Source organism: Paraburkholderia sp. PREW-6R, assembly GCF_039621805.1.
Classification (GTDB): Bacteria; Pseudomonadota; Gammaproteobacteria; order Burkholderiales; family Burkholderiaceae; genus Paraburkholderia.
Window position 1 is genome coordinate 1,953,877 of sequence record NZ_CP155073.1, and the last position, 57,296, is coordinate 2,011,172.

Annotated in this window: 47 protein-coding genes, 6 tRNA genes and 1 pseudogene (1 of these 54 running past the window's edge); 19 read left to right on the forward strand and 35 right to left on the reverse strand. The window is 63.0% G+C overall.

Annotated features, from left to right (window positions below; genetic code table 11):
* Both radA and alr read right to left on the reverse strand, forming a co-directional pair.
* On the reverse strand, positions 1 to 1,142 hold the 5' portion of the coding sequence (radA, locus tag AAGS40_RS08420; protein WP_345810831.1) for a DNA repair protein RadA. Its footprint begins 235 nt before the window's first position; the window shows 1,142 of its 1,377 coding nt (coding positions 1-1,142); the start codon lies at positions 1,140 to 1,142; its stop codon lies off the left edge, out of view.
* Positions 1,143 to 1,248: 106 nt separating this feature from the next.
* Positions 1,249 to 2,319 (reverse strand): alanine racemase, encoded by a 1,071-nt coding sequence (gene alr, locus AAGS40_RS08425; RefSeq protein WP_345810832.1) that lies wholly within the window; start codon positions 2,317 to 2,319, stop codon positions 1,249 to 1,251.
* Positions 2,320 to 2,537: 218 nt separating this feature from the next.
* Between alr and lplT (AAGS40_RS08430) the strand changes: the two genes are divergently transcribed.
* Both lplT (AAGS40_RS08430) and thiD read left to right on the forward strand, forming a co-directional pair.
* The gene (gene lplT, locus AAGS40_RS08430; protein ID WP_345810833.1) at positions 2,538 to 3,845 is read left to right on the forward strand and encodes a lysophospholipid transporter LplT; all 1,308 of its coding nucleotides are present in this window, start codon (positions 2,538 to 2,540) and stop codon (positions 3,843 to 3,845) included.
* 79 nt (positions 3,846 to 3,924) lie between these two features.
* Positions 3,925 to 4,731, forward strand: a complete 807-nt coding sequence (gene thiD, locus AAGS40_RS08435; RefSeq protein WP_345810834.1) for a bifunctional hydroxymethylpyrimidine kinase/phosphomethylpyrimidine kinase — start codon at positions 3,925 to 3,927, stop codon at positions 4,729 to 4,731.
* A 71-nt stretch (positions 4,732 to 4,802) separates the two neighbouring features.
* Here thiD and AAGS40_RS08440 read toward each other — a convergent pair whose 3' ends face one another.
* The 4 genes and pseudogenes from AAGS40_RS08440 to tsaB form a co-directional block, all read right to left on the reverse strand.
* On the reverse strand, positions 4,803 to 5,855 hold the full coding sequence (locus AAGS40_RS08440; RefSeq protein ID WP_345810835.1) for a DUF1853 family protein: 1,053 nt from the start codon (positions 5,853 to 5,855) through the stop codon (positions 4,803 to 4,805).
* On the reverse strand, positions 5,855 to 6,919 hold the full coding sequence (locus AAGS40_RS08445) for a uracil-DNA glycosylase (protein WP_345810837.1): 1,065 nt from the start codon (positions 6,917 to 6,919) through the stop codon (positions 5,855 to 5,857). Before AAGS40_RS08445 ends, AAGS40_RS08440 begins: the two co-directional genes overlap by 1 nt.
* Positions 6,906 to 7,400, reverse strand: coding sequence for a ribosomal protein S18-alanine N-acetyltransferase (gene rimI, locus AAGS40_RS08450; protein ID WP_345810838.1), 495 nt, complete (start codon positions 7,398 to 7,400; stop codon positions 6,906 to 6,908). The genes AAGS40_RS08445 and rimI overlap by 14 nt, the downstream gene beginning before the upstream one ends.
* A gap of 209 nt (positions 7,401 to 7,609) precedes the next feature.
* A pseudogene (gene tsaB / locus AAGS40_RS08455) lies at positions 7,610 to 8,368 on the reverse strand (tRNA (adenosine(37)-N6)-threonylcarbamoyltransferase complex dimerization subunit type 1 TsaB); the annotation flags it as partial.
* Between the two features lie 187 nt (positions 8,369 to 8,555).
* Between tsaB and AAGS40_RS08460 the strand changes: the two are divergent.
* The 3 genes from AAGS40_RS08460 (at position 8,556) to aceA (ending at position 12,605) form a co-directional block, all read left to right on the forward strand.
* Positions 8,556 to 8,825 carry an acyl-CoA-binding protein gene (locus tag AAGS40_RS08460; RefSeq protein ID WP_345810839.1) on the forward strand — a complete coding sequence of 90 codons (270 nt, stop codon included), beginning with the start codon at positions 8,556 to 8,558 and terminating at the stop codon, positions 8,823 to 8,825.
* Between the two features lie 448 nt (positions 8,826 to 9,273).
* Positions 9,274 to 10,887 carry a DEAD/DEAH box helicase gene (locus AAGS40_RS08465; protein WP_345810840.1) on the forward strand — a complete coding sequence of 538 codons (1,614 nt, stop codon included), beginning with the start codon at positions 9,274 to 9,276 and terminating at the stop codon, positions 10,885 to 10,887.
* 413 nt (positions 10,888 to 11,300) lie between these two features.
* Positions 11,301 to 12,605, forward strand: coding sequence for an isocitrate lyase (aceA, locus tag AAGS40_RS08470; protein WP_345810841.1), 1,305 nt, complete (start codon positions 11,301 to 11,303; stop codon positions 12,603 to 12,605).
* Positions 12,606 to 12,768: 163 nt separating this feature from the next.
* Here the strand turns inward: aceA and AAGS40_RS08475 are convergent, their stop codons facing one another.
* Together AAGS40_RS08475 and AAGS40_RS08480 are read right to left on the reverse strand one after the other, a co-directional pair.
* A complete protein-coding gene (locus AAGS40_RS08475) occupies positions 12,769 to 13,203 on the reverse strand; it encodes a universal stress protein (RefSeq protein ID WP_345810842.1) in 435 nt (144 codons plus the stop codon).
* Between the two features lie 174 nt (positions 13,204 to 13,377).
* Positions 13,378 to 14,280: a LysR family transcriptional regulator gene (locus tag AAGS40_RS08480; RefSeq protein WP_345810843.1), complete on the reverse strand. Its 903-nt coding sequence runs from the start codon at positions 14,278 to 14,280 to the stop codon at positions 13,378 to 13,380.
* A 148-nt stretch (positions 14,281 to 14,428) separates the two neighbouring features.
* Between AAGS40_RS08480 and AAGS40_RS08485 the strand changes: the two genes are divergently transcribed.
* Both AAGS40_RS08485 and aceB read left to right on the forward strand, forming a co-directional pair.
* Entirely contained in the window at positions 14,429 to 15,226 is a 798-nt protein-coding gene (locus tag AAGS40_RS08485; protein WP_345810844.1) for a haloacid dehalogenase type II, read from the forward strand.
* An 80-nt stretch (positions 15,227 to 15,306) separates the two neighbouring features.
* On the forward strand, positions 15,307 to 16,917 hold the full coding sequence (aceB, locus tag AAGS40_RS08490; RefSeq protein ID WP_345810845.1) for a malate synthase A: 1,611 nt from the start codon (positions 15,307 to 15,309) through the stop codon (positions 16,915 to 16,917).
* Between the two features lie 221 nt (positions 16,918 to 17,138).
* On the opposite strand, the gene AAGS40_RS08495 is transcribed toward aceB, so the two are convergent.
* Positions 17,139 to 17,540 (reverse strand): gamma-glutamylcyclotransferase family protein, encoded by a 402-nt coding sequence (locus AAGS40_RS08495; RefSeq protein ID WP_345810846.1) that lies wholly within the window; start codon positions 17,538 to 17,540, stop codon positions 17,139 to 17,141.
* Between the two features lie 29 nt (positions 17,541 to 17,569).
* Positions 17,570 to 18,064: a ribonuclease E activity regulator RraA gene (gene rraA / locus AAGS40_RS08500; protein ID WP_345810847.1), complete on the reverse strand. Its 495-nt coding sequence runs from the start codon at positions 18,062 to 18,064 to the stop codon at positions 17,570 to 17,572.
* A 188-nt stretch (positions 18,065 to 18,252) separates the two neighbouring features.
* On the opposite strand from rraA, the gene AAGS40_RS08505 reads away from it, so the two are divergent.
* Complete coding sequence (locus tag AAGS40_RS08505; protein ID WP_345810848.1) at positions 18,253 to 19,146, forward strand: helix-turn-helix transcriptional regulator; 894 nt, start codon at positions 18,253 to 18,255, stop codon at positions 19,144 to 19,146.
* A 9-nt stretch (positions 19,147 to 19,155) separates the two neighbouring features.
* Here the strand turns inward: AAGS40_RS08505 and AAGS40_RS08510 are convergent, their stop codons facing one another.
* From AAGS40_RS08510 to gltX, 7 genes are all read right to left on the reverse strand, one after another.
* Positions 19,156 to 19,623, reverse strand: a complete 468-nt coding sequence (locus AAGS40_RS08510) for a GNAT family N-acetyltransferase (protein WP_345810849.1) — start codon at positions 19,621 to 19,623, stop codon at positions 19,156 to 19,158.
* A gap of 153 nt (positions 19,624 to 19,776) precedes the next feature.
* A tRNA-Asp gene (locus AAGS40_RS08515) sits at positions 19,777 to 19,853 on the reverse strand.
* 102 nt (positions 19,854 to 19,955) lie between these two features.
* Positions 19,956 to 20,031 (reverse strand) — tRNA-Glu (locus tag AAGS40_RS08520).
* A 61-nt stretch (positions 20,032 to 20,092) separates the two neighbouring features.
* Positions 20,093 to 20,169 (reverse strand) — tRNA-Asp (locus AAGS40_RS08525).
* A gap of 103 nt (positions 20,170 to 20,272) precedes the next feature.
* A tRNA-Glu gene (locus tag AAGS40_RS08530) sits at positions 20,273 to 20,348 on the reverse strand.
* Between the two features lie 164 nt (positions 20,349 to 20,512).
* Positions 20,513 to 20,588, reverse strand: a tRNA-Ala gene (locus tag AAGS40_RS08535).
* Positions 20,589 to 20,715: 127 nt separating this feature from the next.
* Entirely contained in the window at positions 20,716 to 22,119 is a 1,404-nt protein-coding gene (gene gltX / locus AAGS40_RS08540) for a glutamate--tRNA ligase (protein ID WP_345810850.1), read from the reverse strand.
* A gap of 432 nt (positions 22,120 to 22,551) precedes the next feature.
* Between gltX and AAGS40_RS08545 the strand changes: the two genes are divergently transcribed.
* Positions 22,552 to 23,526, forward strand: a complete 975-nt coding sequence (locus tag AAGS40_RS08545) for a patatin-like phospholipase family protein (RefSeq protein WP_345810851.1) — start codon at positions 22,552 to 22,554, stop codon at positions 23,524 to 23,526.
* 86 nt (positions 23,527 to 23,612) lie between these two features.
* Here the strand turns inward: AAGS40_RS08545 and AAGS40_RS08550 are convergent, their stop codons facing one another.
* From AAGS40_RS08550 to cysS, 12 genes are all read right to left on the reverse strand, one after another.
* The gene (locus AAGS40_RS08550; protein WP_345810852.1) at positions 23,613 to 24,278 is read right to left on the reverse strand and encodes a C40 family peptidase; all 666 of its coding nucleotides are present in this window, start codon (positions 24,276 to 24,278) and stop codon (positions 23,613 to 23,615) included.
* A gap of 138 nt (positions 24,279 to 24,416) precedes the next feature.
* Positions 24,417 to 26,042, reverse strand: coding sequence for a dipeptide ABC transporter ATP-binding protein (locus AAGS40_RS08555; protein ID WP_345810853.1), 1,626 nt, complete (start codon positions 26,040 to 26,042; stop codon positions 24,417 to 24,419).
* Positions 26,039 to 27,145 carry an ABC transporter permease gene (locus tag AAGS40_RS08560; RefSeq protein WP_345810854.1) on the reverse strand — a complete coding sequence of 369 codons (1,107 nt, stop codon included), beginning with the start codon at positions 27,143 to 27,145 and terminating at the stop codon, positions 26,039 to 26,041. The genes AAGS40_RS08555 and AAGS40_RS08560 overlap by 4 nt, the downstream gene beginning before the upstream one ends.
* Positions 27,145 to 28,182, reverse strand: coding sequence for an ABC transporter permease subunit (locus AAGS40_RS08565; protein WP_345810855.1), 1,038 nt, complete (start codon positions 28,180 to 28,182; stop codon positions 27,145 to 27,147). The genes AAGS40_RS08560 and AAGS40_RS08565 overlap by 1 nt, the downstream gene beginning before the upstream one ends.
* Positions 28,183 to 28,241: 59 nt before the next feature.
* Positions 28,242 to 30,182, reverse strand: a complete 1,941-nt coding sequence (locus AAGS40_RS08570; protein WP_345810857.1) for an extracellular solute-binding protein — start codon at positions 30,180 to 30,182, stop codon at positions 28,242 to 28,244.
* A gap of 272 nt (positions 30,183 to 30,454) precedes the next feature.
* Positions 30,455 to 30,799, reverse strand: coding sequence for a hypothetical protein (locus AAGS40_RS08575; protein ID WP_345810858.1), 345 nt, complete (start codon positions 30,797 to 30,799; stop codon positions 30,455 to 30,457).
* A 398-nt stretch (positions 30,800 to 31,197) separates the two neighbouring features.
* Positions 31,198 to 31,291: transfer RNA gene (locus tag AAGS40_RS08580), tRNA-Ser, on the reverse strand.
* 200 nt (positions 31,292 to 31,491) lie between these two features.
* Complete coding sequence (locus AAGS40_RS08585) at positions 31,492 to 32,742, reverse strand: aspartate kinase (protein WP_345810859.1); 1,251 nt, start codon at positions 32,740 to 32,742, stop codon at positions 31,492 to 31,494.
* Between the two features lie 400 nt (positions 32,743 to 33,142).
* A complete protein-coding gene (gene tilS / locus AAGS40_RS08590; RefSeq protein WP_345810860.1) occupies positions 33,143 to 34,642 on the reverse strand; it encodes a tRNA lysidine(34) synthetase TilS in 1,500 nt (499 codons plus the stop codon).
* Between the two features lie 48 nt (positions 34,643 to 34,690).
* Positions 34,691 to 35,662 carry an acetyl-CoA carboxylase carboxyltransferase subunit alpha gene (locus AAGS40_RS08595; protein WP_345810861.1) on the reverse strand — a complete coding sequence of 324 codons (972 nt, stop codon included), beginning with the start codon at positions 35,660 to 35,662 and terminating at the stop codon, positions 34,691 to 34,693.
* A 126-nt stretch (positions 35,663 to 35,788) separates the two neighbouring features.
* Positions 35,789 to 36,859, reverse strand: a complete 1,071-nt coding sequence (locus AAGS40_RS08600; RefSeq protein ID WP_345810862.1) for a DNA repair protein — start codon at positions 36,857 to 36,859, stop codon at positions 35,789 to 35,791.
* 47 nt (positions 36,860 to 36,906) lie between these two features.
* Positions 36,907 to 38,304 (reverse strand): cysteine--tRNA ligase, encoded by a 1,398-nt coding sequence (gene cysS, locus AAGS40_RS08605; RefSeq protein WP_345810863.1) that lies wholly within the window; start codon positions 38,302 to 38,304, stop codon positions 36,907 to 36,909.
* Positions 38,305 to 38,568: 264 nt separating this feature from the next.
* Between cysS and AAGS40_RS08610 the strand changes: the two genes are divergently transcribed.
* The 4 genes from AAGS40_RS08610 (at position 38,569) to AAGS40_RS08625 (ending at position 41,473) form a co-directional block, all read left to right on the forward strand.
* Entirely contained in the window at positions 38,569 to 39,420 is an 852-nt protein-coding gene (locus AAGS40_RS08610) for a tetratricopeptide repeat protein (protein ID WP_345810864.1), read from the forward strand.
* Positions 39,421 to 39,466: 46 nt separating this feature from the next.
* Positions 39,467 to 40,048, forward strand: a complete 582-nt coding sequence (locus tag AAGS40_RS08615) for a peptidylprolyl isomerase (RefSeq protein ID WP_345810865.1) — start codon at positions 39,467 to 39,469, stop codon at positions 40,046 to 40,048.
* Between the two features lie 97 nt (positions 40,049 to 40,145).
* Positions 40,146 to 40,640 (forward strand): peptidylprolyl isomerase, encoded by a 495-nt coding sequence (locus AAGS40_RS08620; protein WP_345810866.1) that lies wholly within the window; start codon positions 40,146 to 40,148, stop codon positions 40,638 to 40,640.
* Positions 40,641 to 40,675: 35 nt separating this feature from the next.
* Complete coding sequence (locus AAGS40_RS08625) at positions 40,676 to 41,473, forward strand: UDP-2,3-diacylglucosamine diphosphatase (protein WP_345810867.1); 798 nt, start codon at positions 40,676 to 40,678, stop codon at positions 41,471 to 41,473.
* Between the two features lie 95 nt (positions 41,474 to 41,568).
* Here the strand turns inward: AAGS40_RS08625 and cysE are convergent, their stop codons facing one another.
* Both cysE and AAGS40_RS08635 read right to left on the reverse strand, forming a co-directional pair.
* Positions 41,569 to 42,588, reverse strand: a complete 1,020-nt coding sequence (cysE, locus tag AAGS40_RS08630) for a serine O-acetyltransferase (RefSeq protein WP_345810868.1) — start codon at positions 42,586 to 42,588, stop codon at positions 41,569 to 41,571.
* Between the two features lie 266 nt (positions 42,589 to 42,854).
* The gene (locus AAGS40_RS08635; RefSeq protein WP_345810869.1) at positions 42,855 to 43,682 is read right to left on the reverse strand and encodes an RNA methyltransferase; all 828 of its coding nucleotides are present in this window, start codon (positions 43,680 to 43,682) and stop codon (positions 42,855 to 42,857) included.
* A gap of 372 nt (positions 43,683 to 44,054) precedes the next feature.
* On the opposite strand from AAGS40_RS08635, the gene AAGS40_RS08640 reads away from it, so the two are divergent.
* From AAGS40_RS08640 to AAGS40_RS08655, 4 genes are all read left to right on the forward strand, one after another.
* Entirely contained in the window at positions 44,055 to 44,858 is an 804-nt protein-coding gene (locus tag AAGS40_RS08640; RefSeq protein WP_345810870.1) for an inositol monophosphatase family protein, read from the forward strand.
* 208 nt (positions 44,859 to 45,066) lie between these two features.
* Complete coding sequence (gene lplT / locus AAGS40_RS08645; protein ID WP_345810872.1) at positions 45,067 to 46,365, forward strand: lysophospholipid transporter LplT; 1,299 nt, start codon at positions 45,067 to 45,069, stop codon at positions 46,363 to 46,365.
* A 158-nt stretch (positions 46,366 to 46,523) separates the two neighbouring features.
* The gene (gene mutS, locus AAGS40_RS08650) at positions 46,524 to 49,211 is read left to right on the forward strand and encodes a DNA mismatch repair protein MutS (RefSeq protein ID WP_345810874.1); all 2,688 of its coding nucleotides are present in this window, start codon (positions 46,524 to 46,526) and stop codon (positions 49,209 to 49,211) included.
* A gap of 205 nt (positions 49,212 to 49,416) precedes the next feature.
* Positions 49,417 to 50,769: a hypothetical protein gene (locus AAGS40_RS08655; RefSeq protein ID WP_345814324.1), complete on the forward strand. Its 1,353-nt coding sequence runs from the start codon at positions 49,417 to 49,419 to the stop codon at positions 50,767 to 50,769.
* Here AAGS40_RS08655 and AAGS40_RS08660 read toward each other — a convergent pair.
* A complete protein-coding gene (locus AAGS40_RS08660; RefSeq protein WP_345810875.1) occupies positions 50,749 to 51,288 on the reverse strand; it encodes a peptidylprolyl isomerase in 540 nt (179 codons plus the stop codon). The genes AAGS40_RS08655 and AAGS40_RS08660 overlap by 21 nt on opposite strands.
* A gap of 32 nt (positions 51,289 to 51,320) precedes the next feature.
* Here AAGS40_RS08660 and AAGS40_RS08665 point away from each other — a divergent pair, with 32 nt between their 5' ends.
* Positions 51,321 to 52,601 carry a cupin domain-containing protein gene (locus tag AAGS40_RS08665; RefSeq protein WP_345814325.1) on the forward strand — a complete coding sequence of 427 codons (1,281 nt, stop codon included), beginning with the start codon at positions 51,321 to 51,323 and terminating at the stop codon, positions 52,599 to 52,601.
* A 228-nt stretch (positions 52,602 to 52,829) separates the two neighbouring features.
* Positions 52,830 to 53,105: a hypothetical protein gene (locus AAGS40_RS08670; protein ID WP_345810876.1), complete on the forward strand. Its 276-nt coding sequence runs from the start codon at positions 52,830 to 52,832 to the stop codon at positions 53,103 to 53,105.
* Positions 53,106 to 53,344: 239 nt separating this feature from the next.
* On the opposite strand, the gene AAGS40_RS08675 is transcribed toward AAGS40_RS08670, so the two are convergent.
* From AAGS40_RS08675 to AAGS40_RS08685, 3 genes are all read right to left on the reverse strand, one after another.
* Positions 53,345 to 55,621, reverse strand: a complete 2,277-nt coding sequence (locus tag AAGS40_RS08675; RefSeq protein ID WP_345810877.1) for an ATP-dependent DNA helicase — start codon at positions 55,619 to 55,621, stop codon at positions 53,345 to 53,347.
* Positions 55,622 to 55,685: 64 nt separating this feature from the next.
* Entirely contained in the window at positions 55,686 to 55,904 is a 219-nt protein-coding gene (locus AAGS40_RS08680) for a DUF465 domain-containing protein (RefSeq protein ID WP_345810878.1), read from the reverse strand.
* A 259-nt stretch (positions 55,905 to 56,163) separates the two neighbouring features.
* Complete coding sequence (locus AAGS40_RS08685) at positions 56,164 to 57,072, reverse strand: hypothetical protein (protein WP_345810879.1); 909 nt, start codon at positions 57,070 to 57,072, stop codon at positions 56,164 to 56,166.
* Between the last annotated feature and the right edge of the window lie 224 nt (positions 57,073 to 57,296).

Below are 57,296 nucleotides of genomic sequence, written 5' to 3' on the forward strand. Positions count from 1 at the left end.
GACGAATGGATAGCCAGCAGCACGGCCAGGTCGGCGGCGGGTTCGGTGATCTTCACGCCGCCCACCGCATTCAGGAACACATCCTGATCGAAGCACGCAATGCCCGCATGGCGGTGCAGCACGGCCAGCAACATCGCAAGCCGGTTCTGTTCGAGGCCCACTGCGAGGCGTCGCGGATTGGGCGCATTGGCCGCGTCCACCAGCGCCTGCACTTCGACCAGCAACGGCCGCGTGCCCTCCTGCGTCACCAGCACGCACGAACCCGGCACCGACTGCTCGTGTTGCGACAGAAACAGCGCCGACGGATTGGCGACGCCACGCAAACCGCGTTCGGTCATTGCAAACACACCGAGCTCATTGACCGCGCCAAAGCGGTTCTTGATCGCGCGCACGAGGCGATACGACGAATGCGTGTCGCCCTCGAAATACAGCACCGTGTCGACGATGTGTTCGAGCACGCGCGGACCGGCCAGCGCGCCTTCCTTGGTCACGTGGCCGACCATGATGATGGTCGTGCCCGACTGCTTGGCAATGCGCGTAAGCTGCGCCGCGCACTCGCGCACCTGCGCGACCGAGCCGGGCGCGGACGTCAGCGCGTCCGAATAGACGGTCTGGATGGAGTCGATCACCGCGACGTCGGGGCGCTGATCCGCGATCGTTGCCTGAATCTTTTCGAGCTGGATTTCCGCGAGCAGTTGCAGTTCGCTCGCTTTCGAACCGGGTTCGAGCAACGAAAGCCGCTGCGCACGCAGCGCAATCTGCGCGGCCGACTCTTCGCCGCTGATATAGAGCGCCCGTTTGTCCGCGGCGATTTCCGCGAGCGATTGCAGCAGCAGTGTGGACTTACCGATGCCCGGATCCCCGCCGATCAACACGACGCCGCCGGGCACGAGACCACCGCCCAGCACGCGATCGAACTCGCTGACACCGGTGGAAAAGCGCGGCACGTCGGACGCTTCGATATCGGCGAGGCGCCGTACCGGCGCACTCTTCGCGAGCGACTGGAAGCGATGGGTGGACGGCGCTTCCGCAACCGACTCGACCAGCGTGTTCCATGCATGGCATGACGGGCACTGTCCGGCCCACTTCGGCGACTGTCCGCCGCATTCACTGCAGATGTATAACGTTTTTGTTTTAGCCACGCGCTCGTTGCCTGAGTTGTTGCCTGGATTGTTGCCTGGTAATTGCCCGGGATAGTGCCGGGTTGCCGGGTGCGGGATTCAACCCGCCGAAGGCCCGGACCGCCGCTTACTCTGCACGCATCGGCACACGCGGCGCAACCGCGCACATCAACTCGTAGCCGATCGTGCCGCACGCGTGCGCGACATCGTCGATGGGCAGCGATGCGCCCCACAGTTCGACGCGCGAGCCGATGTTGGCGGTGGGCACTGGCGTCAGATCGACCGTGATCATATCCATCGATACGCGCCCGACGATCCGCGTGCGCACGCCGTCGACGATCACTGGCGTGCCTTCGGGCGCGACGCGCGGATAGCCGTCCGCATAACCGCATGCCACGACGCCGATGCGCATCGACCCGTGCGCCTTGAACGCCGAGCCGTAGCCGACCGTGTTGCCTTCCGAGAGCGTTTGCACCGCGATCAGTTCCGACGTGAGCGTCATGGCCGGCTGCAAACCCGTGCCGTCGATCGCAGCGGTCACGCCCGACGGCGACGCGCCGTACAGAATGATGCCGGGGCGCACCCAGTCGAAATGCGAAGCCGGATGCCACAGCGTCGCCGCCGAGTTGGCCAGACTGCGCGCGCCGGCAATGCCTTGCGCGCCGCGCTCGAACGCTTCCATCTGATACGCGACGCCGCGCTCGCCGTCGGCATCGGAAAAGTGCGTCATGAGCGTGATCTGTCCGACGCCCTGGCACGCGCGCGCACGCTCCCATGCAAAGCGGAATTTTTCCGGCGTATAGCCGAGCCGGTTCATGCCAGTGTTCATCTTCAACTGGATGTTGACCGGCTTCGACAAACGCGCCATTTCCAGCATGCGCAACTGTTCGTCTGAATGCAGCGCGGTAGTCAGGCTGTAGCGGTCAATGACGTCGATATCGGTCGGACGAAAGAAGCCTTCGAGCAGAAGAATGGGACCCGCCCAACCCAGTTCACGCAACTTCACCGCCTCTTCGAGGTCCAGCAATCCGAAGCCGTCCGTCGCACGCAAGCCGGGGAACACGCGCGCGAGCCCGTGGCCATAGGCGTTCGCCTTGACGACGGCCCAGATCTTCGATTTCTGCGCGTAGCGCCGGGCGACAGCAAGGTTATTGGCAAGAGCGGAGGTGTGAATCGTGGCGGAAAGGGGGCGCGGCATGGGAGTTTTTCGTAAAGACGCTTGCGAATCAGCAGCTTACAGGGCGATTTCAGCGCTCGGCAGCCCACTGGGCGGTGCGATCAAGGATTCTGCTAGTCCGAATCCAGCTATTTTCGTGATATAAAGCCGTGCGCACAACCCATTTCGAACGGCATAAGCCCGGACGCTTTGCACATGGCCGGGACGGACAGACCGCAGCGAGGACAGCATCGCATCAGATGAAAAAAGGTTTTTACACCATCATGGCCGCGCAGTTTTTTTCGTCGCTGGCCGACAATGCGCTTCTGATCGCTGCTATCGCACTGCTGAAAGATCTCCACGCCCCGAACTGGATGACGCCGCTGCTCAAGCTGTTCTTTGTGCTATCGTATGTCGTCCTTGCCGCTTTCGTGGGCGCCTTCGCCGATTCGCGTCCCAAGGGCCGCGTGATGTTCGTCACGAACACCATCAAGGTAGCCGGTTGCATCACGATGCTGGTCGGCGCGCATCCGCTCATTGCGTACGGCATCGTCGGCTTCGGCGCGGCGGCCTACTCGCCTGCCAAATACGGGATTCTGACCGAGCTGCTCCCGCCTGACCGGCTCGTTGCCGCGAACGGCTGGATCGAAGGCACGACCGTCGGCTCGATCATTCTCGGCACGGTACTCGGCGGCGCGTTGATCAGCCCGCACATCGCAGCGCCGATCCTCCGGCAGCACATTCCCACCGTCAATACACCGGCCGAAGCGGCCATGCTGGTAATCATGGCGATCTATGTGATCGCCGCACTGTTCAATCTGCGCATTCCCGACACCGGCGCGCGTTATCCGAAACAGGAACGCGGCCCGATCAAGCTCGTCACCGATTTCGCCGACTGTTTCCTCGTGCTGTGGCGCGACAAGCTCGGGCAGATTTCGCTCGCCGTCACGACGCTGTTCTGGGGCGCGGGCGCGACGCTGCAATTCATCGTGCTGAAGTGGGCGGAAGTGTCGCTGAACATGTCGCTGTCCGAGGCGGCCATTCTTCAGGCGGTGGTAGCGGTCGGCGTGGCGGCGGGCGCGATCTTCGCCGCCTCGCGCGTGCCGTTGAAGAAGTCACTCTCCGTGCTGCCAGTGGGCATCATGATGGGCATCGCCGTGATGCTGATGGCCTTCTACACGCGTAGCCTTTTCCCGGCCCATTGGGGCCTGCATCTCGGCCGCATGCATGTGCCGGGCTATTTGATCGTCGCGTACTTTTTCCTGATGATCGTGGGTGGCCTGTCGGGCTTTTTCGTCGTGCCGATGAATGCGCTTTTGCAGCATCGCGGGCACGTGCTGCTGTCGGCGGGGCATTCGATCGCCGTGCAGAACTTCAACGAGAATCTTTCGGTCCTCGTGATGCTGTGCCTGTACGCCGTGCTCGTCTGGCTCGACGTGCCGGTCGCTGCGGTGATCGTGCTGTTCGGCACTTTCGTCTGCGTGATGATGTGGCTCGTCATGCGCCGTCACCAGGCCAACCAGCGCGCATTCGATTCCGTCGCGCTGATCGGCGAAGTCAAGCACTGACGCTCGAGCCCACCCGCGTCGGGCGCAGCGCGTTTGCGCGGGATGCCTTTCTGCGCGCCTTTACCTTCCCCGTTTTGCCATGACTCAACCAATTCCCAATGTGCTGACTATCGCCGGCTCCGATTCCGGCGGCGGCGCCGGAATCCAGGCCGACCTGAAGGCGTTTTCTGCGCTCGGCGCCTACGGCGCGAGCGTCATTACCGCGCTGACCGCGCAGAACACGCACGGCGTCACGGCGATCCATGCGCCGGACCCGGGCTTCGTCACCGCGCAACTCGACGCCGTGTTCGACGACATCCGCATCGACGCCGTGAAAATCGGCATGCTTGCCAATGCGCCGATCGCACGCGCGGTCGCCGAGGCAATGCGTCGTCACAAGCCGAAATGCATCGTGCTCGACACGGTGATGATCTCAAAAAGCAATCACGCGCTCTTGCTGCCGGATGCGGTCGCCGCGGTGCGCGACGAACTGCTGCCGCTCGCCGATCTGCTGACGCCGAACCTGCCGGAAGCGGCCGCGCTGCTCGGCGTACCGGTCGTCACGGACGAAGCGGGCATGGTCGAGCAAGGCGAAGCGCTGCGCGCACTCGGCGCGCGCGCGGTGCTGATGAAAGGCGGCCATCTGAACGCAACCGACAGCCCGGACTGGCTCGTGCAGGCAAGCGGCACGCTGCGCCTCGGTGGTCCGCGCGTGCCGGTGAAGAATACGCATGGGACGGGCTGCACGTTGTCGTCGGCAATCGCGGCGTTGGTGCCGCTACGCGGCGATCTGGCGAGCGCGGTGGCGGACGCGAAAACCTATCTGACCGGCGCGCTGCAAGCGAGTGACCGGCTGGACGTCGGCAGCGGCGTTGGGCCGGTGCATCACTTTTATCGCTGGTGGTGAGTGTTGGGCCGGCGCGTATGGCGTGCGTGCAGCGACGCTCGCCGGCACGAACGGCGTCGTAACGTTCGCGGTTACTGTCGCGCGTACGCTCTCGCCTGCTCCGGCCAGTCGTCCGGCACGATGAAACCGCGCGAGCGCTCCAGCCAGTTGCCCGCATCGTCCTGAGCGAACGCGGCGACCATGAACGGGCCATGATGATCGGCGAATTGCACGGCGAGCGCGCTCGCGCCAATGAAAGCGGCGGCGGCCGGAACCGTTGCGGGCGCAACGGCTTTGCCTGCGCCGCTGGCATCGAGCGCTGAAGCCGCTTCGTAACGGCGCGGCGCGAGCCATTCCAGACGCGGCAAACTGCGCCAATGCGCTGCGTGTGCTGCCGCGAAAGCCGCCCAGTCCGCGCGTGTGACCCACCAGCCACGATTATGCGACGCGTCCAGCTCGGGCGCATCCGGTGGCGTCTCGCCGTGCCGGTAAAACAGCCAGCCTTTGATGAGCATGCGCGGCGTCCACGGACCTTCGTAGCCGATTGCCTTGAATTCGTCGCGTGAACTCAGCGGCAACTGATGATCCAGTACGTGTGAGAGCTTGAGGTCTAAACGGTCCTTCAGATTCGGACCGACGTAGTCTGCGAGCGCGCCGCGCGAGTCGCCCGCATGCAGATAGCACTTGACCGCCAACTCCCAGTGGAGCCGCGCGCCCTGCCGCGTTTCGAGCAGAAAGTCGCACTCGCCGAGCGTCACGCCCGCGTGTCTTACCTGCACGCCGGCGGCGATCAGCCGCATGGCCGGACCATGCTGGAGAAACCAGCCGAGCAGTCGCTCGGCATAGCGCCCGACACGCGTGATACGCGTGTCGGCCAGATCGCGATGCAACGGCTGCGGTGCGAGGTCTAGCGCGCGCAACCATCGGATCGTCGCGACGGTGTCGCTGGCGTTGTCGAATGGATCGGCGAGCATGCCGGCCGGTGGTTGCGGACGCAACAGATTGGCGCTCAGGAGCAGCCACGCCAGATCACGCACGGCGGGGTCGCACAGTACGTCCAGCAACCCGTCCGCGCGTGGTGTGTCCGAGGCCGCGCGTGGGCCGTACGTGACTGCGGCGGACGCCGCCGGCCCGTCGGCGGCCATTACTGTGTGGCGTTCGACGACGCCGCGCCGGCCGCGCGCCACGTATCGCGGGCAAGGCACAGGTCGGCCCACGCCTTCGCCTTGTCAGGCAGGCTGCGCAGCAGATAGGCCGGGTGATACGTGACGATGACCGGCACGCCTTCGTATGCATGCACACGGCCACGCAGCGACGAAATGCTCGCTTCCGTCTTTAAAAGACTCTGCGCGGCAAAACGGCCGAGCGCGACGATCAGCTTCGGCTTGACGAGCGCCACCTGACGCTGCAGGTACGGCTCGCAGCGTGCGACTTCGTCCGGTTCGGGGTTGCGGTTGCCGGGCGGCCGGCACTTGATCACATTTGCGATGTAGACGTTCGTCCCGCGGGCGAGCGTCAACGCGTGCAGCATGTTGTCCAGCAGCTTGCCGGCCTGGCCGACGAACGGTTCGCCCTGCTTGTCCTCGTTCTCGCCCGGTGCTTCGCCGATCAGCATCCAGTCCGCGTGGCGGTCGCCCACGCCGAATACCGTGTTCGTGCGCTTTTCGCACAGGCGGCAACGCTCACAGCCGGCGACGCGCTCCGCCAGCGCGTTCCAGTCGAGCGTGTGAATGGGCGGCAGCGCGGTTGCATCGCCGGGAGCCTCGCTGGGCGGATGCGCAGGCAGATCGTCGAACCACGCGAAGCTGTCCTCGGGCGGGGTATCGGCGACGGCCGGCGCAGGGGCGCGGGTTGGTGGCGACGGTTTCGTCGCGGGTGGTTCGTCGAAACCGGCTGGATCCGGCTTAAGTTGCGGTGTTGGCGGCGCTTGCGTGGCTTGCGTGGCTTGCGTGGCTTGCGTGGCTTGCGTAGCCTGCGTGGCTTGCGTAGCCTGCGTGGCCTGCGTGGCTTGCGTAGCCTGCGTGACCTGCGTCGCTTGCGCCACGCCGCCTTGCACCTGTGCTTGACCGAGCCGTGCGGCCGCGTCGACCTCAGCAGCAGATGATTCGACCATCACCCCGGCCACCGCCTCCGGCCCCGTCGCCGTGCCGCGCCGCACCCACAGCGGCGTGAGTCCGAACTCTTCCAGTACCGATTCATGCAGCGCCATCCGCGCCCTCCGTGGCAAATGAGAAACGCATCACGATGGCGTCCTCCCGGCTGCGATGCCGCGCCGGATAATAGTTCTTGCGTCGTCCGATCGACATGAAGCCAAAGCGCTCATACAGCCGGATCGCGCGATGGTTCGACGGCCGCACTTCGAGCAGCAGTCCTTCGAGCTTTTCAGCGCGCGTGATGCGCACGGCTTCGCGCAACAGCGAAAGACCGGCGCCGGCGCCTTGCGCGGCCGGCGTGACGCACAGGTTCAGCAGATGCATCTCATCGACGACCGGCATCAGCACGCAATAGCCGATCAGCGTTCCAGTGACATGCCGCAGGCAGACGCCGTAGTAGCCGTTGCGCAGCGAGTCGCCAAAATTGCCGCGGCTCCAGGGGAATTCGTAGGCGAGTTTCTCGATGGCGGCGACTTCGTCCAGATCGCCTTCGGTCATCGGCGACATATAACGGTCCGTGAGCAACACGCCACTCATTGCCGGCCCTCGCCGTCAGACGTGTTATGTGCAGACTCTGCGTGACCGCCGTGTTCCGCCGCTTGCCCGGATGCCGGGCCAACGGGCGGCGCGCTATCGGGCAGCGCGCCAACGGCTCCGTGCGAGCCGCGATTGGGCGGCGAATGGGATGCGGCGGCTTCGGCGATTGAGGAAGCGTCGCTTGCGGAATGACGCGCGTCGCGCGCGGCAGAAGCACTCGCCGCCTTGGCCGCCTTGTCCGCGACACGTTCGGCCGTGGTCTGCGCGACCTTGTCACGCACGTATTCCGGCGCAGCCTGATCCGCGGGGACCGTGCGTCCGGCGCGCAGCGCGCGCAGCGCCGCGTGCGCGAGCGGCACCGCGTCCGGCAGCGCCGCGTGATCGACGGTGCGCGCGGTGGCCACGGCGCGCAGGCGCGCGCCGAAAGCGGCAGCGGCATTGCCCGCCAGCGTGAAGGGCTCATCCGGCAGCACGAGGCGATCCGGTGCGTCGAGCGACGCGGCCTGCACGGTCAGCCATTCGCCCTGCGCATCGTCCCACTTGAAGTCGGCCCAGTAGACCTCGTCCATGCGGGCGTCGAGCGCCGCGAGCACGCGGCTTGCCGACGCGTCGCGCCGCCGGGCGCTTTCCGCGCACGCGAGCAGCGTACCCACCGGCACGACAGGCAGATCGAGCCCAAAAGCAAGCCCTTGCGCGACGCCCGTTGCCGTGCGCAGACCCGTGAACGAACCCGGGCCGGAGCCGAAGGCAATGGCCGCACAGTCTGACAGTTGCAGTCCGGCCTCGCGGAACAGTTCGCGGATTGCGGGGAGCAGGCGCGTACTGGACACGGCGCCGGTCTGCTCGTGGCGGTGCCAGACACGCGGTTCCGCGGATGCCTGCGCCGCCACGTTCTCTTCGGTGGACAGCAGCGCTACCGAGCAGTATTCGGTCGAGGTATCGAGGGCGAGGAGCACGATTTGAGTCATGGACCGTATTGTAATCGGCGGCGCGCGCAGGGATGCGACTTTGGGTCGCCATCGGGTGCGGTTGTCGCCGATGTCTGGAATGCGCCCTCGGCCCCGGGCCGGCACGCACTTGTTATGATCGACCGCGACTTCGATCTCAATCTCCATCCCGACCTCAACCTCAACCTCAACCGCAGGCATCACGACCATGACAGACATCAACGCTCAGTTCACCCAGGCTCAGGAAGACGTGAAGCAACTGCCGGAACGTCCAGGCAATCTGACGATGCTGCGCCTGTATGCGCTTTTCAAGCAGGCATCGGAAGGCGATGTACAGGGCGACAAACCGGGTTTCACCGACATCGTCGGCAAATACAAGTACGACGCGTGGGCTGCGTTAAAGGGCACTTCGCAGGATGCGGCGAAACAGCAGTACGTCGAACTTGTCGAGTCGCTGAAAAGCGGCGCGGCTGCGTAAGCGTCGAAGACGGTCGGCGCCGACTGTTTCTGTCGTCCGCCATGCCGTCACCCTGCACCGACCAAACTTTTGTGCCAGGAAACGTCCTAATAGTGGCGCAGTGCAACAAACTTCTATACAATACTGCCTGCGCTTCACTGCTTTGCCCGGCTCTCATCTAGCGGCCTTTGCGGCGCAGCGCCTCGTAGCGTTTAGCTCCAATCCAGTTTAGAACTGTCCCCTCCTGCCTAGCCCCCTACGGGCGATCATGTCCCAGGCTGGCGGCACGCCGTGTTGGCTTGTCGCATCCGATACAGCTTCTAACGAAAAGCTCGCCTTCATTGTTGCGAGCTGCCCCCGTTTTTCGATTTGCTCGCTGCTTCTTTGCTCGCTGAATCCGACGACTTGGGTATGCCGATTGGCGCCGACGTTTCATTCCGTGTGTACCAAGGATTTACCAAGGATTCTCATGACTTCGAGCAATACCACCAGCCCGCTGAACGCCATCGCCGACCAGGCCCTCGGTCTCGCAGACGTCGACACCGCACCCGCGCAAGCCGCAGCCGTTGCTGCCGCGCCCGCTGCTGCCGCCGCCGAAACCGCAGCGCCCGCCGGCCCGTCGTTCGCGTCGCTGGGCTTGTCCGCGGACGTCGTCTCCGCATTGACCGCCGCCGGCTATTCGAACCCCACGCCGGTTCAGCAACGCGCGATTCCGGCTGGCATCGCCGGCCGTGACCTGCTGGTCTCGAGCCCGACCGGTTCGGGCAAGACCGCCGCGTTCATGCTGCCCGCCATCGAGCGTTTCTCCCAGCTGCAAAAAGCACAAGCCAGCCAGCCGCGCGAGCCGCGTCCGGCCGACGGTGGCCGTGGCCGCCGCCCGCAGCCGGTCGCCCGTCCGACCATGCTGGTACTGACGCCGACCCGCGAGCTCGCCATGCAGGTCACCACCGCTGCCGCCACGTACGGCAAGCACCTCAAGCGTCTGCGCACCGTCAGCATTCTGGGTGGCGTCGCCTACGGTCAACAGTTGATGCTGCTGGCCAAGAACCCCGAAATTCTGGTTGCTACGCCGGGCCGTCTGATCGACCACCTGGAACGCGGCCGTATCGATCTGTCGCAACTGCAGATCCTCGTGCTCGACGAAGCCGACCGCATGCTCGACATGGGCTTCATCGAAGACATCGAGACGATCGTTGCCGCTACCCCGGCTTCGCGTCAGACCATGCTGTTTTCGGCTACGCTCGACGGCAAGATCGGTTCGCTCACAGGCCGTCTGCTGAAAGATCCGGAGCGTATCGAGATCGTTCAGCGTCTGGAGCAGCGCACGAACATCGCGCAAACCGTTCATTACGTGGACGACCGCGATCACAAGGATCGTCTGCTCGACCATCTGCTGCGTGATTCGGGCCTCGACCAGGCTATCGTTTTCACCGCCACCAAGATGGATGCGGACCAACTGGCTGGCCGTCTGGCCGACGCCGGCTTCGAATCGGCCGCGTTGCACGGCGATCTGCCGCAGGGCGCGCGTAACCGCACGATCCGCGCGTTGCGCGAGCGCCGCGTGCGCGTGCTGGTCGCAACGGACGTCGCCGCTCGCGGTATCGACATTCCGGGCATCACGCACGTGTTCAACTACGATCTGCCGAAGTTCGCGGAAGACTACGTGCACCGTATCGGCCGTACCGGCCGTGCTGGCCGCTCGGGTATCGCGGTGAGCCTCGTGCATCACGCCGAGCAGGGCGCGCTCAAGCGCATCGAGCGTTTCGTGCGCACCCCGCTGCCGGTCAATGTCGTCGAAGGTTTCGAGCCGCGCAAGTCGGCTCCGTCGGGTAACGGCCGTCCTGGCTTTGGCGGCCGCGGCCGTCCGGGCGGTGGCAACGGCGGCGGCCGTCGTTTTGGTAGCGGTGCGGGCAAACCGGCTGGCGCCGGCAACGGCGGTTCACGCAGCGGCAGCAGCAATGGCAGCGGCTGGGCCGGCAAGTCGGCGGGCGGCGGTTCGCGTGAGGGCTACGGCGGCTCGCGCGACGGTGGCTACGGCGCACGCCGCAGCGACGGTCCGCGCACGGCGCGTCGCGGCAGCTAATTCTGCGCTGACGTCACACTGAATGAAACCGGACGGGGTCGCACCGTCCGATGAAAAGGAAAGCCGGTGCTCATGCGCCGGTTTTTTTTCGTCCGCATTTCGTCGACCGCATGATTTCACCATGTGGAAAATTTTTTTGCTCAGTAAAAAATCGTGCTGCAAGGCACAAGTCGCCGCATTGCAACATGGAAAAAATGGTTTCTCAATGCGGAATTGAGCATGCAAGGTATTGATTTTAAAAATAAATAAAAATCAACAAAACATCCATCGGCGACTATGACCTAACTCCTCGTTTGCCTAGACTCTTATACAAGAGTTCGCGAAACAAAAGGCCTTAGCCGAAGCATGCGACGGCCTGACGCTTCGACGAACACAGAGTCACTCATCCATTACAGGCAAACAAGGAGCACACCATGAACCGCCAGGAACAAGCCAGACAGTTGCAGCAGCAATGGGAAACCGATCCGCGCTGGAAGGGCGTGAAGCGCAGCTATACGGCGGAAGACGTGATCCGTCTGCGCGGTTCGGTGCAGGTCGAGCACACGCTCGCCAAACGCGGCGCGGAGAAGCTGTGGCACAGCGTCAACACGGAACCGTTCGTCAATTCGCTCGGCGCGCTGACCGGCAACCAGGCCATGCAGCAAGTGAAGGCCGGCCTCAAGGCCATCTATCTGTCGGGTTGGCAAGTCGCGGGCGATGCGAATGTCGCCGGCGAAATGTATCCGGACCAGTCACTGTATCCGGCGAACTCGGTGCCGCTCGTCGTGAAGCGCATCAACAACACGCTGACGCGCGCAGACCAGATCCAATGGTCGGAGGGCAAGAATCCGGGCGATGAGGGTTATATCGACTACTTCGCACCGATCGTCGCGGACGCTGAAGCCGGGTTTGGCGGCGTACTGAACGCGTTCGAGCTGATGAAAGCGATGATCGAAGCCGGCGCCGCGGGCGTTCACTTCGAAGACCAGCTCGCTTCGGTGAAAAAATGCGGTCACATGGGCGGCAAGGTGCTGGTGCCGACGCGTGAAAACGTCGCGAAGCTGACCGCCGCGCGTCTTGCCGCCGACGTTTCGGGTGTTCCGACCGTGCTGCTGGCGAGAACGGACGCGGAAGCCGCCGACCTGATCACCTCGGACGTCGATGAAAACGACAAACCGTTCCTGACGGGCGAGCGCACGGTGGAAGGCTTCTATCGCACGAAGCCGGGTCTCGAACAGGCCATTTCGCGCGGCCTCGCCTACGCGCCGTATGCCGACATGATCTGGTGCGAGACCGGCAAGCCGGACCTCGAATTCGCGAAGAAATTCGCCGATGCGATCCATAAGGAGTACCCGGACCAGTTGCTGTCGTACAACTGCTCGCCGTCGTTTAACTGGAAGAAGAATCTGGACGACGCGACGATCGCCAAGTTCCAGCGCGAACTCGGCGCAATGGGCTACAAGTTCCAGTTCATCACGCTGGCCGGCTTCCACGCGCTGAACTACTCGATGTTCAACCTCGCGCACGGCTACGCCCGCAACCAGATGACGGCGTTCGTCGAGATGCAGCAGGCTGAATTTGCAGCGGCCGAAAAGGGTTTCACCGCCGTCAAGCATCAGCGCGAAGTCGGCACGGGCTATTTCGACGCCGTCACGCAAACGGTCGAGCGCGAAGCATCCACCACGGCGCTGCACGGTTCGACGGAAGACGAACAGTTCTTCGACAAGAAGGTCGCCTGACTGGCTGCGCGACTGCACGGTCATGCCCGCAGCTGCGGCTGCGGGCATCATTCAGAGCGGCAGGCACAGTTGGGAAACAGACGGCCAGCGGCCCCGTTAGCGGGCCTTCGTCGCGCGGAGGATTCGCGTGCGTCCCGCCGTTGTCACGCGCCTTCACGCACCGTCAGCGGTACACGATTACCGGAATTTTGGTATGCGTCAGCACGCGCTGCGTTTCACTGCCGATGAGCAGACTGCCCAGCCCGCGCCGTCCGTGCGACGCCATGAAGATGACGTCGCACGCCCCCCGCTCCGCCGCCTCGATGATGCCGAGATACGGCGCCGGATGCACACTCGTGCGGCTATCGACAGTCACGCCGACACGGTGCGCGGCCAGTTCCACATCCCGCAGATGCGCACGCGCTTCACGTTCGCTGCGTTGCAGGAATTCAGAAGGCGGCTCGATCACCACATCGGAAAACGGTGAATACGGATATTGCGGCAGACACGCGTAAGCGGTAATGCGCGCGTCGACCGCCTGCGCAAGATCGATCGCGCCGTCGATAGCCTTGCGCGACAGATCCGAACCGTCGGTCGGAACCAGGATATGCCTGAACATGATGCCCTCCGTCGCCGTCTGCACGCAGCGCGGCGTCAGCGTCCAACGAGGCACGGCCTGCAGGCCGTTCAGTAGATTGTAGGTCGTGCTTGTCGGGCCGCGGGCAATTCGAGGGTCTGTGCGCATATCGAAAACCCGCTGTACGCGCGAGGATTCATTACACGGCACATGCTGTCAGGCCCAATAACTTGGATGGCCGTACGTATGTTTAAGGAAATCCAGGAAAAGTCTAACGCGCAGGGGCAAGTGACGACGCTGCGGAAACACCGCGTGAATGCCGATCGGCGGCGCGGCGAATTCGTCGAGCACACTGATGAGCCGTCCGGCTGCAATGTCGGTGCCGACTTCCCACCACGAGCGCCACGCGAGGCCGTAGCCTTCCAGACACCATTCGTGCAATACCGCGCCGTCCGAGCATTCCATCGTGCCCGAGACCTTGATCGACACCACCTTGTCGCCCTGCTGGAAAACCCAGCCGCGCTGCTGGTTGGCGCTCGCGCCGAGCGCCAGACAGTTGTGATGCGCGAGATCGGCAAGCGTATGCGGCGCGCCGCGCCGGCTCAGATACGCCGGCGAGGCCACGCATACCCGGCGGTTTTCGCCGAGCCGGAGCGATACCAGCGACGAGTCCGGCAATTCGCCCAGCCGCACTGCGCAGTCAAACCCTTCGTTGACCAGATCGACGAGCCGGTCGGACAGATCGAGCGTGATCGACACGTCCGGATGCGCGACGGTAAACGCCGGCACGAGCGGCGCGACATGGCGCCGCCCGAAGCCCGCCGGCGCCGACAGTCGCAAGTGGCCGCTCGCCTTGACGCCGCCCGCCGACACGCTGGCCTCGGCGTTCTGCATATCGTGAATGACACGCTGACAGTCTTCGAGAAAGGCCGAGCCTTCGAAGGTCAGCGTGATTTTGCGTGTGGTGCGCACCAGCAGTTTGACGCCGAGACGCTCTTCGAGCGCGTCGATGCGGCGGCCGATGATCGCGGGCGCCACGCCCTCCGCCAGCGCGGCGGCCGAGAGGCTGCCCTTCGCCGCGACGGTGACGAAAGTTTCGATCTGCTTGAAACGATCCATAGATGGTCTGGAGCCGCGATGGCGAGAGTGATCGGTGCGCGTCAGATTAGGTATATGAAAGTAAAAGATCAAGTGATCTTTAGCCTCTTTTTTAACGTCCAGCATCACTAATACAATTCTCTCCGACCTCTGACAGGAGTGCACGGCAATGTCGGCCATAACGACACCTTCCCCAAAAGCAGTCATCTTCGACGCGTACGGCACCCTTTTCGACGTGCATTCGGTGGTCGCTGCCGCAGAGCAGCTGTTCCCCGGCCACGGCGATGCGCTCTCGCAGTTGTGGCGCCTGAAACAGATCGAATACACGCAGTTGCGCACACTTGCCGACACGGGTGGCGCGCACTACCGCCCGTTCTGGGATATCACGCTCGACGCCTTGCGCTTCGCCGCAAAAAAACTGCATCTCACACTGGGCCGCTCGGCAGAAAAACGGCTGATGGACGAGTACGCGTGCCTGTCCGCGTTTCCCGATGCCGTCACCGTGCTGCGTCAATTGCACGAATCGGCTTCGGCGCCTTTAGCTTCAACGGACCAGGCCCACCAGTCGCGTCCCGGGCTCGCGATCCTGTCCAACGGCAATCCGCAAATGCTCGACATCGCAGTGAAGAGCGCCGGCATGACCGGCCTCTTCGACCACGTGCTGTCCGTCGACGCCGTGCGCGCCTACAAGCCCTCGCCCGCCGCCTACGCGCTCGGCACACAAGCCTTCGATGCGCCACGGCGCGAGATCGTCTTCGTGTCGTCGAACGGTTGGGACGTGGCCGGCGCCACATGGTTTGGCTTCACCACTTTCTGGCTCAACCGGCTGAATGCACCGGTCGAAGAACTGGGCGTCGTTCCGCATGGGACGGGCGCAAGCATGAGCGAGCTGCCCGCCTTTCTCACCACCCTCGCGTCCTGCGTCAAAACCGCTGGCAACCGCACGCGCCACAGCCCTGGCGCATGACGGTCAGCAGCGCACTCTCGCGACGCACCACCGCAATCCACTATCCGCATCTTTGCAATCTGACCGACCAAGGAGAAAACATGGCGAACCCGCAGTCATCGCACGCATCATTGCAGTTGCCGCAAGGCATGGACATCTCGGCCGACATCAAGCCGGGCTACGAAGCGGTTCTCACGCGCGAAGCGCTCGAACTCGTCGCGGCACTGCATCGCACGTTCGAGCCGCGTCGGCGGGAACTGCTGGAGGCGCGCGCGGAGCGCTCGAAGCGTCTCGACGCGGGTGAACGGCCTGACTTTCTCGCGTCAACGAAAAGCATTCGGGAAGGCGACTGGACCATCGCGCCGCTGCCGCAGGACCTGCAATGTCGGCGTGTCGAAATCACGGGCCCGGTCGAGCGCAAGATGATCATCAACGCGCTGAACTCGGGCGCGGATTCGTACATGACCGACTTCGAGGATTCGAACGCGCCGAGCTGGGATAACCAGATCACCGGCCATATCAATCTGAAGGAAGCCGTGCGCCGCACGATTTCGCTGGAACAGAATGGCAAGACCTACAAGCTGAACGACAAGATCGCGACGCTGATTGTGCGTCCGCGCGGCTGGCATCTGGATGAGAAGCACGTGACCGTAGACGGCAAGCGTGTGTCCGGCGGCATCTTCGACTTTGCGCTTTTCATGGTCCACAACGCGAAGGAACAGGTCGCGCGCGGCACGGCGCCCTATTTCTATCTGCCGAAGATGGAAAGCCATCTGGAAGCGCGCCTGTGGAACGACATTTTCGTCGCCGCGCAGGAAGCGGTCGGCGTACCGCGCGGCACGATTCGCGCAACGGTGCTGATCGAGACGATCGTCGCCGCATTCGAGATGGATGAAATCCTGTACGAGTTGCGCGACCATAGCTCGGGCCTGAATGCAGGCCGCTGGGACTACATCTTTTCGGCCATCAAGAAGTTCAAGGCAGACCGCGATTTCTGCCTCGCCGACCGCTCGCAGATCACGATGACGTCGCCGTTCATGCGCGCTTATGCGCTGCTGTTGCTAAAGACCTGCCACCGCCGCAATGCGCCCGCGATCGGCGGCATGAGCGCGCTGATCCCGATCAAGAACGATCCCGCCGCGAACGACAAAGCAATGGGCGGCGTGCGCTCGGACAAGGCGCGCGACGCCGGCGACGGTTACGACGGCGGCTGGGTCGCGCACCCGGGCCTCGTGCCGATCGCGATGGAAGAGTTCGTCAAGGTGCTCGGCGACAAGCCGAACCAGATCGGCAAGCAGCGCGAAGACGTGCTCGTGACCGCCACCGATCTGCTGGACTTCCGCCCGGAAACGCCGATCACCGAAGCGGGCTTGCGCAACAACATCAACGTTGGGATTCATTACCTCGGCGCGTGGCTCGCGGGCAATGGCTGCGTGCCGATCCACAATCTGATGGAAGACGCGGCCACGGCGGAGATCTCGCGCTCGCAGGTGTGGCAGTGGATTCGCTCGCCGAAGGGCAAGCTCGAGGACGGCCGCAAGGTCACGGCTGAACTGGTGCGGGAACTGTCGGCGCTGGAACTCGACAAGGTGAAGCAGGCCGTGGGCGGTGATACGAAGCCATACGACCGCGCTGCGCACATTTTCGAAGAGATGTCGACCTCGGAACGCTTCACCGACTTCCTGACCCTGCCGCTGTACGAAGAAATCTGACGCGCGTTTTCACACGCCTGCATCAGCCAGCTACGACGCAGTACCGGGTCCGCTCTCACCCGCCACGCAGTGCGCGCTGCCTGCCTGAACACGCACGCGATGAAGGAGCGGCCCGGGTCGCACGACTGACCGACCGGACGGCCCGACAGGCTCGATGCTTGCCGGGCCGTTTTTTTGCGCTCGTGGATACGGACACTTTCACGCATGTGCGTGACCCGGGACTAGCGCGACGTGCGGTATTCGATCCAGTCGCCGCAGCGGATTTCGGGCAGACCTTTGGCGGCATTCGGCGTGATCGGATAAAAGCGGCAGTTCAGCACGTTGCCGTCCACCTTCAACATCACTTCGCGCGCGAGGAACAGATCTTCGACGCCGGGATAGACCGCTTCGATTTCATCGAGCACGGCGACGAGCGCGTCCTCTATTTCGTAGACGTCGCCGATCACGTCGACGCCCGCTTCGTCGACCACGAGACCGGGATATGACCCGAAGTCGAACAGGTGGCCGCGCACCGTAGCCGTGCCGAGCAGATTCGGTGCGGCAATATCGTTGCGCGCCGCCGCCTCGCTGATGTCGTTCACTTCGCCGGCCCGCAGCGTGCCGTATACAAAAACCGTCTGCATTGTCGTGTGTTCTCCTTACCGTGAATGTTCTAGATCAGCGCCGCGCTGGCCACCAGCACACCGTCGATGTCCGCGTAGATCCATTCGCCAGGACGCACCAGCGCGCCTGGCAATTGCACCGGCACGTCACGCTCGCCCGCACCGAGCCGCTGGCCGCGGCGCGGACAGGTTGCCACGGCCGCTATGCCGACGTTCATGTCGTTGAGTTCAAGCGTGTCGCGCACACAGCCGTTCAGCACGATACCCGCCCAGCCGTTCTGCTCCGCGATCTGGGCAAGGTTCGCGCCCACCAGCGCGCAGCGCAGACTGCCGCCGGCATCCACCACGAGCACGCGGCCCGCGCCGTTCTGTTCGAGCGTGGCGCGCACGAGTGCGTTGTCTTCGAATACCTTGAGCGTGACCGCTTCGCCGCTGAAACACTCGCTGCGGCTAAAGAGATGAAACACCGGTTCGAGCACGCGCAGCGTGCCGAGCGCCAGTTGGTCCTCGTGTGCGTCGCACAGGTCGGCGGTGGCAAAACTCATGGCGGCTCTGCTCGTCGAATTCGTTGATCTGGGCATTATGCAACGTCGGAATTCGCGCAACACCTACAATGAGAAGCCCGTTGAACGCTCGGATCCCGCACGGCGCGGGTGCGAACCGTGATGGCGGACTGTGATACCGTCCTGCTCCGGTGTAACGAGCGACTTCTCATACCGACCCGATCATCGCCATGAGTTCGTCCGTAGAAACAGATTCGTCCGGCTCGGTTCATGTCGCCGACATTCCGCTGGAGTTCCAGCCGACCGACACGCATCCGATACGCGTGCGCTCGCGGCAGATGCCGTCCGGCTGGCGTATCGCGCGCCACACGCATGCGTGGGCACAGGTCGCCTATGCGTCGCGCGGCGTGCTGCGGGTTGCGACGACAGGCACGACATGGATGGTGCCGCCCTCGCGCGCCATCTGGGTGCCGCCGCACGTGACACATGAAGTGTTCGCCGTCGAGGATGCGTTCCTGCGCACGCTTTACATCACCGAAAACAAGGTGCCGGAGGCACTGGACACACCGCGCGTGGTGGAAGTGTCGGATCTGCTGCGCGAAGTGATCGCCGCGCTCGACACGCCCGGCATTTCGACGACGCGCGAAAATTTGCTCGGCGCGCTCGCGCTCGATGAACTGACGCGCTCGCAGCCTTTGCCGCTTTCCGTGCCGATGCCCAGCGAAAAGCGTCTGCGCGCGCTCTGCGAGGCGGTGATCGCCGACCCGACGCACGCGGGGTCGCTCGAACAATGGGCGTCGAGCGTCGGCGCAAGTACGCGGACCATTGCGCGGCTGTTTCGTCAGGAGTTGGGCGTGAGTTTCTCACAGTGGCGACAGCAGGCGATTCTGGCGCGCGCTATTCCGCTGTTGAGCCAGGGCCGGCCGCTGTCGAAAGTCGCACAGGAGTTGGGCTATCAGAGTCAGAGTGCGTTTTCCGCGATGTTCCGGCGCGCGTTCGGTGCGAGCCCTCGGGCGTTTATTGAGCGGGGCTCAGAACATCGCGCGGAAAGCGGCCATCGCGAAAGCATCGAGATTTCCGATGATGAATCAGCGCACCGGCACAGCGAGGCATCCGATCACTGAGCGCTACCTTCAGACGCGCCGCGCCAGATGACGTATCGCGCCAAGCTGCGCCAGACGTGGGCCGGCCAGCTTGTAGCCTTTGCGCTGGTAGAGTCGCGCAGCCGGGTTGTCGACGAACACGCGCAGTTGCAACTCGCGCAACCCGCGTTCGCGCGCCCATTGGTGTGACACGTCGAGCATATATGTGCCGGCGCCGAGCCGGCGGTGCCCTTCGGCGATCTGCACGTCGCGGATGTGCAGCGAGTCGCCTTCCTGCGTGATGCGCAGCACGCCGATGGGCGTGCCGTCGTCCAGTTGAAGAATAAAATTTTCGGACTCACGCCAGCTGCCGAGAAAAAGATCGGCGCGCCACACGAGATGATGTCGACGGTAGTAGCCGCCCATATTGTTGCGAGTCAGCGCCTCGGCGAACTCGAAATCGTCCATGCTGGCTTGACGCAGATGAAACGGTAACGGAGCTTCGGTTGGATCGAACATGGCGGCACGACGAAGATGAGTCGGTTCAACGGTAGAACAGGCTGCGCGCGCTGGCAATGGCTGTTTGTCCCGAGCATACCCAGGCCGGCTGCGAAAGTGGACCACACAGGAATAAAAAAAGCCCACTTCTTTCGAAGTGGGCTTTTTCAAATCTGGCGGAGCGGACGGGACTCGAACCCGCGACCCCCGGCGTGACAGGCCGGTATTCTAACCAACTGAACTACCGCTCCAGATTTTTAAACCGTGGCCGATGAGCGCATAAACTGACTGCTTCACCACATGACCGCTTGCCACTGCACCGTTCAACTTCTAACCGAACGACGCCGATACTTTGGCGTCCCCTAGGGGATTCGAACCCCTGTACTCACCGTGAAAGGGTGATGTCCTAGGCCTCTAGACGAAGGGGACAACGTACTGCTTACACCTTTAATGAAAAAGCCCGTTCAGGTTTGGATGAACGGGCTTTGTCTGGCGGAGTGGACGGGACTCGAACCCGCGACCCCCGGCGTGACAGGCCGGTATTCTAACCGACTGAACTACCACTCCAGTCTTTACACCTGGCTTGCGAGCGTCGGTTATTTCTCAGCAAGCTGCGCTTCTTTACTGCTAATCAGGTGCTAACCCGACACACTAAAGTGACGCTGATGTTTGGCGTCCCCTAGGGGATTCGAACCCCTGTACTCACCGTGAAAGGGTGATGTCCTAGGCCTCTAGACGAAGGGGACATAATCTTTTCAGATCTGTCTTTATTTCACAGCTAACGTACGCTAACTAGCTAGCTAATTCGTCACGTCAACTGCGAAGACCAGCATTTTAGCCACTGTACAACTCTTTGTGAAGTCCTTTTTGCTACAACTTCTACACTTCAAACAACTTCACACTGCTCTGATGGTGGAGGTAAGCGGGATCGAACCGCTGACCTCTTGCATGCCATGCAAGCGCTCTCCCAGCTGAGCTATACCCCCTTGCAGAACAGAAACGAGATTCTAGAGGCCAATCTACGCTTTGTAAATACCCTTTGAGCAATTGCATGCGACTATTTTCGCAAGTCGCATGCAAACCCTCTCAAGGCACGCGCAAACACGATCAGCCTTACGCTTTCTGGATTCGATTCACTACCACGTCGCGACCGAACAGCATCAATACGCTGTCGATCGACGGCGTATGCGTGGTGCCCGCCACCAGTAGCCGAACCGGCATGGCCAGTTGCGGCATTTTCAGCTTGTGCGCGGTGAGCGTTGCCTTCAACGCAGCGGCGATCGCTTCCTTGTTCCATTCGACGGTCTTGAGCGCACTGGCCAGTTCGGCCAGCGCCGGACGCACGGCGTCGGTCACATGTTGCGCGAGCGATTCCGCGTCAGGCGCTGGCGTGCGATAGAACATCGCGGCATTCTCCGCGATCTCCTTCACCGTCGATGCACGGTCTTTCAGCAAGCCCACCACGGCGACCAGATCCGCCCCTTGCGCAATCGCGGCCTCGTCGATCCCGAGTTCCGCGAAGAACGGCCGCACCAGCCCGGCGAGCCGCGCGTTGTCGGCTTCCTTGATGTAGTGCGCGTTCAGCCAGTTGAGCTTGTCATGATCGTACTGGGCGGGCGACTTACCCAGATGCTCCAGATCGAACCATTCGACGAACTGTTCGCGCGTGAAAATCTCCGCGTCGCCATGTGACCAACCGAGGCGCGCCAGATAATTGACCACGGCTTCGGGCAGATAGCCGGCATCGCGATAACCCATGACGCTCATCGCCCCATGACGCTTGCTCATCTTCTCGCCCTGCTCGTTCAGCACGGTCGGCAAGTGCGCATAGACCGGCGGCTCGCCGCCGAGCGCCCTCAAAATGTTGATCTGACGCGGCGTGTTGTTCACGTGATCGTCGCCGCGAATCACGTGCGTGATGCGCATGTCCAGATCGTCGACCACCACGCAGAAGTTGTAGGTAGGCGTGCCGTCCGGGCGCGCGATCACGAGGTCGTCGAGTTCTTCATTCGAGATCTCGATGCGGCCTTTCACGGCGTCGTCCCACGCGACCACGCCGGTCAACGGGTTGCGGAAACGCAGAACGGGCTGCACGCCGGCAGGCGGCTCCGGCAGAACCTTGCCCGGCTCGGGGCGCCACGTGCCATCGTAACGCGGCTTCTCGCCGGCTTCACGCTGACGTTCGCGCAGTGCGTCGAGTTCTTCCGTCGACATGTAGCACGGGTACACGAGCCCCGCGTCCTGCATCTGCCTGAGCACTTCGCGGTAACGGTCCATGCGCTGCATCTGGTAGAACGGACCTTCGTCGAAATTCAGGCCGAGCCACTCCATGCCTTCCAGTATCGCGTCGACGGACTGCGTGGTGGAGCGCTCAACGTCGGTGTCCTCGATCCGCAGCACGAAAGTCCCTTTCATCTTGCGCGCGAACGCCCACGGATACAGCGCGGAGCGAATGTTGCCGAGGTGGATGAAGCCGGTGGGACTCGGTGCGAAACGGGTACGAACGGAGGTGGTCATTAGCGGTTACTCGAAGACAGGCGCCGGCGCCCGGGCAAGCATCGCCCGCGAAGCGCGGCTGCGGAGCGCCCATGCAGCGCAGGGCGCCGTTCATGGACACGAAGGAATTCATTGCGAGAGGCGAATTATACCTTCGCACGCGCGTTGGCCGTCCTCGTCCAGAAGGCGTAGGACGTGTGCAAACGGCTCGCGCACCGGCTTTGCCAGCGTCCGGGCACCTCGTCTGCACCTCGTCTGCAACGATTCATTACCGCGTCCCCGCGCGCCCAGGGCTTTGATTTATGATGTGCGCGCGCTACGGATGCAGATAGAACCGCAGCGCCTGGAAACGCCGCCGGCGATCCCGGCCGTCTGACTATCTGGCCCGCACGTCCGATCGCGGCAGTCGGGCCAGCATTGATTGCACCGCTTGTGCCGTTGCTGGAGAACTCGTTGAAATCGTCATCCCCTCGCATTGCCCGTCGCCAGTTTTCGCTGGCGGCCGCCTCTGCCGCCGCGTCGGCCGTGCTTGCCGCGTGCACCACGACCACCGGCGGCAGAACTGACAGCACATCGGCTGTCGCCACCGCGCCGACGAATCCGCCGCCGCTGGAAAGGCTTCAGCGTCCACTACGCGTGGCGCTCGCGCTAGGCGGCGGCGCAGCGCGCGGCTTCGCGCACATCGGCGTGATCAAGGCGCTCGAAGCGCGCAATATCCAGATCGATCTCGTGGCCGGCACCAGCGCGGGTTCAGTGGTCGGCGCGCTGTATGCGTCCGGCATGAACGGCTTTGCGCTGAACAAGCTTGCGCTCACGATGGACGAAGCATCGATCAGCGACTGGGCCATGCCGTTTCGCGCGCGCGGTTTCCTGCAGGGCATCGCGCTGCAGAACTACCTGAACACGACGTTGAACAACCGTCCGATCGAGAAAATGGCGAAGCCGCTCGGCGTGGTCGCGACCGATCTGAACACCGGCCAGCCAATCCTGTTTCAGCGCGGCAATACTGGCGTAGCGGTGCGCGCGTCGTGCAGCGTGCCGTCCATTTTCGAACCGGTGAAGATTGGCGGCCATGAATACGTGGACGGCGGCCTCGTAAGCCCGGTGCCGGCGTCATTCGCACGCAAGATGGGCGCGGATTTCGTGATCGCCGTGGACATCTCGCAGCGTCCCGAGAGCGGCTTGACCGCCAGTTCGTTCGACGTGCTGATGCAGACCTTCACGATCATGGGCCAGACGATCAAAGCATACGAACTCGACAAATACGCAGACGTGGTCATTCGTCCGAATCTGGCCGCCATGAGCGGCAGCGATTTTTCCCAACGCAATGCCGCGATCCTGGCAGGCGAAGAAGCGGCGGCCAAGATGATGCCGGAGTTGCAGCGCAAGCTGGCAGCGAGCCGCGCCGCAGCATCACCCTCCACGTAAAAACCCACTCCCGATGAAAAAAGCCTGCTTAGAGCGAAGCAGGCTTTTTCTTTGGTACTGATACCGGCCAGACAGCAGGCAGAAACCTACTGATTGCCGCCGATCGTCGCGTTCACACGCTTGCGCAGGTCTTCACCCTCCTGATACGAGGTCTCGATCCGGCGTGCGCCAGTGAAGCGCTTTTCCCAGTACCCGTTATCCAGATCGTCGACGCGGATCGTGCTGCCCGTGGAAGGCGAATGCACGAACTTGTTGTCGCCGATGTAGATGCCGACGTGTGAGAACGTCCGGCGCATCGTATTGAAGAACACGAGATCGCCCGGCTTCAGATCGCTCACGCGAACCTTTTCGCCGACGCGGCTCATCTCCTCGGCGCGGCGCGGCAGCGCCATGCCCAGCGTGTCCTGAAACACGTAGCGGACAAAGCCGCTGCAATCGAGACCAGAATCAGGAGTATTGCCACCCCAACGGTAGCGGACGCCGATCATGTTCAGCGCGCCTACGACCACGTCGCCTGCCTTGCCAGCCATGCCGGACAGGAAAGACTTTGCGCTGCTGTCGCTAGCCGGAGCGGCTGCCTGTGTGACGGGAGAGGACAACGAATTCGACCCGGGAAGGGGCGAATAGGCGGCATTCTGATTGAAACTGCTTGATTCGTCGGCGAAAGCGCCGGGAGCTGCTGCCATCAAGACGCCAATGAACATCCCGGCGGCGACGCGCGTGCAAGCCTGGGTCAGGTTTCTGTGCTGCATTGGTCGGTATTTTTTGCCTAAAAATCAGCGGTCTACGGAAAAAAGTTTGGTCGATACTAGCCAGTAAGTATTCACGTGTCAAAAGAAATAGAAAAATACAATCGAGACACGCACCCAATTGGTGAAAGAGGTGAAAAATCAAAGCTCAAGCGACGCTTTCAGCAGCTTTCGCGTGTAAGGATGCGACGGAGTTGCAAAGATCTGCTCAACCTCGCCACTTTCCACGATAGAACCGTTTTGCATCACCGCGACACGGTGTGCCATCGCCCCGATCACCGCCAGATCGTGGCTGATGAAAACGAAGCCCAGGTTGTACTTCTGCTGCAATCCGGCGAGCAGTTTCAGCACTTGCTGCTGGATCGAAACGTCGAGTGCGCTGGTCGGCTCGTCGAGAATCAGAATGCGCGGCTCCAGTACCAGCGCCCGAGCAATGGCAATCCGCTGACGCTGGCCGCCCGAAAACTCGTGCGGGTAACGTTGCAGCACCGTGCGGTCGAGGCCGACTTCGCGCAGCACCGCTATCACCTTGTCGCGCCGTGCTTGCGGCGTCATCTGCGGGCGGTGCAGCGCCAACCCTTCGCCGACGATCCGCTCGATGGTTTGCCGCGGTGAAAGCGAACTGAACGGATCCTGAAAGACCACCTGCATGTTCGAGCGCAACGCGGTCCGCTCGGCGCCGCGATAGCTGCGAAGCGCCCTGCCCTGAAACTCGATCTCGCCGTGCGCGGTGCGCTGCAGTCCCAGGAGCGCCATTGCCAGCGTGGATTTGCCCGACCCCGATTCGCCGACGATCCCCAATGTCTCGCCCTGGCGCACGGACACGGTCACGTCATCGACGGCACGAAAGCGGCCCGCACGGAACCAGCCGCTCCAGCCCGGCAACCGGGTTCTGAAGTCGACGGATACGTCCCGCGCTTCGAGCAGCACCGGCGAGATGGGCAGCACCGGCACCACCGTGCGTTCCGGCCGGCTTGCGAGCAACCGTTGCGTGTAAGGATGCTGCGGCGACTCGAAGACCTGCTCGACAGTGCCGCTTTCCACGAGCGTACCCCGCTCCATCACCGCGATGCGTTGCGCGAAGCGGCGCACCAGATTCAGATCGTGCGTGATCAGCAGCACGGCCATGCCGCGCTTTTCCGCTTCGTCGCGCTGCAATTCGAGCAGCAGTTCGACGATCTGCGCGCGGATCGTCACGTCGAGCGCGGTGGTGGGCTCGTCGGCGAGCAGCAGACGCGGCCGGCACGCGAGGGCCATCGCGATCATGGCACGCTGACGCTGACCGCCGGAGAGCTGATGCGGATAGCTGTTCACGCGCTTGCCCGGTTCGGCAATGCCGGTGCGTCCGAGGAGCGCGACCGCGCGCTTGCGCGCCTCGTTCGCCGTCACGCCGTCGTGCACGACGATCGTCTCCGCGATCTGATCGCCGACCGTGTAAAGCGGATTGAGCGCGGTCATGGGCTCCTGGAAGATCATCGCGATATCCGAGCCACGCAGCCCGCGCATCTCGCGTTCGCTTTTGCCGAGCAGGTCCTCGCCGTCGAAACGGATTGCGCCGCTCACCTGCGCGTCGCTCAGCAGGCGCAGGACCGACAGGGCCGTCACGCTCTTGCCCGACCCCGATTCGCCGACCAGCGCGACCCGTTCACCGCGCTGGATCGCCAGCGTGACGTCTTTCACCGCCACCGTGTCGCCGAAGCTCACGTGCAGGCGATCCAGTTCGAGCAGCGGCGGCTGCACGGCGCCCTTCTCCCCGTTCGTGCTCACTGGTTGCCTCCGGCGCGCATCGCGTCCGACATGCGGGTGTCGAGCGCGTTGCGCAGCGCGTCGCCCATAAAGGTGAGCAGCAACAGCATGGCGACCAGCACGCCGAACGTGGACAGCGAAATCCACCACGCGTCGAGATTGGCCTTGCCTTGCGCGAGCAATTCGCCGAGGCTCGGCGTCGGCGACGGCACGCCGAGACCGAGAAAGTCGAGGCTCGTCAGCGCGAGAATGGCGCCGCTCATCCGGAACGGCAGGAACGTGATCACCGGCGTCAGGCTGTTCGGCAACACGTGCCGCCACATGATTTGCCAGTTCGACAGGCCCATCGCGCGCGCCGCCCGAACGTAGTCCTGCTGGCGATTGCGCAGGAACTCGGCGCGCACGTAGTCCGACAGGCCGATCCAGCCGAACAGCGACAGCAGCACGATCAGAAGAATGAAGCCGGGCTCGAAGATCGACGAAAAAATAATCAACAGATACAGCTCCGGAAGCGCACTCCAGATTTCGATCAGACGCTGCCCGATGATATCGATACGTCCTCCGAAATAACCTTGTACCGCGCCGGCCGCGATGCCGAGCACGGTGCCGATCAGAGTCAGCACGAGTGCAAATTCGACTGACACGCGAAAGCCATACAGCAGCCGCGCGAACAGATCGCGGCCGCGGTCGTCGGTGCCCAGCCAGTTCTCACGCGACGGCGGCGCCGGGTTCGGCGCTTTCGAGAAGTAGTTCAGCGTGTCGTAGTAATAGCGGTTCGGCGGATACACGGCAAAGTTGCCCGGCGCGTCGAAACGGCGCTTGATATACGGGTCCAGATAATCGGCGGGCGTCGGAAAATCGCCGCCAAACGTGGTCTCGGCGTACGTCCTGAAAAGCGGAAAGTAGAACTGGCCCTGGTATCGGACCACGAGCGGCTTGTCGTTCGACCACAACGGGCCGGCCAGACTCGCCGCAAATGCGACGACGAAAATGATCAGACTCCAGTAGCCGAGGCGCTGCTGGCGAAAACGCTGCCATACACGCCGCGCGGGCGACGGCGAAACGAATGCGCGCGCTGTTTCGGAGCGCGCCGTCGCATCGGCTGAAAGACGGGCTCGATTCATCAACGCTCCAGTTGTTCGAATTGGATGCGGGGATCGACCCACACGTAACACAGATCGGAAATGAGCTTCGTCGCGAGGCCGATCAGCGTGAACAGATACAGCGTGCCGAGCACGACCGGATAGTCGCGCCGCACGACGGACTCATACGACAACAGCCCCAGCCCGTCGAGCGAAAAGAGTGTCTCGATCAGCAGACTGCCCGTGAAAAACGCACCGATAAAAGCCGCCGGAAAGCCGACGATCAGCGGCAACAACGCATTACGAAACACATGCTTCCACAGCACACGTTTCTCCGACAAACCCTTGGCGCGAGCCGTCAGCACGTATTGCTTGCGGATCTCGTCGAGAAAGGCGTTCTTGGTCAGCATGGTGACGACCGCGAAGCTCCCCACCACCGAGGCCGTGATCGGTAACGTGATGTGCCACAGATAGTCGACGATCTTGCCGCCCAGGCTCAACTGCGCCCAGTTATCCGACGTGAGATTGCGCAACGGAAAGAGCTGCAGGAACGTGCCGCCGCCAAACAGCACAAGCAGCAGCACGCCGAGCACGAAGCCGGGAATCGCGTAACCGATCAGCACGACGAGACTCGTCGCGACATCGAAGCGCGAACCGTTGCGTACCGCTTTCGCGATGCCAAGCGGCACCGATATCAGGTAAGTCAGAAAAAACGTCCACAGTCCGATGCTGATGGACACCGGCAGCTTCGAGACGATCAGCGACCACACGCTCTGGTGGCGGAAATAGCTCTGCCCGAGGTCGAACGTGGAAAAGCGTTTGAGCATCAGCACGTAACGTTCGAGCGGCGGTTTGTCGAAACCGTAAAGCGCCTTGAGTTGCGCGATCTGCTGCGCGTCGACGCCGGTGTGCGCGCGCAAACCGAACGGCGCGCCGTTCTCCGCGCCCTTGCGCAACTCATGCTGCATCTGTTCGACAGGACCGCCCGGCACGAACTGGATGACGACGAACGTGAGCGTCAGCACGCCGAGCAGCGTCGGAATCATCAACAGCAGGCGTTTGAGGATGTAGCTCCACATGGCGGCGTTCCGGTGCGAAGGCGTTGAAAAAACAGGAAGTCTGGCGCGATGCGAATGACTCAGCGCGACGCCGCTTGCGGCTGCGCGAACCACCACGTCGACGTGATCCAGCCCTCGGCCGAATAGTACAGGGGCAAGGTTGTCGGCCACGCGAGGCCGCGCCTGAACGCCACGCGATGCGTCGCGCTGTACCAGTGCGGCACGACATAGTAGCCATGCATCAGCACGCGGTCGAGCGCGTGCGTGGCGTCGACCAGTTGCTCACGCGTTTGCGCGTGCACGAGCGCGTTGAGGATCGCGTCGACGGCCGGCGACTTCAGGCCGATCATGTTGTCCGAACCATTGGTATCGGCGGCCTTGCTGCCAAAGCGCTCGATCTGTTCCGATCCCGGCACCTGCACGTCCGGCATGCGGATCGTCGTGGTGTCGAAGTCGAACGCATCGAGGCGTTTCTGATACACCGCGAAGTCAGAGACGCGAAACGTCGCCGTAATGCCGAGCTTCTGCAGATTGCGGATATAGGTGGCGACAATCGGCTCCATCTGCGCGGACGAGCCCGAGTCGTCGAGAATCTCGAACTGGAACGGCTCGCCTTTGGCGTTACGCAGCGCACCGTCGCGATACGTCCAGCCAGCTTGCTGCAACAGCGCGCGTGCCTGCAACAGATTGGCGCGCAGCGAGCCGGGCGGGTCGGTGTCGGGCTGAGTCGGCGGCGGCCCGAACACGGCGGGGTCGAGCTGCGCGCGCCATGGTTCGAGCAGCGCCAGTTCGCCCGGCGACGGCAAGCCCTTCGCCTGCCAATCGGTGTTGGCGAAGAAACTGTCGATACGCGCGTACTGGTTGAAAAACAGCTGGCGATCGAGCCACTGGAAGTCGAGCGCGAGGTCGAGCGCATGACGCACGCGCACGTCCTGAAAGAGCGGCCGCCGCGTGTTCAGCATGAAGCCCTGCATGCCCGTGCCGTTATGCTGTGCAAACTCATGCTTGATCAGCTCGCCGCTGTCGAACTTCTTGCCGACGTCGCGCCGCACCCAGTTACGCGCGACATATTCGACGAGCGCGTCGTACTCGCCTGCCTTGAACGCTTCGAGGCGCGCCGTGCTATCCGAGTAAAGCTTGTAGACGATGCGATCGAAGTTGTTGGTCCCTACGCGCACCGGCAATGCCGCGCCCCAGTAATTCGGGTCACGTTTGAAGGTGATCGTGCGGCCATTATCGAACTGTTCGATCAGATACGGACCGCTCGCAATGGGCTTCTCGAACGCGAGCTGGTCGAATGGAATGCGGCTGCCGTCGGGCTTCACGCCCCACTTCTGCGAGAACACCGGCATGCTGCCCGCGAGCAATGGCAACTCACGGTTGCGCTGACGGAACTCGAAACGGATCGTGTGCGGATCGACGACGACCGCCCGCGTGATCTCACCGAAAATCGACGCGAATTGCGGCGCGGCCTGCGGGCTTTTCAGGGTGTCGAGCGAGAACTTGACGTCGTCCGCGGTGACGGCGTCGCCGTTTGAAAAGCGCGCGCGCGGGTTGATGTGGAACGTGGTGGACAGGCCGTCGGGGGCAATGCTGATGTCGTCGGCGAGCAGCCCGTAGGCGGACGCGACTTCGTCGCTGCTGCCCGTGGTGAGACTTTCGAACATCAGGTCCACGCCGGGCGCTGTATTGCCGCGCAGCGTGAACGGATTGAACTTGTCGAAACTCGTGAGGCGGCTCGGATTCGCCAGCACCAGCGTGCCGCCCTTCGGCGCGTCAGGATTCACGTAGTCGAAGTGTTTGAAATCGGCGGGATACTTCGGCTCGCCGTACTGGGCGATCGCATAGACGGCATACGCCGACTGCGTTGCGAACAGGGCTGCCACGACCAGCAGGCCGCGAGTCGCCACGCCGCACCCTACGCGGGATAAAGCACCGATCGGGCGGATCTGCGAGAGCCTGTGAATCACACGGCGCCGTAATGCTCGAAGCGCTGGAACCCGTCGCGAACCAGTTGTCATAAGGGCTTTTGAGGAGCTTTTTGGATAGGTGAGCAGAAGCGCGATGAAAGAATTCTACCTAATAAAGCCCGGCATACCGGAGAAGACAGATGCTGCGTTTGACGTCTACTGCGTTTGACGTCTACTGCGTTCGGCGCAAGCGCGCGCGGCGCTGACGCTTGCGTACCGGGTCGCGCGCAGGTGTCGTGTGTGCGCTGCATGCAAGAACGCTTCGCCGACCGACAAAAAAAAACCGCCCTGCCGGGCGGTTCTCTTTCAATCCATGAGACGGCTCAATGCCAGCCGCGATGGTTGTCGTAATGATCACGGCCGTAGTCATAACGGCCCGGAGGATGGTGACGATACCAGTCATCACGTGCCCAATAGCGGCGGCCGTCCCAGTAGCGGTCGCCATGCCAGCCGATCACGATGGCGGGGCCTGCGTACACCGGCGCCGGTTGATACACGACGGGCGGCGGCGGAGGCGGCGGCGGTGCATACACGGGAGCCGGCGCAACGTAGACCGGTGCGGGAATGCCGATGTTGACACCGACATTCAGGCCACCAGCCATTGCGGCACCCGACACGCCCAACGTGAGAACCCCGATCAGAAGTGGAACAAGACGAGTGGATTTCATGGATCACCCTTTTACGAATGTGTTGTTGGCCGAAATATAACGCAAGGCAACGCAGCGCGTATTTCAAGTTTGTAATAACTGATGCATAACATCGCGTACCGGGCCGTATGGTAACTTCTGGTTACATTGGACATGCATTGGTGAAATAGCGGTTGCATTGGCGTGGTTCGGCGACCACTTTTGCATAGCCATGCGTTTATTACCCCGCATGACGCCGTTAAATAGGATCACGAAGCAATCGACTTCAAAAAGCCACGTGTGCCTTAATCGTTGAAAGGTTAAACGCTTCTGCGTCGGTCGCCAAAGAAAACATTCGCTCTGGAACTCCCTCGCTAGCGCAGGCGCAAAAACAAAAACCCCAAGAGACCGAGATCTCTTGGGGTTTCAGCCGCCACTGCTGGCGGAGACGGAGGGATTCGAACCCTCGATCCAGGTTTTGGCCCAGATGCTCCCTTAGCAGGGGAGTGCCTTCGACCTCTCGGCCACGTCTCCCAAACTTTCGGCCGCGCAGGGAGTCAGCGCGACGAAGCCAAGATAATAGCGGCACACACGGCGAAGGTCAATGTCTGACGAACAGTTTTTGTGCCAGTTTTGTCACCGTCGACGCATTTTGTTCACATTGCCCCGGGAGCGCCTACCATCGCGAAACAAAAACAAGAAGCGCTGCCGGGCGCCCCGCTTTTTGAATCCGATTACGCCTGATCCAGTTCGAAGGCCTTATGCAGCGCGCGCACGGCGAGCTCCATGTACTTCTCGTCGATCAGCACCGAAATCTTGATTTCGGACGTGGAGATCATCTGGATGTTGATGCCCTCTTCCGACAGCGTGCGGAACATCGTGCTCGCAATACCCACGTGCGAACGCATGCCGACGCCGACCACCGACACCTTCGACACCTTCGGGTCGCCTAGCACCTGCTCCGCTTGCACATGCCCCTTCACCTGGTTCGTGAGGATTTCCATCGCACGTTGGTAGTCGCCGCGACCCACGGTGAACGTGAACGCCGTTTTCCCTTCGACGCTCTGGTTCTGGATGATCATGTCGACGTCGATATTCGCGTCCGCCACCGGGCCGAGAATCTGGTACGCGATGCCCGGCTTGTCGGGCACACCCATCACGGCGATACGAGCTTCGTCGCGCTGAAACGCGATGCCCGAGATGACTGCTTTTTCCATGGTCTCGTCTTCTTCAAAAGTAATCAGGGTGCCCGACTTCATTTCAGCGTCGAGTGGAATGAGCGGGTCGGTCAGGCTCGACAACACGCGTGTCTTCACCTGATATTTGCCGGCGAATTCCACCGAGCGGATCTGCAGCACCTTGGAACCCAGGCTTGCCATTTCCAGCATTTCTTCGAACGTCACACGGTCGAGGCGGCGCGCGCCGTCCACCACACGCGGGTCCGTGGTGTAGACGCCGTCGACGTCGGTATAAATCAGGCACTCGTCGGCTTTCAGCGCGGCGGCGACCGCCACGGCCGACGTGTCCGAACCGCCGCGGCCAAGCGTGGTGATGTTGCCTTCCGGGTCGATGCCCTGGAAGCCGGTGATCACGACCACTTTGCCCGCGTCGAGATCACGCAGCACGCGTTCGCCGTCGATCTCGCTGATGCGCGCTTTGGTGAATGCGCTGTCTGTGCGGACCGGCACTTGCCAGCCCGCATAACTGACCGCGTCGACGCCGGCTTCCTGCAGCGCGATGGCGAGCAGTCCCGAGCTGACCTGCTCGCCGGTGGCGGCAATCATGTCGAGTTCGCGCGGGCTCGGCTGGCCTGTGATTTCTTTCGCCAGACCCAGCAAGCGGTTGGTTTCGCCGGACATTGCCGACGGCACGACGACCAGTTTGTGGCCTGCCTTGTGCCATTTCGCGACGCGCCTGGCGACGTTCTTGATGCGCTCGACCGAGCCCATCGAGGTGCCGCCGTATTTATGTACGATGAGTGCCATTGTCGTTCTGAACTGGAGGAGAAACCGCGCTGGCGCGCTGGAGAGCTCCGCACAAAAGCACAGAAGCGCAACGTCTTGTGAACGACGGCAGAGTGTGTGGCGGCGCAGATGCAGCACGCGTGCAGCACGCGCGGGCTTGCCCGGGAATGATCGCTGATGGCTTAGCGGACACGACGGATCACGATCGCAAACCGGTAAAAATCGACAAGAGCGAAGACGAAATCGGGTTCGGGCAAACACGTAAACCTACCCGATCAGGCGCAAAAAGACAAGCCGCAGCGGCTTTCCCGACGCCTGCTGAACCGTTTGCAAAGGCCCGTCCGGCGGCCTTTTTGCACCCTCCTGATAAATCCCTGCGCTGTCGACGGCGGGGAATCATCACACGTGCCCCACCGGCCGCTCAGGCAATCAGCAGGTCTTCGCGCCAGATAATCCGGATGCGCGCGCCGGACGGGTTCGCGCTAGCCGCGACATGCGCCGCCGCCGCGCGATTCAAGCCGATGAACGGGACGAAAAGCAGTTCATCGCCGACATACAGCAGCGGCACGTCGCGTTTCCAGGCCGGAATCCCGCGCTCCTGGAAGAGGTTCTTCAGCGTCCGGCTCGGTCCGGTGGTGACGTTCGCTGCGCCTGCCCGGCCGCTCACGCGTATCCGTTCGCCGCCGCGGCGCGAGCGCGCGCTCAGCACGGCGGCGCGCAGGAGTTCGGCAGGGATCGTGTCGGTGTCTGTCTCGGTGTCGCCCGACACAGCCGCGTGAGCGCCGCCAGTTGCGTGATCCACGCTGGCGAACACGAACGTGCCGCGCCATTGCGGCAAGCGCCAGACCGATTCGCCCTGCCACGCAAGCTCACTGCTCTCGCGCTCGATGAGCGCGGTTTCATCGGCGGGTTCGCTGCTGTCGCCTGCTTCCCAGTAGACGAGTCCGCGATAACTGCGCAATGCATGCCCCGCATGATCGATTCGCAACTGATGCCCGTCGCCGGCTTCGCCCACTTCGCGAAGCTGGCGCAATGCGTCGGCGAGGCGCGCATTCGACGCCGCGGCGAAACCCAGGCTGCGCATCCAGTAACGCAGCAGGTTCAGCGCACGGTCGTCGTCGAGCGCGAGCAGCGCTGCGTGCGAGAGCGCGCGCGCTTCATCGCGCGACACGGTTTCCATATCGATCCGCGCGAGCGCATCGAGAAGACGCTGCGCCGACGCGGCATGCGCCGCCGTGCGCGCCAGCGCATCGCGAAAGCCAGGAAAGTGGACGGCCAGCACCGGCGCGATCTCGTGACGCAATGCGTTGCGCGCGTAGCGGGTGTCTGCGTTCGATTCATCGTCGATCCAGCGCAGACGCCTTCGCTGCGCATAGTCTTCGATCTGGGCGCGCAACACATGGAGCAACGGGCGCACGCGGGCGACAGGCGCGCCAGCCGGCCGGTATTCCGGCGCCATCGCGGCCAGACCCGGCAGCCCCGCACCGCGCAGCAATTGCAGGAGTACCGTTTCAGCCTGATCGTCGGCGTGCTGTGCGAGCCATAACGCATGCACGCCGTGCGCGTCGCACATCGCATCCAGCGCGCGATAACGCGCGTCGCGCGCCGCCGCTTCGACGCTCGCGCCCGATTCGCGCGACACCTCGACGCGTTGCGCGACGAATTCGACGCCACGCTCACGGGCAAACGTCTCTCCATGCGCAAGCCATGCATCGGCATGCGTGCTCAAACCGTGATGAATGTGCAAAGCCATGCAACGCGACGCGCCCGCGACACGCACTACGGCATCGAGGAGCACGCTCGAATCGACACCGCCGCTGAACGCGACCGCGATCCGCGAGTTCGCAGGAAGCGCACCCAGCGCGACGCTGACCGCATCGAGAACGAGGCGGTCAGCGGGTGTGTCGGCGGTGGAAGTCACGTCGTTTGCGCGCGAGGCGCTGAAGGACGAAGATAAACGCGCAAGCGCTTACGCGCCGGGCGTCGTTTCCTTGAACTTGCCGTACGCCATCAACCGTTCGAAACGGCGTTGACGCAGGTCGTTGATGCTCATGCCCTGGAACTGACGCAGCGAGTCGGCCAGCGCACGGCGCAGCATCGCGGCCATGCCCTTCGGATCACGATGTGCGCCACCGAGCGGCTCGTTGACGATCTTGTCGATCAAGCCCAGCGCCTTCAGACGATGCGCGGTGAGGCCGAGCGCTTCTGCCGCTTCCGGCGCTTTCGCGGCGCTCTTCCACAGAATCGACGCGCAGCCTTCAGGCGAAATCACCGAGTACGTGGAGAACTGCAGCATCAGCACCGTATCGCCCACTGCGATTGCCAGCGCGCCGCCCGAGCCCCCTTCACCGATGATCGTGGCGATCAGCGGCGTTTTCAGTTCCGCCATCACATACAGATTGCGGCCGATCGCTTCGGACTGCCCGCGCTCTTCCGCGCCGATGCCCGGATACGCGCCCGGCGTGTCGATGAACGTGAAGATCGGCAGGTTGAACTTTTCGGCGAGGCGCATCAGCCGCTCGGCTTTACGATAGCCCTCAGGACGCGGCATGCCGAAGTTGCGTAGCGCACGCTCCTTCGTATCACGGCCTTTCTGATGGCCAATGACCATGCACGCCTGGCCATTGAAACGCGCGAGGCCGCCGACGATCGACAGGTCGTCCGCATAACTGCGGTCGCCATGCAACTCATGGAAGTCGGTGAACAGCTCGCTCACGTAGTCGAACGTGTAAGGGCGCTGCGGATGACGGGCGATTTGCGAAACCTGCCACGGCGTGAGGTTCGCGTACAGATCTTTTGTCAGCTGTTGGCTTTTCTTGGACAGCCGCTCGATCTCTTCCGAAATATCGACGGCCGAATCGTCCTGCACGAAGCGCAATTCTTCGATCTTTGCTTCGAGTTCAGCGATCGGCTGTTCGAAATCCAGAAAGGTGGTCTTCATTGGTTGTAATTCCTTGGACTAACCGGCAGCGCGTATTCTAACCGCGCTCGCCGATGTCAAAACCGTCCCGAAACTATCAAATCTCATGAATCAATAGTTTGCAGAACGGCCCGCTTTTTGTCTTGTTCAGTAGTCGACCGGCAACGGATCGAGACTACGCCACATGTACCAGGTGGCGACGGTGCGCCACGGCTCCCAGTTTGCCGCGACTTCCCGCGCTTCGCTGCGCGTGACCGGCTCGCCACTGAAATAGTTGACGCTGATCGCGCGGATCAGGCCGAGGTCGTCGAGCGGCAGCACGTCGGGCCGCGACAGATTGAAGATCAGGAACATCTCCGCGGTCCAGCGGCCGATGCCGCGAATCTGCGTGAGTTCGGCGATTACCGCCTCGTCTTCCATCGACGTCCACTTGCCGACGTGCAATGCGCCCGACACGAAATGCTCGGCCAGATCGAGCACATATTCCGCCTTGCGTTTGGACAGGCCGCACGCGGTAAGTTTCTCCTGACCGAGCTTGATGAACTGCTGCGGCACGAGCTTAGGACACGCGCTTTCGACTTTCGCCCACACGGCCTGCGCGGACGCGACCGAAATCTGCTGACCGACCACCGACCGCGCGAGCGTGACGAACGGATCGCCACGACTGAGCAGATGCACGGGACCAAATTTCGGAATCAGCTTTTTCAGAATGCGATCACGCTTGACGAGATCCGCACACGCTTTGTCCCAATAGGCGGGGCGCGTGACTTCAGGTGTGAGTCCGCCAATCTGCACGGGCACCGCGACTTCGGTCGCGCTCGCCGCTTCCCCGCCGGCACCTGACGACGCCCGCGTTTTGCGCACGACTTCGCCCTCGTGACCCTCGGCCGTGACGCGTGCGAGTTCCTGCACGTCATCGGCGAGTTCGGCCGGCAATGCGCCATTCGCTTTTGTACGTGACGGCTTCTTCACGCGCTTCACTTCGGGTGCATGTGCGGACGCGCCGTTGAGCGCACGTTTGACCGTGGCTTTTTTCGCCGCAACCTTTGCGCCGTTCACACCCTTCGCGCTCGACGCACCGTTCGCACGCTTTGCCGCCGCCCCGGTGGCTTTAGACGATGCTTTCTTCACCGCGCCGCTGCCTGCGCGAGCCGGCGTTTCCGCCGACTTTGTCTGAGACGTGGCTCGTTTAGCCGGCGTCTTCGTGGCCGTTGCCATCCTGCCTCCTGCCTGGCGAGTCGATCAAAGGGAAGCTCGAGGTGCGCTCACACGCGCCGCCACTCGGTCAACCCGCCGGGTTTGTCTTCAAGTGCAACGCCGGCCTCGAGCAATTCAGCCCGGATCCGGTCCGCTGCCGCGTAGTCCTTCGCCTGCTTGGCGGCCACGCGCGCGGCGATCTTCTCTTCGATCGCGGCGGGCTCGAGCGCGCCGACGGCCGCTGGCCCCGCTGCCCGTTGCAGGTATGCACGCGGCTCACGTTCGAGCAGGCCGATCACCGCGCCCAATGAACGCAACTGACGGGCCAGCCCGGCGTCACGCGTGCGATTTACTTCACTGGCGAGTTCGAACAACACCGACACCGCAACCGGCGTGTTGAAGTCGTCGTTCATGGCTGCCTGGAAACGCTGCGCGTGCGCTTCGTTCCAGTCGAGTTCCGCGGTGTCCGGCGCGACATCTTTCAGCGCGGTGTAAAGACGCGCGAGTGCGTTGCGGGCGTCGTCGATATGCACATTGCTGTAGTTCAGCGGCGAACGGTAATGCGCGCGCGCAATGAAAAAACGCACGACTTCGGCATCGTACTGCGCCAATACTTCGCGGATGGTAAAGAAGTTGTTCAACGACTTCGACATCTTCTCATTGTCGATCTGCACATAGCCGTTGTGCATCCAGTAATTGACGAACGTTTGACCGGTAGCGGCTTCACTTTGGGCAATCTCGTTTTCATGGTGCGGAAACTGCAGATCCTGGCCGCCGCCATGAATGTCGAAATGCTCGCCGAGCAATGTGCAGCCCATTGCCGAGCACTCAATGTGCCAACCCGGACGCCCGCGCCCATATTTCGAATTCCAGCCGGTATCGGCGGGTTCGTCGGGCTTCGCCTGCTTCCACAACACGAAGTCGAGCGGGTCCTGCTTGGCGTCGTTCGCCGCGACGCGCTCGCCCGCGCGCAGGTCTTCGAGCGACTTGCCCGACAGCTTGCCGTAGCCCGCGAATTTGCGCACTGCGTAATTGACGTCGCCATCGGCCGCCTGGTACGCGTAACCGTTCGCTTCGAGCTGCTCGATCATGCCGAGCATCTGCGCAATGTAATCGGTCGCGCGCGGTTCGAGGTCGGGCCGCTCGATGCCGAGCGCGTCCGCATCTTCATGCAGCGCATTGATGAAGCGATCGGTCAGCGCCTTGATCGTCTCGCCGTTCTCCACTGCGCGACGGATGATCTTGTCGTCGATATCCGTGATGTTGCGCACGTAGGTCACCTCGTAGCCGAGCGTACGCAACCAGCGCTGCACGATGTCGAACACGACCATCACCCGCGCGTGACCGACGTGACAATAGTCGTACACGGTCATCCCACAGACGTACATCCGCACGACGCCTTCCCGCAGCGGCACGAAAGTTTGCTTTTCACGCGCGAGCGTGTTGTAGATGCGCAGTGATTCCATAGAGAGCGGTGCGTGGGTCGAAAGAAATCCGCAATGTGTTTCGTGCGCGCCCCGACCTGATACAACCCTGGCACAACGACAGCAAGGTCAGAGCAGGACAACGGCGGCATTGCATACAGCAGCAAACCGGTGCAACGGGTGCGGCGGTCAGGCTGCGATCATGGCGGAGACGACCACGAGTGGCGAAAAGACAGTTTGCGGTTCGACGGAACGCGCAGACCTTTTGTTAGAATGGGTCGGAGTATAACATCCAGACCCGAGCCTATGAAACCTTCCAGCGGCCGCGCGCGCAGCGCTGCGACCCTCGCCGCGACGGCCTTGAGCGCCGCATGCGGCGGCACCGGCGCCGGCGTCCGCACCGGCATGAGCAGCCCCGTCAAACAGGATGTTCGCCGTAGCCTTGCAGCGGGGCTCAAGGGGTTCACGAGACCCACATGCGTGAGCCTCGCGCTGGCCCTCGCGGTCATGACTGCCGGTCCGGCCTTCGCGCAAAAAGCCGCGAACATGCCGCAAGGGCCGGCCGTGCGCGACAACACGCCGGAGATCGACGCGTCGATCGAACAGAGGAACTGGCAGGCGTCGCTCACGCAGCTCGACGCGCGCATCGCGTCGAATCCGCGCGATGCCCAGGCGAAGTTCAAGCGCGGCACGGTGCTCGCGCACCTGAATCGCGACGACGAAGCAATCGCCGCCTTCACCGAACTCACGCAGCTCTACCCCGAATTGCCCGAGCCCTATAACAACCTCGCCGCGCTGTACGCGAAGCACGGCCGTTACGACGAAGCACGCGCGGCGCTCGAAACGGCCACCAGGGTGAATCCGAACTATGGCCTCGCCTACGAGAATCTCGGCGACCTGTATCTGCGCCTGGCAGACGAGGCTTATCGACGCGCGCAAGGCATGGGCAAGGCCAGCGCCACCACCACGCAGCGGCTCGCGGACATCCAGAAGATCATCACGCCGGCCGCGGCGCGCCCGGCCGTGAAGAAAGCGTCCACCACACCGGACGAGTCCACGCAACGCAGCATGCCGAACATGACGCAAACGCCGAGCTTCCAGTACGGCGGCGCGAATGGTTCACTCGCCATGCCGCCTTATATGGCGCCGTCGAAATAACGTCAGGCATTTCGACACCCCGTATTTTTCCACCCCGAGGATCTTCATGAAATGGTTGATGTTGGCGCTCGGCAGCGCCGCCCTGATCGCAAACGCACCCGCTTTTGCCCAGTCCGGTTCGCAAGCCGCGCATCCGTCCGTCCTGCTCAAAACATCGGAAGGTGACATCCGCGTGGAGTTGTACCCTGAGAAGGCGCCGAAGTCCGTCGCCAACTTTCTCGAGTACGTGAAGTCTGGCCAGTACAGCGGCACGATTTTTCATCGCGTGATTCCGGGCTTCATGATCCAGGGCGGAGGCTATACGCAAAACTATGCCGAGAAGCCCACGCGCGCGCCGATTCCGCTCGAAAGCCGTAACGGTCTGAAGAACACGGTCGGCACGCTCGCCATGGCGCGCACGAGCGATCCGAATTCGGCCACCGCGCAATTCTTCATCAATACGGTGGACAATGCCGGCCTCGACTATCCGAATCCGGACGGCAACGGCTACGCGGTATTCGGCAAGGTCACGAGCGGAATGGACGTCGTGAAGAAGATCGAAGCCACGCCTACCACGTCGCGCGGCCCGATGAGCGACGTGCCGCAAAAGCCCATCGTGATCGAGTCGGCCACGGTGGTCGGCAAGTAACCCGCACCAGCAACCACGCCCCGGCGCGGTCCGTCGTTCAGCATGACTGGCGACTCGCCGTGCCTTTTATCCACTCTGTTCATCAAAGGATTCCATCATGGTTGAACTGCACACGAACCACGGCGTCATCAAACTCGAACTGGACGCCGAAAAAGCGCCGAAGTCGGTTGAGAACTTCCTCAACTACGTGAAGGCCGGCCACTACGACAACACGGTGTTCCACCGCGTGATCGACGGCTTCATGATTCAGGGCGGCGGCTTCGAGCCGGGCATGAAGCAGAAGCCGACATCCGCGCCGATCGACAACGAAGCGAACAACGGTCTGAAGAACGTGAACGGCTCGGTCGCCATGGCACGCACGAACGACCCGCACTCGGCAACCGCGCAATTTTTCATCAACGTGAACGACAACGACTTCCTGAACCACTCGTCGCCGACGCCGCAAGGCTGGGGCTACGCCGTGTTCGGCAAGGTGGTCGAAGGTCTCGATATCGTCGAGAAGATCCGCAAGGTCAAGACGGGTTCGAAGGGCTTCCATCAGGACGTGCCGGTCGACGACGTCGTGATCGAAAAGGCTGTGATCGTCGACTAAGGGCGAACCGTTCGAACCGGAATCAGGCACCTTCGATGCTTCAAGAAACGCCGCTGCGAAGCGTCGCCGCGGGCGTGCCTGGCGAGGGCAAACGCCCGCACGCCGCACGCCCGTTTTTTTTCCTCTCCGACATTCATCTGAGCGAGGCGATCCCTCACACGGTTGCCGCGTTCGAGCATTTCATCCGCGTCACTGCCGAGCAGGCAGACTCCGTATTCATTCTCGGCGATCTGTTCGAGTACTGGATCGGCGACGACATGCTGGTCGAGCCTTTCGTCGCACGCATGGCGGCGCTATTGCACACGCTGTCCGAGCGCGGCATCGCGCTCTATATCATGCACGGCAACCGCGACTTTCTGATGGGCAAGCGCTTCATGCGCGCCGCCGGTGCAATCTGGCTGCCCGACCCTTTCGTGATCACCGCATTCGGCACGCGTATCGCACTCGCGCATGGCGACGCGCTGTGCACCGCCGACCGCGGCTACCAGACATTCCGGCGCTTTGCGCGCAACCGCGCGGCGCAGTCGCTGTTTCTCGCGTGGCCTTACCGGTGGCGCCGCAAGCTCGCGGAGAACATGCGCTCGAAAAGCGAACAGGGGCGCGCGCGTCCGGTTTCATCGAAATACGACGTAACGGCCTCAGCCATTGCGAAACTGTTCAAGGCGTCGAAGACGGCGACGATCATTCACGGCCACACGCATCGTCCCGCGCGGCATCGTGAACCGGGCGGCACGCGCTGGGTGCTGCCCGACTGGGAACTCGACCACGGCGAGCGCCGTGGCGGTTATCTGCGAATCGACGCCGAAGGCATTCGGGCGCTGCCGCTCGGCTGAGCGCGGCTCGCTGCCGAAGGAATGCCGGCACCGCCTTGCGCCGATCGCAAACGACGTCGAAGGAAGACGCCGAAGGAACGCCGGCCGCCGCTCACCTAATGGCCGGCCGCTGCGCCTTCCACTTTCCCGGCGATGGCTGCCGACAGGCGACGCAGGTCGAGCAACGCCGCATCCGCACCTTGCAGACCTTCGAGACTCGTGCCGAGCCGCTCGAGCGCGTCGACGATCTCGTCGATCCGTCTCGATTGACTGGCCGCATGGTCGATCAGTCCGTGGATCGCGAGAGACACCGGATCGTCGGCATTCGGCGTGATGCCGTACGCACAGAATCCGCTGGTGTCGGAGCCGCGCTTCGCATCCCGCGTTACGCCGCTGGCAGCGGTTGCAATGGCCGCGCATTCCGCTGTGTCCGGTTTGCCTGACGTATTTGCCTGCTTTGCCGCGGTGCTTGCAGGCGGGCTTGCATACGCGCTTGCAGACGCGCTCGCAGACGTGTCTGCCGCCGTGTTGGCTGCAGCATTTGTCGATGGGCGCGCAACCCGATTCGCTGCCGGCGTCATCGCCGCATCGGCACCTGCAAATGAACTCTCAACCGAAGCCGCCGGCACGATGATTCGCGCTGGATTACCCACTGCCGTACCGCGTGCGGGCACCGGCTTCGTCACCACCGCATTCGAGCCGATCTTTGCATCCGCGCCGATCGTAAAGCCGCCGAGCACCTTGGCCCCTGCCCCGACGATCACGCCGCGCTCCAGTGTGGGATGCCGCTTCGCGCCGCGCGTGAGCGACGTGCCACCGAGCGTCACGCCCTGATAGATCGTGCAGTCGTCACCGATCTGCGCGGTTTCGCCGATCACCACCCCCATACCGTGATCGATGAATACGCGCCGGCCGACGGTTGCGCCCGGATGAATCTCGATGCCGGTCATGAAGCGCGCCATCTGCGAGACGACACGCGCGAGCCAGCGGCGCTTCGCCTGCCAGCACGCATGTGCGAACCGATGCAGTACGAGCGCGTGAAGCCCCGGATAGCACGTCAGCACTTCCCAGGCGCTGCGAGCGGCGGGATCGCGCTCGCGTATCGTGGCAATGTCTTCGCGAATTCTCGTGAACATGGCAGGGACGGTATGGGCGGGGACGAGGCCGCACGAATGCGAAGATCCGTGACGGCGTTTGCCTGCCGCATATCTGCGCGGCAGCTTTGCTTAGAACGTTTCGGGGATTGTAGGTCGATTATGCGCAAGCTGCCGGATGCCCACGCTGGCCGCAAGGTTGCGGATATGACGCGCGTCGCGCGATGAGCGAGCCGCGCTTCGCGCGCGGCTTCGCGTGTGGTGTGCGCATCAGCGCAACGCACGCAGCGGGCGCCATGATTAGAGAGTCAGTCCCCGCCGCCGCGCTTTGTCTTCAGCAGAATGTGCCTGGCTATTCCGCGCACGATGTTCACCTCTTCGCGCTCGAGTCCCGAGCGCGCGAACAAACGCCTGAGGCGCGACATCAGCTTTTTCGGGTTGGCGGGGTCGAGAAAGTCGAGCGCCACCAGCGCGCTTTCCAGATGCGCGAACATGCTCTCGATTTCATCGCTCGCGGCGCGCGGGCCGGCCGGTTCACCCTGCGTCGCCAGTGGCGGTGCGGCAACAGGGGCCGCGTCCACGGCTTCGCCGGCAACGAACGCGGTGCGCAACTCATACGCCAGCACCTGCACCGCCTGGGCGAGATTGAGCGAGCTATAGGCGGGATTCGCCGGTATATGTGCCAACGCACTGCAGCGTTCGACGTCCTCGTTGGAAAGCCCGGTTCGCTCGTTGCCGAACACCAGCGCGATTTCGCCGTGCATTGCTTCGTCGCGAGCGACACCGGAGGCCGCGCGCGGCGTCCATTGCGGCGGCCCGTATTCACGCAGACGCGCCGTCAGCGCAATCGACCAGTGCACCCCGTTCAGCGCATCGGCAAGCGTCGGCACGACTTGCGCGCAAGCCAGCACGTCGTCGGCGCCGCTCGCCATGGCGATCGCTTCCGGATCGGATTGCACCTGCGGCACGCGCGGCGACACCAGCACGAGACGCGAAAAGCCCATGGTCTTGAGCGCACGCGCGGCGGCACCGACATTGCCCGGATGACTCGGCTCGACGAGCACGAAGCGCGTGGAAGTGAAGCCACGGTGCACTTCGGCCACGGCTGAATCGGAAGAATGGTGATTGCGGTCCACGATGGGTCCTGCCGGCAAATAAACGCGTATGGTAGCGCCAACTCGCGCCCGCGCCGACCGAAGGGCGGAGGCGCGCCGCGCTCATGGGTGGGCGACAGCGCGTGCGGGCGCTGGTAATCGCTGCGCGCGGCGCCCGGACTCAGGTAAAATACGCGCATTCGCGTCCGGTTTTCACCGTTGATCAATCCGGCGCCTCGTTCTTATCCAATTCGTCTCCGTCGGCGGAATGCGCGCTCGGTCATGGCTTCCTGCCTTGCGTCGGGTCAGCGTTCCGTGCTGTTTCCGCGCCCGTCCCGTGGCGCACAATCAGCGCAGCTTTGCGCTCATTTACCGGCCAGCAGCCGTGCTGCCCCGGCACAAGGATCCAGTTTCATGCATCCCATGCTCAATATCGCTGTGAAGGCCGCGCGCCGTGCAGCACAGATCATCAACCGCGCGTCGCTCGATCTCGATCTGATCCAGATCAGCAAGAAACAGCACAATGATTTCGTCACGGAGGTCGACAAAGCGTCTGAAGCAGCCATCATCGATACGCTGAAGACCGCCTACCCCGATCACGCGATTCTCGCAGAAGAATCCGGTCAGTCGGACAACAACTCCGAATACCAGTGGATCATCGATCCGCTCGACGGCACCACCAATTTCATTCACGGCTTCCAGTACTACTGCGTGTCGATCGCGCTGGCCCATAAGGGCATCGTCACCCAGGCCGTGGTCTACGATCCGACCCGCAACGATCTGTTCACCGCGTCGCGCGGCCGCGGCGCATTCCTGAATGACCGGCGCATTCGCGTCGCCAAGCGCGACCGTCTCGCCGACGGCCTGATCGGCACCGGCTTCCCGTTCCGCGAAAAAGACGGCCTCGACGCGTACGGCCGCCTCTTCGCGGAAATGACCGAAGCCTGTGCCGGCCTGCGCCGCCCGGGCGCCGCTGCACTCGACCTCGCGAACGTGGCTGCCGGCCGCATGGACGGTTTCTTCGAGCAGGGCCTGAACGCGTGGGATGTCGCCGCGGGCAGTCTGCTGATCACGGAAGCCGGCGGTCTTGTCGGCAATTACACGGGCGACTCGGACTTCCTGCACATTGGCGAGATCGTCGCGGCCAACCCGAAAGTCTACGCGCAGATGGTGCCGATCCTGTCGCGCTACAGCCGCACACGCCAGCAATCGGCTTGAACGTCGGGCTCCGGCGTTTTGCCGTAGCGGGACGTAGCCTGACGAAAAGCGGCTTCGGCCGCTTTTTGCATGCATGGCCTGCATCGCGCGTGGGTTCGTGCTACAAAGCGGGATGCCGCGCTGGCGTGCTCGATTGCCGGCTGCGTTTCGCGCGATTTCGCTGCGCCCTGCTTCGCGCTCCTGTCGCGCGCAGCTTCCGATCCGCTTCATGAAAAAAGGCTTCTACACAATCATCGCGGCGCAGTTCATCTCGTCGCTGGCAGACAATGCCTTGCTGATCGCGGCCATCGCCTTGCTCTCCGTGATCCACTCAGCGGCCTGGGTCACGCCGCTGCTGCAGATCTTCTTTACCGTCTCCTACGTGCTGCTCGCGCCCTTCGTCGGCGCATTCGCGGACGCGCTGCAAAAACGCCACGTGATGTTCGTGTCGAACGCGCTGAAAGCAATCGGCTGCCTGATGATGATCTGCGGCGTTCATCCGATGATTGCATATGGCGTGGTGGGCTTCGGCGCAGCGGCCTATTCGCCCGCGAAGTACGGCATTCTCACCGAGCTGTTGCCGGCGGAAAAACTCGTGAAGGCAAACGCGTGGCTCGAATCGGCGACGGTGCTCTCGACGATCGTCGGCACGATGGTGGGCGGCGCGCTGATCAGTACATTCGCCGACAAATTCGTCGCGCATGCCCACCTGCCGCTGATCCGCTCGTCCGCCGATCTGGCAATGTTCGCGGTGATGGTGACCTACGCGATTGCCGCCGTGATCAACATCTTCATTCCCGACACCGGCGCACGTTACCCGAACCGTCTCACCGAGCCGAAGCAGCTCGTCGGCGACTTCTATCACTGCTTTAACGTGCTGTGGGCCGACAAGCTCGCGCAGATCGCGCTGTGGGTCACCACGCTGATGTGGGGCGGCGCGGTCACGCTGCAGTTGCTGGTGCTGAAGTGGGCCAACGTCAATCTCGGGCTGTCGCTTTCGAAGGCTGCGGTCATGCAGGGCGTAACGGGGCTGGGCATTGCGGTCGGCGCGGCGGCGGCCGCCGCGCTCGTCCCGCTGCGCAGTTCGCTGCGCGTGCTGCCGGTGGGCATCCTGACGGGCGCCGTAGCGATCGCCATGGCGTTCTACAACAAGGACCTGTTCCCGGCCGGCGCGGGCATCCACATCGGCTCCTACGTGGCGCCGATCTACATTCTGCTCGCGTACCCGCTGATGATTGTGCTCGGCGCGCTGTCCGGCTTTTTCATCGTGCCGATGAACGCAATTCTCCAGCATCGCGGCGCGACGCTGCTGTCAGCCGGCCACTCGATCGCGGTGCAAAATTTCAACCAGAATCTCGCGGTGCTGCTGATGCTCGGCGCGTATGCGCTGCTGCTCACGGCGAAGATGCCGGCACAGTGGATCATCGTCGTGTTCGGCAGCTTCATCACGTTCATGATGTGGCTTGCGAAACGGCGCAGCGCGGTCAACGCGCGTACCGTCGACATGCGCGCGATGGTCGAAGAATGACGCGTTTGCCGCGCGGCCTGACGCGGCGGCGTGCATGCCAGCTCACGTATGAGCGCCGGCTGACGGCGCGATGATCGTTGGCCATCCGGCCAGGGTCCGCTCGCTGTGTCGGCGGGTTAAACTCACGCCCTGTACAGCTTTCGCAGAAGATACTGAGGATGGGCATTCAAACCGCAGCGGCCAGCGACGTCGCACAACACACCCCCATGATGCAGCAGTATCTGCGCATCAAGGCGGAGCATCCGGGCACGCTGGTGTTCTACCGGATGGGCGACTTCTACGAACTCTTCTTCGAAGATGCGGAAAAGGCCGCGCGCCTGCTCGATCTGACCCTCACGCAGCGCGGCGCGTCGGCGGGCAATCCCATCAAGATGGCGGGCGTGCCGCATCATGCAGTCGAACAGTATCTGGCCAAACTGGTCAAGCTTGGCGAATCGGTTGCGATCTGCGAGCAGATCGGCGACCCGGCTACGTCGAAAGGACCGGTCGAGCGCAAGGTGGTGCGGGTGGTCACGCCCGGCACGCTGACGGACGCCGCGCTGCTGTCCGACAAGAACGACGTGTACCTGATGGCGCTGTGTGTTGCGCACAACCGGCGGGGCGTCGCCACGGGCGTCGGGCTGGCGTGGCTGAATCTGGCGAGCGGCGCGCTGCGCCTCGCGGAAGTTGCACCCGATCAGGTCGCCGCTGCGCTGGAGCGGATTCGCCCCGCCGAAATTCTCGTGGCCGACACGCCGTCCGATTCGGCAAGCTGGGCGCCACCCGTGAACGCAGGCGCGCTCACACGCGTGCCGGTCTGGCACTTCGACGTGACGTCGGGCACGCAGCGCTTGTGCGACCAGCTCGAAGTCGCGGGTCTGGACGGTTTCGGCGCGCATTCGCTGACCTGCGCATGCGGCGCGGCCGGCGCATTGCTGCTTTACGCAGCGGCCACCCAGGGCCAGCAACTGCGTCACGTGCGTAGCCTGAAGGTCGAATATGAATCGGAATATATTGGGCTCGACCCCGCCACGCGACGCAATCTCGAACTGACCGAAACACTGCGCGGCACCGAGTCGCCTACGCTGTGCTCATTGCTCGATACATGCTGCACGACCATGGGCAGCCGGTTGCTGCGTCACTGGCTGCATCATCCGCCGCGCGAAGCCAGAGTGGCCCAGGCCCGTCAACAGGCCATCGGCGCACTGCTCGACGCGCCGCCGGGTGCGGATGCCGACTCATTGCGCGGCGCGCTGCGGCAGATTTCGGATATCGAACGGATTACCGGACGTCTCGCACTGCTGTCGGCCCGCCCGCGCGACCTGTCGAGCCTGCGCGATACGTTCATTGCGCTGCCCGAATTGCGCACGCAACTCGCGGGCGTGTCGGCCAACGCCGATTCGCTTGCGCGTATTGACGCTTCGCTGGAACCGCCGCACGAGTGCGTCGACCTGCTGCAACGCGCGGTCGCGCCGGAGCCGGCCGCCATGGTGCGCGACGGCGGCGTCATCGCGCGCGGCTACGACGCGGAACTCGACGAACTGCGGGATATTTCGGAGAACTGCGGGCAGTTCCTGATCGACCTCGAAACGCGCGAACGGGCGCGCACCGGTATCGGCAATCTGCGCGTCGAATACAACAAGGTGCACGGCTTCTATATCGAAGTCACGCGCGGCCAGACGGACAAGGTGCCCGACGACTACCGCCGCCGTCAAACGCTGAAAAACGCCGAGCGCTACATCACGCCGGAACTGAAGGCGTTCGAGGACAAGGCGCTCTCTGCCCAGGAGCGAGCGCTGGCACGCGAGCGCTCGCTCTACGACGCGTTGCTGCAGGCGCTGCTGCCGTTCATTCCCGACTGCCAGCGAGTCGCCGCGGCGCTTGCCGAACTCGATCTGCTGGCCGCGTTTGCCGAACGTGCGCGTGCGCTCGACTGGGTTGCGCCGTCGTTCTCGCCAGACGCCGGGATCGAAATCGAACAGGGGCGTCATCCGGTGGTGGAGGCTCAGGTCGAGCAGTTCATCGCCAACGACTGCACGCTCACCGCCGAGCGCAAACTGCTGCTGATCACCGGCCCGAACATGGGCGGCAAATCCACGTTCATGCGACAGACCGCGTTGATCGCGCTACTCGCGTACGTGGGCAGCTATGTGCCCGCACGGCGCGCCGCGTTCGGCCCGATCGACCGCATCTTCACGCGGATCGGCGCGGCCGACGACCTGGCTGGCGGCCGCTCCACCTTCATGGTCGAGATGACGGAAGCTGCGGCCATTCTGAATGACGCCACGCCGCAAAGCCTCGTGCTCATGGATGAAATCGGCCGCGGTACGTCGACATTCGACGGTCTCGCGCTCGCGTGGGCAATTGCACGTCATCTGCTGTCGCACAATGGCTGCCACACGCTTTTCGCGACCCATTATTTCGAACTGACGCAGTTGCCCACGGAGTTTGCTCACGCGGCGAACGTGCATTTGTCGGCGGTCGAGCATGGGCACGGAATCGTATTCCTGCACGCCGTCAACGAAGGGCCGGCGAACCAGAGCTACGGTCTTCAGGTTGCACAACTGGCGGGCGTGCCGAACGCGGTTATCCGCGCGGCCCGCAAGCACCTCGCGCACCTCGAACAGCAGTCCGCGGCGCAACCTGCACCGCAGCTCGATCTGTTCGCGCCGCCCATGCCCATGCTGCTGGAAGACACGGACGACGAGCGTGACGGCAAAGCGCAAAACGCAGCATTGTCGCCGGCGATGCAGGCACTTGCCGAACGTCTGCGCGCCATCGATCCGAACGAACTGCGTCCGCGTGAAGCGCTCGACCTCCTGTACGAGCTGCACGAGCTGGCCGCCGCGCCGGATGCGGATCATTGACGCGCACCGACCCGTGCAGCGCCCGCGCAGGGTTCGTGCGGGGCTGACCTTTATCTCCGCGCTCGCGGACGGCGTGGCGCACGCTACTTGTCCGGTTGCCTCTTTATCCGTTGCTTTTAGCGTTGCTTTTTGCGTTGCTTTCCGCGCCGTTTTTCTGGTTGCCTCCTCCGTCGCTTCTGCTACCGTTTCATCCGCCGCCTCTTCCATCGCTTCTTTCTTTGCACGGCCGCTTGCTCGTTGCGTCGCGCTGTTTCTTGCCGTGCTTACCGTGCTTATTGCATTCACGTCACCGGCCTTCGCGCAGGGGCCAGCGCAGTCCGCGCGGTATGCTTTCGCGGTCATCGCAGGCACGATGCAAAGCTCCGCCGACGAAGCGCCGACTCAGCGCCTGCTCGATGCGATCGGTCGTGAACGCAACGTTGCGTTCATCGTCTACGACGGCAACCTGAAGGGCGCAAAAGAAGCGTGCCGTGACACGCTCTATGACCGCCGGCATGCGCTGCTGGAAACGTCGCGACCCGCGCTGTTCTTCATTCCGGGTCAGCACGACTGGGCCGATTGCGGCACAACGGAAGCTGGAGCGTTCGATCCCGTGGAGAGGCTCGACCAGCTGCGTCAAACGCTCTTTGCCGACTCGAACTCGATGGGTCAGAATCCGATCGCATTGACGCGCGAAAGCGAAGTGTCGCGCTTTCGTCCGTTTCGCGAAAATGTTCGATGGCAGGCGAACGACACGGTGTTCGTAGGACTGAACGCCCCGAGCCCAAACAATCACTATCTGACCGCGGGCGGCCGTAATGGCGAATTCGAAGATCGCGTGATCGCCAACGCGTTCTGGCTCGAACACGCGGGTGAATATGCGAAGCGCCGCGACGCGCGCGCCGTTGTCGTGTTCATTCAGGGTGACCCGGACCCGGAACGCTACGAACGCCCGGATCGTTTCGCATGGCTACGCTTTGGCCGCAATACCCGGCGCGACGGCTTTCTGGAATTCAAGCGCAGCCTGGTGAAGCTGGCGGAGATCTATCACGGACCCGTGCTCGTCATTCATTGCGACGACGAGCGCGCGAAAGGCGGCTTTACGATCGATCAGCCATTACGCAATGACAAGGGCGTGCTCGTGGCCAATCTCACGCGTATCGCGCTCGCGCCGCATGACCGGCTCAACCAGTGGATTCAGATTGAAGCGGACCTGAACAGGAAACCGCCATTTCGCGTAAGTGTGCGCGATGTACCGAAACAGATGCCGTTGCCCACTACGCCGGCCGGCGGGTCGCCCGGCGAGCCGGCTGCTTCGATGCCGGCTGCGCCGTTGCCAGGCACCGCTTCAGAGTTGCCGCCGCTCCTGCAGGCGCCTCGCCAGCCGCAAACGGACCAGCAGGAACTCGACCAGTTGCGCATGGATCAGCAACCACGCATACCCGCCGACCAGGGCGGCGGCGGGTATGGACCCGCGACTGCGGGACCGGCCAGCCCGAATGCGCTGCCGGGTACGCCGGGCGCTTCGACTTCGGGCGCTCCCGGCGCGCCGGCAAGCTCAGTGCAGCGTGGGCCCTGAGTTGTCGTCCTCGGCTTCGTCGTCTTCATCCAGGACTTCGAGGCCGTCGGCACCATGCGCGTGCTCGTGCTGGATTTCGTCCTCGGTAGCCGGGCGTACGTCTTTTACCGTGAGCGCGAAACGCAGCGCCATGCCGGCGAGCGGATGGTTGCCGTCGAGCACGACTTTGTCTTCCGCCACGTCGGTCACGACGTAGACGAGCGAGTCGAGATCTTCGTCGCCCTCTTCCGGCGTACCTTCGAACTGCATGCCGATCTCGAGCGGTTCCGGGAAGCGATTGCGCGGCTCAATCTTGACGAGGTCAGGGTCGTACTCACCGAACGCGTCTTGCGGCTCGAGCTGGATCTGGGTCTCGAAGCCGGCCTCGTGGCCGTCGAGCTCTTCCTCGATCTTGGGGAACGTGCCATCATAGCCGCCGTGCAGATAGACCATCGGCTCGTCGCTCTCTTCAATCAGATTGCCCTGTGCATCCGACAGCTTGTAGGCGACCGACACGACGGTGTTCTTTGCGATTTTCATTCGACTCTCCAGAATACAACTCACATTATACGATGCCCAAGCGGCCCACTGACCACCTGGCCGATCAGGCTTCCGCCCGGAATTCGTCGCCGGCTTCAAAGCCTGCTCTGCGCGCTACGGCCGCCTCGCCTGCTCCCGCTGCCACCCTGCCCCCCGCGCCCGACACACCTACCGCATTGCTCGGCGGTATCACGCCGTCGCAATTCATGCGCCGGTACTGGCAAAAGAAGCCGTTGCTGATTCGCCAGGCCATTCCCGACGTCGAAGCGCCGCTTTCACGCGAAGCATTTTTCGAGCTTGCCGATCAGGAAGAAGTCGAAGCGCGCCTCATCACGCACTTTCGCAACCGGTGGCAACTCGAGCATGGACCGTTCGCGCCGGACGAATTGCCGTCCGTGAAACAGCGTGCATGGACGCTGCTCGTGCAGGGTGTGGATCTGTACGACGATCGCGCGCGCGCACTGCTCGACCGCTTTCGTTTCGTGCCGGACGCGCGCCTCGACGACCTGATGATTTCGTATGCAACCGACGGCGGCGGCGTCGGTCCGCATTTCGATTCCTACGACGTCTTTTTGCTGCAGGTCAAAGGCAAGCGACGCTGGCGTATCAGTTCGCAAAAAGATCTGACGCTGGAGCCCGGACTGCCATTGAAAGTTTTACAGAATTTCGAGCCCGAAGAGGAGTGGCTGCTCGAGCCCGGCGACATGCTCTATCTGCCGCCGCACATTGCGCACGACGGGGTGGCGGAAGGCGAATGCATGACCTGTTCGATCGGGTTTCGCGCGCCTTCGGCGAGCGAGCTGACCGCGCAGTTCCTCTACCATCTTGCCGAGCGCGGCGAGTCGACGAGTAAAGCAAGCGCGCTGTATCGCGATCCGCAGCAACCCGCCGTCGAGCATCCTGCGGAATTGCCAGATGCATTAGTTCAGAGGGTTGGCGCGATCCTTGCTGCCATCAAGTGGAAAGAGCCAGACATTGCGTCGTTCCTTGGTACGTATCTCAGCGAGCCAAAGCCGAGTGTCGTATTTGATCCGCCGCAAAGACCGCTCAATGAAGCGCGTTTCATCACCCAGGCGTCGCGGCAAGGTATTCGACTCGACCGCAAGACTAATCTGTTGTACAACCGGCGTTTTTTCTTCGTAAATGGAGAGGAAACATTGATCAACGGTGCAAAGAAATGGTTGTTTGACCTCGCGGATCATCGCTCTTTGAGTGCGAAACGCTTTGTAACACTATCGCACGATTCGTCGGTGACAGCACTGCTACACGAGTGGTATTGTGCGGGCTGGATACAAGTGGGCGAGTTTGCATAACTCTGCCTGCTATACCGTACGTTGAAATTTTGTATGAGAAAGACAACGTATTGACCCCGGATTTATGGATTGTCAGTACGAAAGTGCATATAATTTCCGCCCAAGCCGTAGGGAAGATTCCAGCTCGTCGAATGAGCGTCTCCACCAGCGGCCCAGGTCGGTGTTGGAGCACATTACCGGTATTATTTTGCGCTGTTGCTTACCTTTAAACCATAAAAGGACGTGATCATGAAGAAATCCCTCCTCGTAGCATCCCTGTTGGCAGCTGTGGCACTGGCTGCTTGCAACAAGAGCAACGACCAGGCCGCTGCCCCGGCTAGCGACGCAGCTGCTGCTTCGGCACCGGCTGCTGCAGCTTCGGATTCGGCGATGGCTGCTTCGGGTGCTGCTGCTGCTGCGAGCGACGCTGCTGCTTCGGCTTCGGCTGCTGCTTCGGACGCAGGCGCTGCTGCTTCGGACGCATCGGCTTCGGCTGCTGCTCCGGCTTCGGGCGCAAGCCAGTAAGCTGTCGCGTAGGGTTCGCCTCTGGGCGAAAACTGCATCGGGAATCGTTGCGATTACTGATGCAGTTAACAAAACGCCACGGATTCACATCCGTGGCGTTTTGTCATTCATGCGCCGTTTTTCAACGGCGCAATTACTTTTAACGGCTTTCCACCCCGCTGTGCATGTCCCTGTAGATTACATGGCGGATCATTAATGCATTACACGCAGATAACCGCGCGAGCACGCCCGCGAAAAACCTAGCCAGCCGGCGGCGTTGAATTCTCTTCAAAGAACTCCCGCACGACTTCAATTTCACGGGTGCGTTTAAACGGCGGCAAGCTCTGCCAGATACGACGGCCATACGGTTTGTCGACAAGGCGCGTATCGCAGATCATCAGCACGCCTCGATCGGTCTCCGCGCGAATCAGACGCCCGGCACCCTGCTTCAACGTAATCACCGCTTGCGGCAACTGATGAACTGCGAACGGGCTCAACCCTTTCTTCGTCAGCGCGTCGAGTCGCGCGGATAGCACGGGGTCGTCAGGTGGCGCAAACGGCAGCTTGTCGATGACCACCAGCGAGAGCGCGTCACCGCGCACGTCCACGCCTTCCCAGAAGCTCTGGCTGCCCACGAGAATCGCATTGCCATACGAGCGGAAGCGGTCGAGCAGTTCCGTGCGGCTCGCGTCGCCCTGCACGAGCAGCGGATAATCCCAGCCGCGTGCTTCGATCACATCGCGCAACTTCGCGGCGATACGATCGACCGCACGCAGCGTCGTGCACAACATGAAGACACCGCCACCTGAGGCTTCAATCGCCGGCAACGCCGCGTCGAACACGGCGTCGGTGAACATCGGCGACGACGGCTGCGGCAGATTACGCGGCACGTAAAGCAACCCTTGCGTCGGGTAGTCGAACGGACTGGGCAGCGTCATCGAACGTTTGGCGTTCAGACCCATTTGCGCCGCGTAATGCGTGAAGTCGCCGCGCACCGACAACGTGGCCGACGTGAAGATCCACGCGCGCGGCACACCGGCGCGCTGCTTCGCGAATATCGGTGCAACCGACAACGGCGTTTCATGCAACTGAACGGTGTGCGAAAAGACTTCGATCCAGCGCACCTTCTCATTCGGATCGGCGCGCTCAACCTTGCCCTCCGGCCCAGCCGCGTTCGCGGCTTCACGCTCGGCCCCGGTCGGCGGCGTAGTCCAGCCAGCCAGCACGCCCTGCAGTTCGCGCGCGCGGCGCAAGCATGCGCCAAGGGATTCGGCACGCTCGGCCTGGGCCGACAATGCGGACGTCAGCGCGTCGAGTTCGGTTTCCAGTGTTACGAGCGCGGGAAAGAGCGCGTGGTCGTCCGGCAACTGACCGATCGACAACCTCACCGAATCCTCCCTGAACGCGAGACGCACATCGCGCGCGGCGCGCTCGAGCGTGGCACCGAGCTTGACCCAGTCGACTGCCTCGCGCGCATGCCCGAGACCTTCGGCGACCGAATCGCGGGCCAGCTCGAGAAACTGCGTGGTGGAAAGCGTCTCGCCGAAAAAGAGCGTGGCCGTTTCCGGCAGCTGATGGGCTTCGTCGAAAATGATCGTGTTCGCGGTGGGCAGCAGCTCGGCCATGCCGGTATCGCGCAACATGATGTCCGCGAAGAACAGGTGGTGATTGACTACGACGATATCGGCCTGCTGCGCCTCGCGCCGTGCCTGCATGACGAAGCAGTCCTTATAGTGCGGGCACTCCTGGCCAAGGCAGTTTTCGCGCGTGGACGTGACCATCGACCACACGGCCGCCGTTTCCGGCACGCTCGCGAGTTCGGCTTTATCGCCCGTGCGCGTGATCTTCGCAAAGCGCACGATGTCCTGCAGATACGAGGTTTCCTGGCGCGACGGCAGACGCCCGTTATCCGCGGTGCGTTGCAGATAGTAATGGCACAGGTAATTCCCGCGCCCCTTGAGCATCGCGACCGAGACCGGCACCGCCAACGCGTCGCGCACGGTTGGAATGTCGCGCTGAAAGAGCTGATCCTGCAGGTGTTTGGTACCCGTCGACACGATCACCTTGCCGCCCCACAGCATGGCCGGCACGAGATACGCATAGGTCTTGCCGGTGCCCGTGCCCGCCTCGACGATCAGCGTGTTCTCGCTGCCGTCGAGGCCGCCCGATTCGTCCTGTTCCACTGTCCCGGCTGACACGGTGTCTGTACCTTGCTGCGTCGACATGCGACGCGCCGGGCGCTTTTGCGCGTCGAACATCGCAGGCTCGGGCATTGCGCGGCCAGAGGCTTCCATGGCCGCCGCAACGGCGCGCGACATCTCGATCTGCGACGCGCGCGAGCGATAGCCGTCGATCTGACGGGCCAGCAAGCCGTTGTCCGCGAAGATCTCGTCGAGTTCAGCGGCGCGACGGGGAGTCAATGTCGCGCTAAGCGCCGAGCCGGACGCCGACGCGCGCGGCGCCGGTGCGACGGCTGCCGTGGTCTCGCTGGCTGCGGCGAGCGGCGATGGGTCGAGCGGTGAAAGCGGTGAATTCAAGGCAAGCGTTTCCTACGAAGTCCGGCTCGCGCAGCGCGCGCCCGGCGCCTGCCAGGCCGCGAACTCAGGCGCGTACGTCCGGTTCGAGCTGCAATTGCAGCAAGATGATGGTGTCCTTGACTTTGAGCTTGCGCTTTTTCAGGCGCTGCAACTCGAAGTCGTCGATGCCGGGCTCGTCCGACATTCGGTCGATCAGCCGATCGAGCCCGCTGTGTTCCGATTCCAGCTGCAGAATGCGGTCGCGCAGCGTGTCCGCGTTGATGACGTGATGTTGATCGCGCATGCTCGCCTCCTCTCGTCCACGGCCGGCCACGCATGCGGCCGATGCCTGAGGTTGCTGTCTGGCTTAAAACGCGTTACGGCAACTACGGGTCAAGCTTTGACGGTATGACCATACCGAGCACCCATTACAGCACGGCGCGCCCACGCGCGCTCGCCGCAGCGGCAGTTTTTTGCAACGGCTTCGCATCGGCTCAACATCCGCGGCATCACGCGCCCGGGTACGCTCAAGCACGCCCAAGCACGATCGGCGCGCAGCATCCTTACTGTTGCTGCTGTTGCAGCTTCTGCTGCTGCTCGAGTTCCTGCTGCTGTTTCAACTGATCCTGACGCTTCTGTTCGGCTTTATCCGCAGCCTGCTTCTGACGCGCCTCCACGTCCGCCTTGTGTTGCGCGGCGTCCGCCTGCTTCTTCTCGAAGCTCTGCTGCTTCTGCTCGCGCTCCTGCGCCTTCTGCGCGCCCTGGGCACGCGCTTCGGCAAGCTTGCGCTGGAAGTCGCCCTGCTTCTGATCGTACGCCTGCTGGTTCGCGGCGGCCTGAGCCGGACTGATGCCACGCTGCGCCTGATCCAGCGCATGTTGCCGCTGCTTGTCCTGATAGGCCTGCGCGTTCGCTGCGCGTTGCGGCGCTTCAGCGTTGCGCTGCGCCTGATCGAGCTCGTGCTGCCGTTGCTTGTCCTGGTATGTCTGGGCGTTGCGCGCATCTTCCGCGGCACGTTGCGGCGCTTCCGCCTCTTCCTGCGCGCGTTTGATCGCGGCCTGCTGGTCACGTTCGCGCGCACGTTGCACCCGCTGCTCACCGTCGAGCGCCAACTGCTCCTTGCGGATGTCCGCCTGCTCGGCGCGCATCGCGTCGCGCGCCTTGTTCAGGCAGTGGTTGACCAAAAATCTGCTGTAGCAGTCGTGTTCGGCGACGGCGTACCGATAGTTGTTATCGTCACTGCGCCGATTCAGGACTTTCTGACGATCATCGAACGATTTGTCGAGCGCGGCGGCGTTGCTGGCGTTATCTACGCCCGCGGCACCCGCGGTATCCGCGCCGCCAATCGAAGCTGCGTCCGACGCTGCCAGGGGCGGTGCGGACGGCGTGGCCGCTCGCGCCGCAATGGGCGCCACCGTTTGAGCGGCAGCGGGAGCACAGACGCTCAATGCGACAGCCATCATGCATGACATGCACGCTGCGAAAAATGGCAGCAGTTTCGACGCGCGAAGGGCCAGGCGCAAGCCCAGGCGGTGAAGGGAAAAGGAGATCGGCAACGTCGTAGAGGGTCAGCGGAACATGCCCGAAATTCTATCATCCCGCGGTTGAGCCCTTTGGCATTTATGGCAAAATGCCCCGCTCTAGCCACCTCGCCGCAGTATGCGCACCCGGCGCGCCACAGGCCCGAAGCGCCCAC

Excerpts from the sequence above, each read along its gene's own strand:
- mutS (WP_345810874.1), top strand. The coding sequence starts at position 46,524 with ATGGGCATTCAAACCGCAGCGGCCAGCGACGTCGCACAACACACCCCC.
- cysS (WP_345810863.1), bottom strand. The coding sequence starts at position 38,304 with ATGGAATCACTGCGCATCTACAACACGCTCGCGCGTGAAAAGCAAACT.
- AAGS40_RS08460 (WP_345810839.1), top strand. The coding sequence starts at position 8,556 with ATGACAGACATCAACGCTCAGTTCACCCAGGCTCAGGAAGACGTGAAG.
- AAGS40_RS08570 (WP_345810857.1), bottom strand. The coding sequence starts at position 30,182 with ATGACAACTGGTTCGCGACGGGTTCCAGCGCTTCGAGCATTACGGCGC.
- AAGS40_RS08625 (WP_345810867.1), top strand. The coding sequence starts at position 40,676 with ATGCTTCAAGAAACGCCGCTGCGAAGCGTCGCCGCGGGCGTGCCTGGC.
- AAGS40_RS08575 (WP_345810858.1), bottom strand. The coding sequence starts at position 30,799 with ATGAAATCCACTCGTCTTGTTCCACTTCTGATCGGGGTTCTCACGTTG.
- rimI (WP_345810838.1), bottom strand. The coding sequence starts at position 7,400 with ATGAGTGGCGTGTTGCTCACGGACCGTTATATGTCGCCGATGACCGAA.
- thiD (WP_345810834.1), top strand. The coding sequence starts at position 3,925 with ATGACTCAACCAATTCCCAATGTGCTGACTATCGCCGGCTCCGATTCC.
- AAGS40_RS08680 (WP_345810878.1), bottom strand. The coding sequence starts at position 55,904 with ATGCGCGATCAACATCACGTCATCAACGCGGACACGCTGCGCGACCGC.
- cysE (WP_345810868.1), bottom strand. The coding sequence starts at position 42,588 with ATGTTCACGAGAATTCGCGAAGACATTGCCACGATACGCGAGCGCGAT.
- AAGS40_RS08665 (WP_345814325.1), top strand. The coding sequence starts at position 51,321 with ATGCCCAAGCGGCCCACTGACCACCTGGCCGATCAGGCTTCCGCCCGG.
- AAGS40_RS08480 (WP_345810843.1), bottom strand. The coding sequence starts at position 14,280 with ATGGATCGTTTCAAGCAGATCGAAACTTTCGTCACCGTCGCGGCGAAG.
- AAGS40_RS08440 (WP_345810835.1), bottom strand. The coding sequence starts at position 5,855 with ATGGCCGCCGACGGGCCGGCGGCGTCCGCCGCAGTCACGTACGGCCCA.
- AAGS40_RS08600 (WP_345810862.1), bottom strand. The coding sequence starts at position 36,859 with ATGGCAACGGCCACGAAGACGCCGGCTAAACGAGCCACGTCTCAGACA.
- lplT (WP_345810833.1), top strand. The coding sequence starts at position 2,538 with ATGAAAAAAGGTTTTTACACCATCATGGCCGCGCAGTTTTTTTCGTCG.
- AAGS40_RS08610 (WP_345810864.1), top strand. The coding sequence starts at position 38,569 with ATGAAACCTTCCAGCGGCCGCGCGCGCAGCGCTGCGACCCTCGCCGCG.
- AAGS40_RS08565 (WP_345810855.1), bottom strand. The coding sequence starts at position 28,182 with ATGTGGAGCTACATCCTCAAACGCCTGCTGTTGATGATTCCGACGCTG.
- AAGS40_RS08640 (WP_345810870.1), top strand. The coding sequence starts at position 44,055 with ATGCATCCCATGCTCAATATCGCTGTGAAGGCCGCGCGCCGTGCAGCA.
- AAGS40_RS08585 (WP_345810859.1), bottom strand. The coding sequence starts at position 32,742 with ATGGCACTCATCGTACATAAATACGGCGGCACCTCGATGGGCTCGGTC.
- AAGS40_RS08670 (WP_345810876.1), top strand. The coding sequence starts at position 52,830 with ATGAAGAAATCCCTCCTCGTAGCATCCCTGTTGGCAGCTGTGGCACTG.
- AAGS40_RS08660 (WP_345810875.1), bottom strand. The coding sequence starts at position 51,288 with ATGAAAATCGCAAAGAACACCGTCGTGTCGGTCGCCTACAAGCTGTCG.
- AAGS40_RS08445 (WP_345810837.1), bottom strand. The coding sequence starts at position 6,919 with ATGGCGCTGCATGAATCGGTACTGGAAGAGTTCGGACTCACGCCGCTG.
- rraA (WP_345810847.1), bottom strand. The coding sequence starts at position 18,064 with ATGAGTTTTGCCACCGCCGACCTGTGCGACGCACACGAGGACCAACTG.
- aceB (WP_345810845.1), top strand. The coding sequence starts at position 15,307 with ATGGCGAACCCGCAGTCATCGCACGCATCATTGCAGTTGCCGCAAGGC.
- AAGS40_RS08620 (WP_345810866.1), top strand. The coding sequence starts at position 40,146 with ATGGTTGAACTGCACACGAACCACGGCGTCATCAAACTCGAACTGGAC.
- AAGS40_RS08510 (WP_345810849.1), bottom strand. The coding sequence starts at position 19,623 with ATGTTCGATCCAACCGAAGCTCCGTTACCGTTTCATCTGCGTCAAGCC.
- AAGS40_RS08615 (WP_345810865.1), top strand. The coding sequence starts at position 39,467 with ATGAAATGGTTGATGTTGGCGCTCGGCAGCGCCGCCCTGATCGCAAAC.
- AAGS40_RS08685 (WP_345810879.1), bottom strand. The coding sequence starts at position 57,072 with ATGTCATGCATGATGGCTGTCGCATTGAGCGTCTGTGCTCCCGCTGCC.
- alr (WP_345810832.1), bottom strand. The coding sequence starts at position 2,319 with ATGCCGCGCCCCCTTTCCGCCACGATTCACACCTCCGCTCTTGCCAAT.
- AAGS40_RS08475 (WP_345810842.1), bottom strand. The coding sequence starts at position 13,203 with ATGTTCAGGCATATCCTGGTTCCGACCGACGGTTCGGATCTGTCGCGC.
- AAGS40_RS08505 (WP_345810848.1), top strand. The coding sequence starts at position 18,253 with ATGAGTTCGTCCGTAGAAACAGATTCGTCCGGCTCGGTTCATGTCGCC.
- lplT (WP_345810872.1), top strand. The coding sequence starts at position 45,067 with ATGAAAAAAGGCTTCTACACAATCATCGCGGCGCAGTTCATCTCGTCG.
- AAGS40_RS08485 (WP_345810844.1), top strand. The coding sequence starts at position 14,429 with ATGTCGGCCATAACGACACCTTCCCCAAAAGCAGTCATCTTCGACGCG.
- AAGS40_RS08550 (WP_345810852.1), bottom strand. The coding sequence starts at position 24,278 with ATGCAGCACAGAAACCTGACCCAGGCTTGCACGCGCGTCGCCGCCGGG.
- AAGS40_RS08560 (WP_345810854.1), bottom strand. The coding sequence starts at position 27,145 with ATGAATCGAGCCCGTCTTTCAGCCGATGCGACGGCGCGCTCCGAAACA.
- gltX (WP_345810850.1), bottom strand. The coding sequence starts at position 22,119 with ATGACCACCTCCGTTCGTACCCGTTTCGCACCGAGTCCCACCGGCTTC.
- AAGS40_RS08495 (WP_345810846.1), bottom strand. The coding sequence starts at position 17,540 with ATGCAGACGGTTTTTGTATACGGCACGCTGCGGGCCGGCGAAGTGAAC.
- aceA (WP_345810841.1), top strand. The coding sequence starts at position 11,301 with ATGAACCGCCAGGAACAAGCCAGACAGTTGCAGCAGCAATGGGAAACC.
- AAGS40_RS08595 (WP_345810861.1), bottom strand. The coding sequence starts at position 35,662 with ATGAAGACCACCTTTCTGGATTTCGAACAGCCGATCGCTGAACTCGAA.
- AAGS40_RS08465 (WP_345810840.1), top strand. The coding sequence starts at position 9,274 with ATGACTTCGAGCAATACCACCAGCCCGCTGAACGCCATCGCCGACCAG.